This is a genomic window from Alcanivorax sp. P2S70 (genome assembly GCF_000475295.1).
Classification (GTDB): Bacteria; Pseudomonadota; Gammaproteobacteria; order Pseudomonadales; family Alcanivoracaceae; genus Alcanivorax; species Alcanivorax profundi.
On sequence record NZ_AXBZ01000013.1, the window covers coordinates 56,867 to 112,912 of the forward strand.

The window sequence follows — 56,046 nt, forward strand, 5'->3', positions numbered from 1 at the left end:
GCAGTACCGGGAACACCTGATTGATGCCCCACACATCAGGCACCGACTGGAACACTGAAAAGTTCACAAACAGCTTGTCCGCCAGTGTTTCGTTAAGGTTATCCAGCAGCTCCCGTTGCTGTTTGCGCAACGGATTCAGGCGGCTGCGCAGGGCCAGCAAGCCGTTCACATACAGCTGCTCCCCCCGGGCGCGGGCATCCAGCCCCAAATCGCCGGCGATGTAGCGCTGGTGGATATCCTGCCAGGCTCCCACCACTTCGGAAAACCGCTCCAGCAAATTCCCGGCCTCACCCTGCAGGGCAACCTGAAGATCCCACAGCTGTTGCAGCTCCGGGATAGATTCGTCGCCTGGCTGCAAGGTGACCGCGACCGGCTTCTGGGCTTCCTGGTCGGTAATGTTCACCAGCAATACCGCATGGTGCGCCGTCAGTGCGCGCCCGGACTCGGAAATGATGTGCGGCTCAGGAACGCCATGTTGCTGACATTGCTGCTGCAGGGTCTGGACGATATGACGGGCATAATCCGCCACACCATAGTTCATTGAACAGTAGGAACGTGAGTGGGTGCCTTCATAGTCCACACCCAGACCGCCGCCCACATCCACGGTCTCCACCTGCGCGCCCAGCGCACGCATTTCGGTGTAATACCGGGCCGCCTCACGCATACCTGCCTTGATATCCTGGATATTCGCCACCTGGGAACCCAGATGGAAATGCAGCAGTTTCACACAGTCGAGTCGACCCGCCTCACGGCAGTGCGCCAGCGCACTCATCAGCTGCGGGGCACTCAAGCCAAACTTGGACTTCTCGCCCCCGGTGTTCTGCCAGTTGCCCTTGCTGATGCTCATCAACCGCACCCGCAGACCAATCCGCGGGGCCACACCCAGCTCATCGGCAATACGAAGCAGCGCAGGCAGCTCGGACATCTTTTCCACCACGATATTCACGTGGAAGCCCAGCTTTTCGCCCATCAACGCCAGACGCAGGTATTCGGCATCCTTGTAACCATTACAGACGATCGTGTCGCCCGGATTGGACAACGCCAGTACCGCCAGCAGTTCTGGCTTGGAGCCTGCCTCGAGCCCGATACGCTCGCCCTCTTCGCGAGCCCGAATGATTTCGTGCACTACCCGGCGCTGCTGGTTCACCTTGATCGGATAGACCGGGGTGTATTGCCCGTCGTAGCGATGGCCATCGATAGCCTCACGGAAGGCCCCTGCCAACAGTTTGACCCGTTGGCGCAGAATGCCGGAAAAGCGCGCCAGCACCGGCGCCCGCAGCCCCGCCTCACGACAGGCCTGCAACACGGCTTCCAGCGTCGCCTGGCCACCCTGCTCACCATTGGGACGAACACACAGCTCGCCATGCTCATCGATACGGAAGTAACTGTCGCCCCAGCGATCCACGTTGTAGATCTCACTGGCGGGAATGGAGCTTGAATCGGTCATTACCTGTCCTGAAACGGGCGAGGCCGTCACCGGCCACCGCAAAGGGGAAAACTGTCGCCATTATGCCTGCCTGCCACCGCTTGTCGCATCCCTTTTTGGGGCAAGGAATCAGGCTTTGACAGGGGGGCCACAGGTCTTACAATCGCGACTATTGTCCACCTCGGGAGCCCACTGGCTCCCACCCACTGGAAAGGCCCATGAGCAGCACCCAAAACAACTGGTTTTACGAGCACTTTGACACCGCTGGCACCGCTTTCGGCCTGCGCTTGAAGCAGAAGCTGGAAGAAGTGCAGACCGAGTATCAGCACATCGAAATGTGGGAAACCGACAGCTTCGGTTACCTGATGACCATCGATGGCGCCACCATGCTCACCACCCGTGACAACTTCCTTTACCACGAGATGATGTCGCACCCGGTGCTGTTCAGCCACGCCAATCCCAAACGGGTCGTCATCATCGGTGGTGGCGACTGCGGCACCCTGCGCGAAGTGCTGCGTCATCCCGGCGTAGAAAAAGCCACCCAGATCGATATTGACGAGATGGTCACCCGCTACTCGGAGAAGTATTTCCCGGAACTGTGCGAGTCCAACGACGACCCACGGGCGGAACTGCTGTTTGAAGATGGCGTGCAATACATGCGCAACTGCGCAGATGGCAGCGTGGACGTGATCATCGTTGATTCCACCGACCCGGTAGGCCCGGCGGAAGGGTTGTTCAAGGCCGATTTCTTCCGCGATTGTCACCGTGTGCTGGCCGAGGGCGGCATCATTGTGCAGCAATCGGAATCCCCGCTGCTGCACAGCGACACCATCATCAAGGATCTTCACGCCAACATGCGCGAAGCGGGTTTCACCAGCACCCAGACGCTACCCTTCCCGCAGCCGGTTTACCCCAGTGGCTGGTGGAGCTGCACGATGGCGGGCAAGAACACGCAAGTGGGCGAATTCCGCGAAACGGATGCCTCAGACAAAGGCTTCGACACCCGGTACTACTCTGCCGCCATTCACAAGGGCGCGCTGGTGCTGCCGCCGTTCATGCAGGCCGCGATTAACCGCTAACTGCTACAAGCTACAAGCTACAAGCTACAAAAAAGAATGCCCTTGTCTTCGCTGGAAGCAAGGGCATTTTCGTTCAGGCATACCAAGCACCGGGAACCTGGCATGCACAAGGGAAGATCTTTCTCCATTCACTGATGGCGGCTTTTCTGCCTGCTCGTAAACTATCGACAGCCAAATCCGTAAGTAAAGGTTCCGAACTTGTCTACGCTGTACTTCTGCATCCCCACGTTCATGTCATATTTTGACAAGTACTTGTTCATATCTTTTCGCGTAAACACCTTGCCTTCTGGATTACGGGCAGAAAGGTAATAAACCCCGTTTCCGGTATCAAATACCGGCATTTCATGCTTGGGTTTCAATAACATGAAACCTCCTGCACGCCAATCTCCTGCATGGGTTTTATAATTGTAGGCGATGTAAAGATCTTCATCGCTGCACTCGTTTCGAGCGTAGACATAGATCTTATTTTGATTGACATAATCCATCTGAATCCAGGGCTCGACAATTCCTTCAGATTGATAGGCCGCCGACGCGAATTCGCCTTTCGTGATATAGCGAAAGATTTTTGCCCTTTCCGGTGAGATTCGGGACCCAAAATTCATTTTGGCAGATTCACTCTGAATCACAGCCTGCACATGGAACGTGTCATACTCCCCGGAGTAAATCAGTACGGGGCTCCCGCTTTGCCCTTGAAATACATCGCAGTCAATCCACAGATCGTTGTGATTGTAAGGGTTACGATTTACCGCCTGACAACCTTCCTGAAAGTATTGATGCCCATCCTGCTTGTCACCAGGGTAGCCGATGGTAGACACCTCTCCATCCGGGAAATCGGCACGCCCCCAAAAGCCGAACCAACCTGCAACCTGCCCGGCATGCCGCCCGTTATCTGCCGGCTCCAATTCCATGATTGCTATATCCCTGCCCGTATCCTCGTTCGCATCATGGGTATAGCTGGCGGGCAGAAAGACCCGAGCAACCCGGTACTTGTCGTAGTTAACCCTGCCTTCCTGAATACCAGGATAGAAGAACTGGTTCTCGTGAAGCTTGCCTTGACTGTCGAATGCGCAATGCGCCGCTGTCACAATATAGTTCTTCTGGATCAGCGAGCCGGTACAGGTCGTTTTTGCAGTTTCACCCGACTCCAGATGGTTATAGGTAATGAGCTCCCCCACCCGGCGGGTATATTTTTTCAGGTAATAAGGCACCTCACGGGTGCTTCTGCGATCATCTTGGCCAAGGATGCCACGGCTTTTCACTTCATCCGCCAGATCCTCAGGCACATGCTCGATAGTGGGCGCACCAACAGGCTGCGCCGCAGCGACAAGCGGCCAACTAACGAGCATCGCAGCCAGCAATCCCGCTATTTTCATATCCAATCCCCATCACTGATTACAGAACCCTGTTCCTGATTGTGATGGACAATCTCGACAAAACAACTTTTTTCGTGACTGGAAGAAAAATTGATATAAACAAAAAAGGCCACACCCGTCGCCGGATATGGCCTTTTTCACTTTGATCTACTTCGTTTTTTGATTGTCGTTATTCACTGCCTTTGAGGGCGTCTTCGACAAAATCCAATCTATCCTGCCCAAAGAACATTTCATTGCCCACAAACATCGTCGGCGCGCCAAACACACCGCGCTTTACCGCAGCTTCGGTATTGGCTTTGAGCTGCTCTTTGACAGTCTCATCGCTGGCACGGGCCAACCAATCTTCTGCGTCCAGCCCCGCCTCCGTCAGCACGCGCGTCATCTCGTCCACTTCCGACAATTTACACGGCGCTTTCCACATGGCGTTAAACATGACATCCACCATGTGCTGCTCCTGCTCTGTACCCAGAGCAGCAGTGATGACGCGCATGGGAGTAATGGTGTTCACCGGGAAGTGCGTGTTCATGGTCAATGGCACCTGGTAACGGCTCGCGTAGCGAGCCAGATCGCGCATCATGTACATGCCCTTGGCGGGGACGGCGCCGGGAGGCGCATTGCCGGTGGCCTTGAACACGCCTCCCAGCAGGATCGGCTTGAGTTCCAGTTGCGCCCCGGTTCGCTCGGCAATGGCCGGAAGCTGGCTCCAGGCCAGGTACGCCGTAGGGCTACCCACATCAAACAGAAATTCAATTTTTTGAGTCATGATATTGTCCTTTCAGGAATGTCCGCAGGAGCGCCGCTCGCGGCGCGATAACCCAACGTCAGGAATCGCGCCGCGAGCGACGCTCCTACGGCAGGATTTTGGTGTTGCGTGTTACTCAAAACGTCTCCATCCACGGACGCAGATCGATCTCGTGGGTCCAGGCGTCACGCGGCTGTTGATGCAGCATCCAGTAGGTTTCGGCAATGTGTTCCGGATTGAGAATACCGTCCTGCGCTTTTTTCGCGTACATGGCCGGGAAGTTGTCGCGGATAAACGCGGTATCGATGGCACCATCGATCACCGGGTGAATGACATGGATGCCTTCCGGCCCCAACTCCCTTGCCATGCTCTGGGCCAACGCTCGCAACGCAAACTTGGCCCCGGCGAAGGCAGAAAACCCCTTGCCTCCGCGCAAAGAGGCCGTGGCTCCCGTGAGAATAATGGTCCCCCGCTGGCGCGGCACCATCACTCGGGCCGCCTCCCGACCAGTCAGGAAACCGGCAAATGCCGCCATCTCCCAGACTTTGCGATACACCCGAGCCGTCGTTTCCCGGATCGGGAAGAAAACATTGGCACCGATATTGAAAACCACCGCCTCCAGTGGCCCCACTTCCGATTCAATGGTATCGAACAAGGCTACCATCTGCTCTTCATCGCGGGCATCACAGCCAAAAGCGCGTACCCAGCCGCCATCACCCTCGATCTCTGCCACCAACTCAGCCAGGGCCTCCTTGGTGCGGCGAGCGACACAGACCCGATACCCTTCCCGGGCGAAACGTTTGGCGATGGCGCCGCCGGTGGCATCACCGGCACCAATCACCAGCATGGCCGGCGCTGTCTCTTTCTGACTCATGGCTCCTCCCGGGCAGTCCTCAGTTAGTTCCAATTTAGAACCCATGGTGAGTTCTTTTTTGGAACCTGTCAAACAGGTATGATGTGGGGACACCTTTTCGGAGAGCCCACATGCGCTGGCAAGACATCGACCAACAGCCCTGCTCCGTGGCCCGCAGCCTGGCCATCATCGGCGACAACTGGACACTGCTGGTGCTGCGCGACTGTTTTCTTGGCGTGCGCCGTTTTGATGATTTTCAGCAACGGCTGGGGGTGACCCGCCATGTGCTCAGCGACCGTCTGCGCAAACTCACTGAAGGCGGCATCCTCGACAAGGTTGCCTACCAGCAACGTCCGGTTCGCCACGAATACCGTCTTACCTCAATGGGAAGAGATCTCTACCCGGTGATCGTGCATCTGGCACAGTGGGGAGACCAGTATCTGGCGGACGACCACGGCGCCCCCCTTACCCGCATTCATAAACAATGTGAGCACACGCTTCAGGCCCAGCTGCACTGTCGCCATTGCGGCGAAACGGTAGCCGCGCAGGATATCCGTGTGGAGGAAAACGCCCACTGGAAAGGCAAGATTCTGATGAACAATCAAGGCTGACTTCACCAGCCGCTGCTGCATCAAGATTGCTGACTCGCTTTCCTGCGCGGCATAACCAGGAAACTCGCGGTCAGGTTCTTTCATTATTGAGCATCAACTGGCCCTGTTGCTCTTCCAGCAATGCCAGCACCTTCTGCCGTAACCAGCGATGCGCGGGATCGCCTGCCTGGTCACGATGCCAGTACAGATGCATTTCCAGGTCCGCAAGGTCCGCAGGGAACGGCTGCAGTACCATCCTCTCACGGGACAAACGCCCTGCCAGCGTCGCGGGCAGGGTCAGCAGCAAGTCCGTATTCTGCACCGTGGAAATCGCGGCCTGATAGTGCTGGCAACGTAACCGGATATGGCGGCGGTAGCCCTGCCGGGCAAGACCGAAATCTTCCAGCCCCGGCCCTTCCCGCCGGGACGAGACCAGCACATGCTGAGCGGCCAGGTAGGCCGGCAGGTCCATGCCTGCCGCCAGAGGATGCCCCTCCCGCATCATCACCACCATGGGGCCGGACAGGACCGGCACATGCTCAATGGTCTCCGGCAAGGCCAGCATCACATCACAGGCCAGATCCAGTCGTCCGCTGGCCAGCTCCGTGGGCATCTGCCGCCGCCGGATAGTCAACGACTGCAAGCGAATCCCCGGAGCCTCTTCCATCAACTGCGCCATCAGCGGCGGTAGCAGGCAGCCCTCCAGGCCATCCCGCAGGCCAAGCACAAAAGTCCGCTCGGCGTCGGAGGCATCGAACCCGCCTTCATCACTGAGGCAACGCTGAAACCCGCCCAGCGCGTGCCGTACCGGGCTCACCATCGCCCGGGCCCGGGCGGTGGGCACCATGCGGCTCCCCTGGCGCACAAACAACGGGTCTCCCAGGCGCTCGCGCAGCCGTCCCAGCGCGTGGCTGACCGCAGGCTGGGTCAGGTTGAGCACCTTGGCCGCACGGGTCAGGGAGCCCTCGGTATAGATGGCGTCGAACACCACAAACAGATTCAGATCAAAGCGCGAAACATGCATAGGATTTATCAGGTTTCATTTTGAGGATTCATTGGATTTATTGAAGCCCGCTCTCTAGCATCGGTCAATGAATAGCTGCACGACGCCACCATGCTGTCGTCTTACGCACGCACGATGACCGAAACCACCACAGCAGGACACCCCATGAGCCAGACTTCCCAACGCATTTTCATCACCGGTGGCGCCTCCGGACTGGGTCGCGCCATGGCCGAAGCCTGGTTGCGCGAGGGTGCCCGGGTACTGATCGGTGACGTGAACGAAGAGCGCGCTGCCGAAACCCTGGCCGCATTGAAAGACCTGCCCGGTGAACTGGCCTTCCAGTATGTGGACGTGCGTGACACCGCCAGCCTCAATAACGCCCGCGAGTGGCTCGAGCAGCAATGGGGAGGCCTGGATGTGCTGGTAAACAATGCCGGGGTGGCAGGCGCGGCCCGTATCGACCGTGGCGACATGGCGGACTGGGACTGGATCTTTGATATCAACGTGAAGGGCGTAGTCCGGGGTTGCAAGGTGTTCGTGCCGATGATGAAACGCCAGGGCCATGGCCATATCGTCAATATTGCGTCGCTGGCGGGACTCCTCAACGCACCGGTGATGGGCAGTTATAACGTGACCAAGGCTGGAGTTATTTCCCTGTCGGAAACCCTGCGCTTCGAACTGGCCCCTTTTGGTATCCACACCACGGTGGTGTGCCCCGGCTTCTTCCGCACCAACCTGCACGAATCCATGCGCAGCCCCGAGCCAGGCATGATCGAAACCGTGGACAAACTGCTGGCCAGCAATGAGCTGACCGCCGACCAGATCGCCAATATGATCAAGCAGGCCGTGGCAAACCAACAGTTCTTCCTGCTGCCACACAAAAGCGGGCGGCGCGCCTACTTCTTTAAGCGTTTTGTCCCTGCCATCTTCAACCGCATGATGCTCAAAGGTGCCGAAGGGTTGCGCCGCAAACTGGAAAAGGCGGAGAACGCCTGATGCCAGTGATCTACCTGATTCGTCATGGTCAGGCCAGCTTCGGCAAGGAAGACTACGATCAGCTCTCCGAACCGGGTTGGGAGCAAAGCCGTATTCTCGGCCGCGCCCTGCAAAACCAGGATCTCGGCGTTGCCCGCCCGATCTGCGGCACCATGCGCCGCCACCGGGAAACCGCAGAGGCCGCCCTCGGCGAACTCGGGCTCCCCGCCGAGTGGCACACCGACACCGGCTTCAATGAGTACAACCATACCGAGCTATTGGCGCTGGACTGGCCCATGGCCAACGACCGCGCCGCCCTGACCGAGTGGCTGGGCAAACAGGCTAATCCGCGGAAGGTTTTCCAGGCCCATTTTGAACAAGCCCTGCGACGCTGGCAGCGTAACGACGACAGCGACCGTAGCGCCTACAGTGAAACCTGGCCCGCCTTTCGCGAGCGTGTACTGGCCAGCACCTATAGCCTGGGCAACAGCCTCAGCAGTGGCGAAAGCGCGCTGGTCTTCACCAGCGGCGGCGCCATCAGCGTCATCATCCAGCACCTGCTGGACATGGACGACGAGGCCCTGATCACCTGGAACCGCACCTTGATCAACACCAGTGTGACGCGCATTCTTGTGAATGCGGGCAAGCTACGGCTAGTCTCGGTGAACGAGCACCTGCATCTACCGAGCGATCAGGTCACGTACCGATAGAACATCTTTCCGTAGGAGCGTCGCTTGCGGCGCTCCTGCAGCAAACCATTAAACGCGGGGATAACCATGCCGACACGCAAGACGATTCTGATCACTGGCGCCAGTTCCGGCCTTGGCGAAGGCATGGCGCGAATTTTTGCGGCCATGGGGCGCAACCTGGCCCTGTGTGCACGACGCATGGATCGGCTGGAAACCCTGAAAGCGGAACTGGAAAACAAACACCCGAATATTCGCGTGCTGATCAAACCGCTGGACGTGAATGATTACGATCAGGTGTTTGCCGTGTTTGACGCCTTCCGCACGGAACTGAGCGGCATCGACCGGGTGATCATCAATGCCGGCATGGGCAAGGGCCAGCCGCTGGGCACCGGTTACTTTTATGCCAACCGCCAGACCGCCGAAACCAACTTTGTGGCGGCCCTGGCCCAGGCCGAAGCCGCCATGGAAATTTTCCGGGCCCAGAACAGCGGCCACCTGGTGATGATTTCTTCCATGAGCGCCATGCGTGGCATGAAGAAAAATCTCACTACCTACGCAGCCACCAAAGCCGGCGTGGCCATGCTGGCGGAAGGCCTGCAGGCAGAGCTGATCGATTCGCCCATTGAAGTGACCACCATTTTCCCCGGGTTCATCAAGTCAGAGATCAACGAAAAACTCAAAAACACGCCTTTCATGGTCGACACGGAAACCGGCTGCAAGGCCATGGTCAAAGCCATCGAAAAAGAACCCCTCAACGCCGCCGTCCCCGCCTGGCCCTGGGGCCCCATGGGCATCGCCATGCGCCACTTCCCGCTGAAGGTCGTGACGAAGATGATGTAGTAGAGGGGCAGTGAACAGTTAACAGTGAATAGTGAACAGTTCGCGCCGAACGATTTGAGGATTTTAAACGTATGAGGCCGCGTCCAACATTTGGGCGCGGCCTCATACATTTGTTCTGCACGGCGCTACTGCGCGCGCTGTTCACTATTCACTGTTAACTGTTCACTACCTCACCCCTGCCACTTCAAGATCGGCGCCCACTCACGCCAGTCGTCTTCTGCTTCGCGGTGCAGCTCGAAGCGGGTGCCGGGCCCGGCCAGGTTGCCGGCTTCGGGTGGGGTGGCGAAGCTGATGCCTCCACGTAGCAGGTTTTCCAGAGAGCTCGCCTGCACTTCCGCTCCCTTGAACAGGCCCACATCCACCGTCAGGCCAGAGCTGTTCCAGAACTTGCTGTTGGTGCGCACCAGCTTGCTGTATTCCGGTTTGATGATGGCCTGGATTTCAACAAAGCGACCATCCTGGCTCAATTCACTTTCGCCGATGGTACCCACTTCCAGATCCCGGTAGTAAATGTGGCGGCCCTTTTTCAGGGAGCCTAGCTGGTTGGCAACCAGGGTGATCTTGAGTCCCAGATCGGGCTGTTGGTCAGGCGGGGTTTCCAATCCCTTGAAAGTCTTTTCCGGTTCGCCTTCGCCCGGTTCTACGGCAATGTATTTCCCCGACACCAGGGTATCCAGGTTACGGGCACCGGCAATGCCCAGCTCCGGTTCCACGATCCAGAACTTGCTTTTTTCCCGTGCCAGTTTTTCCGCATCACGATTCAGGCTGGCATGCACGTTCACCGTTTTCAGGTCATCACTGAGTACGATTTCATCCACGCTGCCCACTGGCACACCCCGATAACGCAGCTCGACCCCCGACTTGATGCCCGCGCCGTTTTCAAAGCTGATCTCAATCTGCACATCGCGCTGCAACAACTGGTCGTACAACAACCAGGCCGCCACGATCAGGCTCAACAGGGGCACCAGCCAGATAGGCGATGGCCAGTGCGAGCGTTTCACTTCAGCTGTTTCCATGATCCTTGTTCCATAGTTGATTGGGCGAAAAGGCATGAGCCGACAACATGGTCAGCACCACCGCAATACCAAACGCGAGAATGCCGGGCTCCGGTTGCACATTGGCCAGATTGCCAAATTGCACCAGCGCCACCAGCAACGCGACCACAAACACATCCAGCATGGACCAGCGCCCGACCCAGTACACCAGCCGGTAAGCCCGGGTACTGGTCAGGGGCTGCGATTCCGTCGGCGCGCGCCAGTAAACCACCGCCAGCACCAGCACCTTGAACAACGGCACCAGCAAGCTGGCCACCATGACAATAATGGCGATGCCCGGCATGCCCGCGTCAAAGAGCTGCCAGATACCCTCTGCAATGGTACTGGTCTTGCTGCGCCCCCCCTGGGTGACGGTCATGATCGGCAACAGATTGGCGGGCACCAGCCACACAGTAGCGGCAACCAGTAACGACCACGCTTTGGCGTGCGGCTTATCAGGCATCGCTCACCTCACCGGCGCGCTGGTCAATCAGGCGTTGCAACTGCTCCGGCTGCGCCAGGGTTTCCACGATCAGCCGTAACAGCACTGCCAGCCCCAGACAGACAATGCCGGCGCCCGGGGTCACCGTGGCCAGGTCGCCCAGTTTGGTCATGGAGATCAGAATCCCCAGCAAAAAGATATCCGTCATGGCCCATTCCCGACTCTGCCGATACACCCACATCCAGCGTGGCGACGGCACCGGCTGGTGCTGGCGAGCCGCCCATAGCAGCCGACTCACAGCAACCAGATTCGCCAGCGGCATGATCAACAAGGTAAACAGCAACAGCAGTCCGGCGGGCAAGTACAGGCCATGCATCAGGGCAAAGATGCAACCGAGCAGGCTGGCGTGGTTATCAAGGCCAAGGTTTTCAAGACGCAATAGCGGCAACGTCAGGGCCGGGACCCACAGGAAGGCAGTGGCCAGAGACAGGGCCAGAAGGGAATCCGGTTTCAGGCGCCAGGCACCACTTAGCTGACAGTCGCAACGGGGACAACGCCACGTGCCGCGCCCCTTGCCGGAGGGCAAGGCAAGATCGGTATGGCAATCCGGGCATTGCAAGGTGCCCGGTTCGGGGGACACATCCCTGTCCGCTGGCAAAGGCCGCTCCTTTCCCTGAGAGAAGTACTAGGATGACATTGCCTGATTATCCCGTCTGTGAAAAGCCAGCGGGGTTTTACCGATTTTTAAAAAGCGACAGGGAAGGCAAGCCACCGCATTCGCAGAGGAAGCATCCGTTCTCACTGCGGATACGTGGTGGAAGCGGTTCTATTTTTTAATCCAGCGGCCCCGGGTTTTTCTTTTTCTTCACCGTGGCATAACCGCCCTGGGTATCCGGTGCGGCAGGTTTGCTGCTGCGTTTGGCGGGTCGCTTGGCGGCGGCCTTTTTCTTCAGCGGTTTCTTTCCGGTTTTTTTCGCGTCGGTTTTCTTTTTGATCTTTTTCTTCTTGCTGCCAGCGGCCTTGCCGTTGGACTTGAGTTTTTTCGGCCCCATGAACTTGCCCTTCAGGGCATCCACAATGCGGAATTCAAACTGCTGGCGCAGGTAACGCTGAATGCTTGCCATCAGGTTCCACTCATGGGCCGCAATGAGGGAAATGGCCGTGCCTTCACCGCCAACCCGGCCAGTGCGGCCAATGCGGTGTACGTATTCGTCACCACTGCGTGGCATGTCAAAGTTAATGACCAGATCCAGCCCTTCCACATGAATACCGCGGGCCGCCACATCGGTGGCCACCAGGATACGCACGCCGCCATCCTTGAGCCGGTCCATGGCCAGCTTGCGCTCTTTCTGGTCCTTCTCACCATGCAACACAAACACCTTGTGACTGGTGGCGCGCAGCACGCCGCCCAGGCGGTCGGCCTGCTCACGGGTATTGGTGAAAATCACCGCCTTGTCATAGGTCTCATGGGCCAGCAGCCACTGCACCAGGCGTTCTTTGTGCGCCACATCATCGGCGGTGATGATCTGTTGCTGAATGGATTCATTCAGGTCGCGGACCGTGTCCAGCAACAGGAACTTCGGCTCCTTGAGCACACTTTCCACGACCCGGTCCATGGCATTGCCACCACGGGTGGCCGAAAACAGCAGCGTCTGCCGTTCACTGCGGCATTCCGCCGCCAAACGCAGCACATCTTCACTGAAGCCCATGTCCAGCATGCGGTCGGATTCGTCCAGTACCAGCACTTCCAGATCACCCAGCAACAGGTTGCCGGCTTCCAGATGCTCAATCAGACGCCCGGGGGTGCCGATCAGGATTTCCGGGTTCTTGCGCATGCTGGCGGCCTGAACCTTGAAGTCTTCCCCACCGGTCACCAGCGCCGCCTTGATAAAGGTGTAACGGGCCAACGCCTCCACTTGCTTGAGGGTCTGCTGAGCCAGTTCGCGGGTGGGCAGCAGGATCAGCGCCCGGGTATCGGTACGGGGGCGGGAATGCTGCAGCAGGCCGTGCAGCAGGGGCAGCAGGAAGGCGGCCGTCTTGCCGCTGCCGGTACGGGCAATCACCCGCAGATCATGGCCCGCCAACGCGTCGGGAATGGCCGCCGCCTGCACCGGGGTAGGCTCGGTAATATCCTGTTCGTCAAGCGCGCGCACCAGGCGCTCGTGCAGGTTCAGATCAGCAAAGGTGGACATGGGAATCAGCTCCGGAGTTGAAGGGGCATTGTAGCAGCTGCCAGAGTTGAAAGTTCAAAGTTCAGGGAGCAAAAGTGCAGGAATGCCGTCCGCCCCGGACCGCGTTTCAACCTTTCACTCACCGATCCAGGCAAAGCGGGGTTGAACCTGACCGTCTCGCTCGACGGTTTCGGTGAACATGGCCAGGGGACGCACCCACAGAGCCCCATCCCCGTAGAGAGGCCGGTAGACCACCACCGTCTCTTCGGTCTCTGAATGCGTGGCCAGACCAATTACCTGGTATTCATTGCCCTTGAAGTGCCGGTAACGGCCGGGCTTCAGTTCCATCATTTGTCTCTCTCGCTATCGTAACGGGCCAACCGTTCAGCGATGGCCGCCAGCACCGCGGGGTTCCAGGGCAGCCCCACATGAGTCCCTGCCACTTCCACGTTATCGGTATTCGGGCCGTCATTCTCCAGACAGCAAGGCCAGCTGACAATGCCATCATCGCGCGTATAGATCGCTGTGCAGGGAACAGGCGGCGGCGCAATTCGTGCCTGGAAGGCATCGTGATCCGGGTCTTGCCGGTTCGGATTGAACAGCTTGAACAGGGCCGTCACATTGTTGGCTTCAGGATCCCGGTTGATCGGACTGCCGAGGGTAAACACCTGACTAACCTGTTCCGGATACGCCCTGGCCAGCTCACGGGCAAACACGCCGCCCAGGCTCCAGCCCACCAACGCCACCGGCGTGCCATGACGGGCATGGATCGCCTGCAACTGACTCACCAACAATGACTTGCGCTTGCCGTTCATGCCCAGATTGGTGCCCTGCGCCCAGCCATAACTGGTATAGCCCAGCTGCGCCAACCCTTTTCGAAGTGGGCGCGTACTAACATCGCTAGCCCCAAACCCCGGTAATATCAGCACTGGCTCGCCGTTGCCGCGTGGCAGCGGGTGATGCCCCATCCCACGCAGCAGGTAACGCCCATAAGCCAACATCGCCCGGCTCTCTCCCAGTAACAGCCGCAGGGATGGCGGCGCCAACTTGTCAGTCATGGCAATTCCATTTTTCGCTTGATGCCCAGATGGTACCCTGTGAAAAACACTGTTAAACCCTGTCCGCTACGATTGGCTCAGCCGGCCTGCCGGGGAACACTGCGGCCCAGCCCCGGTCGTAAAGAGTGAATCACGGAATCACAAGGAGCTTCCATGAAGAAAGGTCTCGTCACCGCACTCGCCCTGTCCCTACTAAGTACATCTGGCCTGGCCATGGCAAAACAGCCTCAAGGCGCCAAGAACATTTACGGTTGGGTCGAGAAAACCACGCTGGAACCGTGGGGGGTTGAGCTGAAGACCAAGCTGGACAGCGGCGCCCTGACCTCTTCACTGCATGCCACCGACGTGGAGGTCTTCGACAAGGACGGCGACAACTGGGTGCGATTCAAGGTAAAAGTGAAAGACGAAGCCACCGGCAAGATTGTCAGCAAGACCTTCGAGAAGCCCCGCTACCGCAAGGTATTAATCCGGGGAGCTGGCGGGGAAGAGCGACGCCCCGTAGTACTGATGAAGCTGTGTGTGGGCGACACCCTCTATGAAGAACAGTTCACCCTGAATGATCGCTCCGACATGATCTACCCGGTGCTGCTTGGCCGCCGCACCCTGTCACATCTGGGCTATCTGGATGTCACAGAAACTTTCCTCCACAGCCCTGATTGTGACGAGAATTCGCCAGTCAAACTGGACAAGGATCAGGAAGACGACAAGGACATCAGCGACTAACCTGCCACGAGGATTCAGGGGCCAGCCCAGCCTGGCCCCTGCCACAGCCCCGGTTGTCCGTTACGCCGGGTTCACCTCGAAATAACCGAACAAACCGTCCAGTGCTTCGCGTAACACACTTCCCTGCAGGCTAATGCGGGCTTCCAGTTCTGCCACAGCATCATCCGCATCCAGGGTGTCGATGTTTTCCTGCAGGACATCCAACGCCTTGATGCGCTTGATTTCCAGTTTATCGTTCACATCCAGTTCCAGGCTGTCCTGCCAGGCCAGATTGACACGCGTAACGACCATCCCGGTTTCCAGATGGGCGAGGATTTCTTCCTGCCCCAGATCCACCGCGGTGAACTTCACCGTCGCCCCTTCATCCTTGGTGCCTTTCAACTCACAGCGGTCGCCCAGGGTAAAGCCTTCGGGCAGCAGCCTGGTATCGCGCAGCCAGTTGCTGTAGCTGGTGTAAGGGGCAGAATTGGGCGCCGGGTAAGCGACAGGCAGAGTACCGATGGCCTTGCGCAGGCACGCCACCACTTCTTCTGCACGGGTTGCAGACGAGGCATCCACCAGCACCCGCTTACGCTGGGTATCGATCAACAAATTGGTACGGCGGGAACGGGTAAAAGCACGCGGCATCAACTCAAAGGTAATCTGCTCTTTCAATTCGGCCTTTTCCTTTCGCCCAACCTTGCGCCCTTCTTCGTCCTGAATGTGCTCGACCTTTTCATCCAGCAACTCCTTGATCACCGGCCCGGGCAGCAGGCGCGTGGTCTGCTGGTAGGTGCAGTAGATAAACCCCTCCACCGCGTAGACCATCGGGTCCTGACCTTTCAGCGGCGGCACAAAGCCCTCGGTACTGAGCGTCTGCGAGCCGCAAGGCTGGCAGCGGTTATCCGCAAGAATCTGGTCCAGCTCGCCAACGGAGAAAGAAAAGGCGTCATCGCCCAGATACACAATCAGGTTCTTGATCCACATAGTTCCATATCCAAAAGCCGGGGCGAGATAAAGGCGCCCCTGGGTCACAGGGAGGGCTGGCCACAGTAGCGAAATGGCGGCCGGGGCTCAACCTCCCGCTGCGCCTTCGTCGTTTGACCTGTAACGACATGGCGAAACATCGTATCCATTGCTATTCAATACAGGAATTTTGTACCCACGAGGACACCCCATGGAGTACCTGCGCACCCCGGAAGACCGCTTTGAACGCCTGCTGGATTATCCCTTTGCCCCACACTATGTGGATGTGGGAGGGCTTCGAATGCACTACGTTGATGAAGGCCCAGCGGATGCTCCGCCGGTACTGATGCTGCACGGCGAGCCCACCTGGTCTTACCTGTATCGCCACATGATCCCCGTCTGTGCAGCCGCCGGTCATCGGGTGATCGCACCAGACCTGATCGGCTTCGGCAAATCTGACAAACCCACCCGCATCGATGACTACAGCTATCAGTCCCACATGGACTGGCTGCTATCGCTTCTGGATCGGTTAGCGCTCACCCGAATCACACTGGTCTGTCAGGACTGGGGCTCTTTGCTCGGGTTACGCCTGGCCGCGGAAAACCCTGATCGCTTTCGCGCAATCGTGGTCGGCAACGGCATGCTCCCTACCGGGGACCAGACCGTGCCAACCGCGTTTCAACTGTGGAAGAATTTCGCTATCTACTCACCGGTATTCCCGGTCTCGCGCATTATCGATGCCGCCAGCTTCCGTAAACTCGGCCCGGATGAGAAGCGCGCCTACGAGGCCCCCTTCCCGAATCGCAAATACAAGGCCGGCGCCCGTGCGTTTCCCAAGCTGGTCCCGGTTACCCCCAACGACCCGGCCACCCAGGCCAACCGCGCCGCCTGGGAATCACTGAAACAATGGCGCAAACCTTTCCTGACCACTTTCAGTAATGGTGATCCGATTACCCGTGGTGGAGACAAATATATGCAGGAGCAGATACCCGGCGCCAAAGGGCAGCCTCACCAGACACTCACTGGCGGGCACTTCCTGCAAGAAGACTCACCCGTAGCGTTTGCCCAGGCCGTCAATCAACTGATTGCCACTCAGCCCTCCCAGGACTGAAACGGCGGTGCTGCGATCAGGGGAACGCCGCAGCACCTTCCTCCTCCTGAGACCAGAACATCACCCGGTTCCGCCCTGCCCCCTTCGCCAGATACAGGGCTTCATCGGCGCGCGAAAGCAACTGGGTATCCGTCAGGGCGTGATTTGCGGGATGACCAGGCAACCAAAGAACGGCTCCAAAACTGGCCGTCACAGTCAGGAAGTCCCCACTTTCCAGGGGCACAGGGGATGACGCAATGGTCTCACGGCAACGCTCCAGCACGGTGGCGGCTCCGGCCGCCCCGGTCTCCGGCAATGCCAGAACAAACTCTTCACCGCCAATACGGCCAATCAAATCTGTTTCACGCAGGCAGGCTCGCAGAATCTCCGACACCTGAACCAGCACCTGGTCTCCAACCCCATGGCCATGGCTGTCATTGATACGTTTGAAGTGATCCAGATCCATGACACAGAGGGTCAGAGACTGTCCACTTCTGCGGCCTCTCGCCAGCTCGTGAGCCAGCTGAGCGAACAGCTCACGTCGATTGGAAAGGCCGGTAAGGGGATCGTGAAGCGCCTGGTCACGAATCTGCTTTTCCCGATGCACCCACCGACCCAGCAACAATGCCACAAGGGTGATCACCGACGTGATAAAAGGCACCATGAATGCCACAGTGCTGGCAATCCAGTAGTAAGATAAATGCTGTTTGGACACCGGGTCCCGGGCAAAATAAATGGCGTGTTCTACGTAACCACTTACTGACAGCCAGGCCAGCAGCAACACCACACACACCGTAAAGGCGAAGTTCCATGCGACGCGGGTGAACCCAAACAGGATAAAACCGACCAGTGGCGAGCCCATCAGCACCATTCCTGTCATCGGGCTGTAGAGGCCGAACACCCATCCCAGCAGCACAAAGCCCACACTGAAGAAAGACAGGAACACATTGGGGTAGATTCGTGAGTGCCGGTTCTCGTGCCGCAACCAACCGCCCCATGCCAGCAGCAGCGCCCAGCCCAGCAAATTAATCAGTACCACGCTGTTGAGCATCGCCGTCCCCTGCGACGATACATAGTTGCGACCGAATTCAGTGAGATGAACCGTAACCTGGTGCCAGACACAAATAAAAAACATGTACCCCCACAGCAGCACTGACAGCAGCAGGCACTTATCCCGGTCGGACCAGTCAAGCAGCTTCAGCAATCTGGAACGGGGGGCAGGCGGATCGGTCATTATTTTCATTCTTGGACGTGACCTGTTTCACACTCTTGCCGTCATTATGTCAGTGCCAAGACTTGCCGGCGGCCCTCCACCTCTGCGTTGGTCCTGCCAAGCCGGCCAGTGGTCGGAAAACAACCACAACGCGGATCATTATTCATAGCTCAGATCGCTGGCCTTGCCCCTGAACACCCGGTAGATGAACACGGTATAGCCCAGAATCATGGGTAGCGTAATGATCGCCCCCCAGAAGGTGAACAGCAGCGATTCCGTGGACGACGCGGACTCCCAGATGGAGAGCTGACCCAGCACGATATCGGGAAACAGGCTGTACGCCAGGCCGATGCCTGCCAACACGCAGATAACCACCAGTGAAAGAAACGCCAGCCAGCCATAGCCATGATGCAAAATCTGGCGACTGTTAAAGATCCAGATCAGTCCAGCCCAGGCAAGGCCCGTGGCAATGGGGATGGGCATCAAGCCAATCGCATTGGGCAGGGTGAACCACTTGTCCGCGATGGTCTGACTGACCAATGGGGTCGCGATGGAAATCAGCACCAGAAATCCTCCCATGGGCCAGACTGCCAACCGCCCCCAGTGAGCCGCCTTGCGAAACAGTTCTCCCTCCGTCTTGATCAACAACCATGCCGCCCCCAGCATGATGTAGAGTGCAGGTAATGCCACCGCAATCAGGGCGGCAAACAGGGTGCTGGTGGAATCGCCGGTCAGCCCCGTAACAAAGGCCCCCAGCATCCAGCCCTGGCAAACCGAAGCAACCAGCGAACCCAAGGCAAACAGGGCATTCCACTTGGCCTTGTGCCTGTCTCCTGCCTTGACCCGGAAGTCGAATGACACCCCCCGCAAAATCAGTCCCATCAACATGATGGTCACCGGCAGGTAGAGGGCCGTCAGCACTACACCGTGCGCCTGGGGAAAGGCAATCAGAAGAATCCCCACCCCCAACACGATCCAGGTCTCATTGGCATCCCAGAACGGGCCGATCGCCGCCACCATGACATCTTTTTCCCGGTCATCGGCAAAAGGCAGCAGCATGCCTATTCCCAGGTCATAACCGTCAAGGATGACGTAAATCAGTAGTGCCAGCCCCATGGCGCCAGCGAAGAAAAGCGGTAACCAGTATCCCAGATCCATCATGCCTCTCCTTGTGCACGTTCGGCATTCATGGCGCGCTGCTGTGGCATCAACGACAGGGAGCGTGCCGGTTTGGTCGCCATATAACGCAGCGCCGCAATGTAGGACACGAGTAAAAACAGGTACAGCAAGACATAACCAAACAGAGTACCCGCCACCGTCGCACTACTGTGATCCGCCACCACATCTGCCGTGCGTAACAGCCCGTCCACAACCCAGGGTTGGCGGCCGATTTCGGTCACATACCACCCGGCCAGCACTGCGATCCAACCGGAGAACGTCATCACTGACAGTATGCGCAGCAATACACCTTGCCCCTCACGGCTCTCTTTACCCCGAACCCACAATTGCCAGGCAGACCATAGCCCGACCAACACCATCAACACCCCGACACCCACCATCACCCGGAAAGCCCAGAACACCGGAGCGACCGGCGGATGCTCGCCTTCGAATTCGTTGAGCCCGCGAATCTCGCCATCCCACTCATGCGTCAGGATCAGGCTGGCAAGCCCCGGCACCTTGATTGCCATATGGGTGGTGCGAGCCTCCTCGTCCGGAAATCCGAACAGGGTCAGCGGTGCATGCCGTTCGGTTTCCCACACCCCTTCCATCGCCGCAATTTTGGCGGGCTGATGCTCAAGGGTATTGAGCCCGTGAAGGTCACCTATCCAGACCTGTAAGGGCGCCAACAACGCCGCCATCACCGCCCCGGTACGCATGACTTTCCAGGTGGCAGGACCATCCACACCGCGCCTGGCACGCCAGGCGCTGATCCCCATGATCAGGAACGCAGCAGTCAACAGCGAGGCATTGAACATATGCGCAAACCGATACGGAAATGACGGATTGAAAATTACCGCCCACCAGCTCTCCACATGGAAAATGCCATCTTCCAGTCGGTAACCTGCCGGGGTTTGCATCCAGGAATTCAGGCTGAGAATCCAGAATGCCGAGAAAGAGGTACCCACCGCCACCAGAGCAGTCGCCATCAAGTGCATACGATTGGAAACGCGATCCTTGCCGAACAGCATGATTCCCAGAAATGAGGCTTCCAGGAAAAAGGCAGTCAGCACTTCATAGCCGAGTAATGGCCCGGCAATATTGCCCGCCCTTTCCATGAAACCAGGCCAGTTAGTGCCAAACTGAAAGCTCATGGTTATCCCGGAAACCACGCCCAGCGCAAAGCTGAGCGCAAAGATTTTTACCCAGAAAAAGTAGGCGTACTCCCATGCCTTGTCTCCGGAAAAGGTATATCGCAACCGGAAATAGAAAAGCACCCAGCACAAACCTATCGTGATGGTGGGAAACAGGATGTGGAAGCTGATATTGGCTGCAAACTGCAGCCGGGCGAGCAGAAACGGATCGAATTCCACCGGAGCACCTCCCTCAAGAATGCCAGCGATAACGACAGCGCTGTCCCACCGTAGCACACCGACATGAACGGTAAATGAGACAAATTGCCCGCGGCAATCTGTGCCGCCGTGAACAGGGCGACAAGACCAAACGGTCGTTAACACTTTGTATACACCCGCAACAATTCATTGCTCTGCTCACAACAAGGATTGCACAGCAACAGGCCCGTGTAGCCAACAAAATGCACTGACTGGAAATGGGTGCCTGTCTTGGGTGCCCGCCATACCCTTCTCGGAGAGCACACCATGAAAACAACAACCGGATTGGCAGCCCTGGCCGCTGTCGCCCTGTTAAGCCTCAGCAGTAACGCCATGGCGTTAACCAAGCGCACCTTCTGCGTGTTCGACATCATTGGCGCCAATGGCGACACCTACAACATCATGCGCGACTACAAGACCGCCGCGGTGCAATGGGGTGTGGATGTAGAACTGAAACCCTACACCGATGAAAAGATCGCCTCGGAAGATTTAAAAGCCGGCCAGTGCGACGCCGCGGTTCTCACCGGCATCCGGGGTCGTCAATTCAACAGCTACACCGGCAGCATGGATTCCATCGGTGCCATTCCCAGCTACGACGCCATGAAAACCGTGATTGCCGTCATCGCCAGCGGCAACGCCAGCGTCAATCAGCACCTGGTATCCGGCCCCTACGAAGTGGGTGGCGTGGTCCCGTTGGGTGCCGCCTTCCTGTTTCTGAAAGACAAAACCATTGATACCGTCGAAGAACTGGCTGGCAAGTCCATTGCCGTTCTCGAGTACGACAGCGCCCAGGCCAGCATGGCCTCCCGCGTGGGCATGTCTCCGGTCATGTCCGACATCACCAACTTTTCTACCCGGTTTAACAACGGCTCTGTCGATATCTGCTTCGCCCCGGTGATGGGGTATTCCGCCCTGGAACTGTACAAGGGCATGGCGCCGGATGGTGGCATTCTTGATTATGTGCTCGGCCAGCTAAGTGCCCAGGTGATCCTGAAGAAAGACAAGTTCCCCGCGGGTTTCGGCGAACAGTCCCGCGCCTTCATGTTCAGCCAGTTCGACCGCGCCATGAAACTGATCGATAACGCCAGCGGCGAAATCGACGACAAATGGTGGATCCGCATTCCCAATGCCGACAAGCTGCGTTACGACGAAATGATGCGTGAAGCACGCATTGAGCTGACCCGGCAAGGCGTCTACAACAAGGACATGATGTCCCTGTTGCTGAAAGTCCGCTGCAAGCAGGAACCCTCCCGCGCCGAGTGCGTAAACCCGGTGGAATAACAAGCCCATTGCTGGCACGAGCCCGTCAACGGACAGCGCCAGCATATCTCCTCTGTGGGAGCGGTCGTTCGACCGCGATGTCTTCTCCGCCGCCAGGCGGAGAGGAACTCCCCCCTCTCTTCCCCCACCGCCACTCTGTTACCCTGTAGGCATCGGATTCATTACCCCCCGGATGCCCATGTCAGCCACGTTTGGATTTCGTTTCGATAACCGCTACGCACAACTGCCCGAGCCGCTGTTTTCGCTGTGCCCTCCGCAGCCGGTCAGCCAGCCGGAAATGGTGTTGTTCAATGCCGCTCTGGCGGAGCAAATGGGATTGGAGACAGACGCCCTGCGCACCCGTCCTGACCTGTTCAGCGGCAACACCCTGATTGCCGGTAGTGAGCCATTGGCCCAGGCCTATGCCGGTCATCAGTTCGGCAACCTGACCATGCTGGGGGATGGTCGCGCGATCCTGTTGGGAGAACACCTGGATGCCAGCGGTAACCGGATGGATGTTCAACTCAAGGGCGCTGGGCGCACCCCCTTTTCCCGTGGCGGGGACGGCAGGGCAGCGCTGGGGCCGATGCTGCGCGAATACCTGATCAGCGAATCCATGCATGCCCTCGGCGTGCCCACCTCCCGCAGTCTGGCAGTGGTGGGCAGTGGCGATCCGGTGTACCGGGAAGAGGCCTTGCCTGGCGCCATCCTGACTCGCATCGCCGCCTCCCATCTGCGCGTCGGCACCTTCCAGTACGCTGCCGCCCAGCAAGACGCGGCATTGATGGATACCCTGATTCAATACACTCTCGCCCGGCACTACCCGGATCAACAGAACAGCGACAACCCCGCCCTGGCGCTGCTGGATGCGGTGATTGAGCGTCAGGCCTCACTGATCGTCCAGTGGATGCGGGTGGGCTTTATCCACGGTGTAATGAACACCGACAACGTGACGCTGAGCGGCGAGACCATTGATTACGGCCCCTGCGCCTTTATGGATGCCTACGATCCAGACACCGTGTTCAGTTCCATTGACCATCAAGGTCGCTATGCCTACGGCAACCAACCCACCATTACCCAATGGAACCTGGGCCGTTTTGCCGAAACCCTGCTGACCCGTATCAACGACAACGTGGACACAGCCATCGAGATCGCCACGGATCGCATCAAGGGCTATAGCACCCTGTACGATCAGAAATGGCTGGCCATGATGCGCCGTAAACTGGGCCTGTTCGGCGAGGACGTCATGGATGCCACCTTGAGTCAGGATCTGCTCGACTGGATGCAGGCCAACCGGGCCGACTTTACCAATACCTTCCATGCCCTGATCGGCGGCGAGGTGCCCGACAGCGACCTGTGCCAGCAACCCGCATTTCTTGATTGGCACACACGCTGGCAGGCGAGACTGGCGCGCAACAGCAAACCGCGCGAGTCGTCCTGGTGTCTGATGCGCAACAGCAATCCTGCGGTCATTCCGCGCAATCATCTTGTCGAGCAAGCCCTGACTGCCGCGACAGAACAGCACGATTTGGCCCCCGCCAAGGCACTGCTGGCCGTGCTGGGCCAGCCCTATGGTGACGACGCACCCGAGCAGTACCGCCGCCCACCGGAACCACAAGAGCGCGTGTGCCAGACGTTCTGCGGCACCTGAACACCGCGGCGCAATCATCGTTGTTCACTGCAAGGTCATCGAACACACAAGGCCGAGGGAGTGAAGACGACTTAGTTCTGTGAGTTCAGTGCGCCCTGTGGTGAAAACGCTTTTGATCCAGGCCCGCAATCGCGCCGCCACCGAGCGCAGCGAAGGATCGCCCGCAGGGCAGCCCGAAGGGTGAGACCGACGCTCCTGCGGCAAGCCGGGAGGAGTCAATCGGGCTTTACCTCAAATCTGCAATGCACCAAAAAAAACGCCTCCACGAAAAGTCCGGGGAGGCGTTACAGTCTAACTTTGCGGGTCCGTCAGAACTGGTAGGCCACCGTCGCCTTGATGTTGCGACCCGGTTCGAAATCCTGCAGATAGAGGCTGCCAAATACCGGGTGGAAGGTTTCCCCGGTACGGGAGGATTGCGAGGCGTAGAATTCGTCAAACAGGTTGTCCACCCCTGCCGTGATGGTCAGCCCTTCCACCTGACGGGGCAGCCACATCACCGACACGTTATGCACGGTGTAGCCTTCCTTGGAGCGATCCACACCCGCGCCATCAAGATCCACGGCATTATGCAGGTCGTTCACGTTCACCATGTCCCAATGCAGATTCAGATCCAGCGGAGCAATAAAGTAATCCACTTCCACACTGATGCTGTCGCCCTGCTCGCGATCGATACGGGCACCATCCAGCGCCGCGTACTGATCAAACGCATCCAGATCGCTGTTGGCATTAGCATAGGTCAGCAGCACATTCAGGTTGCCTTGCTCAAACCCGACGTAACTCTCGTAACCCTCGATGTGCATGTCGCCCACGTTATCCTTGCCAGCGGCGGTGTTGTCATAGATGTAGTTATCGATGTTGGTACGGAACACGGTGACACCGGCGCTGAAGCGATCAACCCCCAAATCTCCGCTGGCAAAATCCGCCGCCAGCTCGTGGTTGTTGCCGCTCTCGGCCTTGATATCCGGGTTGGGAGTATCGAACAGGCCCGCACCGACAAACACCTCGCCAATTTCCGGCCCCTTGAACAATTGGGTGGTGCTGGCCCGCAGCTTGAGGGAATCCATCACCTGATAGTCCACCGCAAACGCCCCGGTCACATCATCGTAGGTGTCATCCACCACCACGGAGTCGATCTTGTATTGGTTGTAGCGCACCCCCGGGGTCACCACCACGCGCTCGCCCAGATGCACACGGTCTTCAACAAAGACGGCATTGGACTGGGCATCTTCAGATGACTCATCAACGGTGCCATTCACATACTGCGCCTGGTAGCGGGTGTCATAGCGAATCACCTCCGCACCGTACACCAGCTCCTGTTTGATTCCGGCATCCAGCCAGGTCCGCGCCAGCAGGTTCAGGCCGGTGTTCTCGGCCTGGCCATACACTTCCCCGGCGGTGGCCGCAATAAACGGCAGAGTGGATTGGGCAAGCCCGGTTTCATCCCGCTCCAGTTCGCTGTCGTTGTAGAACAACGTGGACTCAAGGGTGGTATTACCCAGCGTCGCGTCATAATTCAGCGTCCAGGTATCGCGGGTAAATTCGGTGGGATACGTCAGCGGAGCATTGATGCCATTGGCAATGGCGATATCTGTCGCCAACCCCATGTCTGGCCGGTAGCTGTAATCCCCTTCGTCCTTGTAGCTTTCAAAGCCCAGGGTCAACCGCTGACGGGACGTAAGATCCCAGCCCAGCTTCACCAGCGCATTGTTGAGCTCGCCTTCCAGGCCTTTCACTTCGCCATCGGTACCCGGCATTTCATTGCCGTTGGCATCTTCGATAACGCCGCCACCGACCTCGAAATTATCCCGGTCCAGATAGTTGTAGTACGCCAGATAATCCGCGCTGTCACCCAGTGTTCCAAAGCCGGTCAGAGAGGCGCTTTCGTAGGCATTGGTGGAATAGGTGCCCTTGCCCAGCACACCAAAACTGTCCCCCGGCATCAGCAGGTCACGAGCTGACTTGGTGCGAAACTTCACCACGCCCCCCAGCCCACCGTTGATCACGGAATTATTACCCACCTGGATATCCACCGATTCGAGAATGTCGGCGTTGATCTGCAGGTTACCCATGTGGTGGTACATGTAGGTGTTCTGGTTGGCGCCATCGATACTGATGCGCAGGTCCTTGTCATCCATGCTGCGGATGGTGATGCGCTGGTTGAGTGAATGCGCACCGCCCACATCCACCCCGGGCACGGTGCGTAGCAGGTCACTGATGTGGTCTGCCTGACGGGTCGTCATGGCCTGTTCATCCATGTGCACCGAGCTGGCCGTCACCTCAGTGGCCCACACCGAGACCTTTTCCAGCTCATTGGCCTCGCTTGCGGCCTCCTCAGCCATGGCGGGCACAGCCACCATCACGGAGCTACCCAGCAGCCCCCACATCACCTTTCGCATAAAAACCCCGATACTTATGTCAATTTGGACAGCAACAAGCCACAGCAATCACTGCAAATGAGAGTTGTTATTATTTATGATAGTGGTTCAGGAATGCTGTCGCGGCGCTAACTGCTTTGCGAAAACGGCAAACCGTTATGCAAACTCATCAGGGCCCAGCCATGACCGGAATCAGCCAGGAACAGCTTGTCTCACTATCACGCCAGGCAGGGGTTGAACAACGGCACGTTGATGAGACGGCAGCAGGAGATGGGCAGGTACTGGAGGGGGACTTCGTTCTCAAGCGCCATCATTCCGGCATTCTGGTGCATGCCTCCGATGCTGTGGAACGTCAGGATACCCAGGTCAGTTTCGAACTCCCTGCGGGGCTCTCTGCAACCCTGTTGCTGGAGGGAGAGCTGGCATTCCGGGTCGACCAGACCCGCTACCACCTTGACGCCAATACCCTGAGTGGCTTTGCCCTGGTCTGCGACCAGCCCCGGCAACTGCATCGCGAACTTCGTCAGGGGCGCCGCCTGCGCAAGGTCAATGTGTCGGTGCCCAAGGCCTGGCTCTACCGGTACTGCAGTGATGACGAACACGCCCGCCGCTGCATCGATCAGCTGTTCGCCACCCACGAGAGCTCCTGCTTCAGCGAATGGCCGGTCTCCTCAGACCTGAGCGCGCTCGCGGAGCAAATCTTCCGCCCTTCGCCTTACACCTCGTTTATGCAGAATCTGCATGTGGAAAGCCGCGCCCTGGAAATTCTGGATGCGGCGCTGGCTCGGCTGCTAAAAGAGTCGCAGGCACCTTCAGCCCCACGCAAGGTGGAACGGGCAAGAGAGTATATTGAGGCAAAACTACAGACCCTCGACAGCCTGGAGGAGGTCGCCAGCCATGTGGGCATGAGCGTCAGTTCATTGCAGCGATTGTTCCGCCAGCATTTTCAAATGACGCCTGCTGCCTATATTCGTCAGCGACGTTTGGAGAGAGCCCAGGATCTGTTGCGCCGACAGCAGCTCTCCATTGGCGAGGCGGCCTACCTGGCAGGTTATCGCCACCCCTCCAATTTCATCACCGCCTACAAACGAGCGTTCGGCACCACCCCCGGTGAGCTCTGAAAACGCCGGGGCACTAGCACGCCGAGCATGCAAGGCGTTATTCAGAGGCCCCCTGGCCTTGCAACTTGTCTACGGTCTTCAACTCGAAATCGCTGGCATCATGCCGTTCCAGCAACTGGCTTGATGGCTCGCCCCAGGCACGATTGACCATACGCCCGCGTTTCACCGCCGGGCGTTCTGCGATCTGGTGGCTCCAGCGCAGTACGTTGGTGTAGGTGTGGGCTTCGATAAATTCCGCCGCCTCGTACACCTTGTTGGTGACCAGCGCACCATACCAGGGCCACACCGCCATATCGGCAATGGTGTATTCACTCCCGGCCAGGTAGGCATTGTCGGCGAGGCGCCGGTCCAGCACATCCAGCTGGCGTTTGATTTCCATGGTGTAACGGTCAATGGGGTACTGGTACTTCTCCGGCGCATAGGCATAGAAATGGCCAAAGCCGCCACCCAGCATCGGGGCACTTCCCATCTGCCAGAACAGCCAGTTGAGGGTTTCGGTACGGACCGCAGGATCCGATGGCAGAAACTCGCCAAAGCGCTCCGCCAAGTACAACAGAATACTGCCGGACTCGAACACCCGGCGTGGCGGGGTCACGCTGTGATCCATCAGCGCCGGGATCTTGGAGTTGGGGTTCACGTCCACAAAACCGCTGCCGAACTGATCACCATTCTGGATATTGATCAACCAGGCATCGTATTCCGCCTCGCGATGGCCTTTCTCCAGCAGCTCCTCCAGCATCACCGTCACTTTCACCCCGTTGGGGGTCGCCAGCGAATACAGTTGCAGGGGATGCTTGCCCACCGGCAGGTCCTTGTCGTGGGTGGAACCGGCAATGGGGCGATTGATACTGGCGAAGGCGCCACCGTTTTCCTTGTCCCATTTCCAGACCCGTGGCGGGGTATAGGTATCGTCAGACATGTTGGCTCCGCATAAACGTTAATGGCTTCACTATGGGCAGGCGCCCGTAGTGGAACAAGGGAAATAATCCGATCTGTTCCTTCAGCTCAGTGGATCAATCAGGGCGCTGGTCCGCGATTTGTTGGCGCAGGGCCTGTTCTGCAATGTCGGCGTAACGCTGGCAATCCAGCGGCGAGGACCTCGCCGGGTCGCCATAGTGCCAGCCGCTGGCGCCAGGATGCGGGGTCAGTAGCACATCACAGGGGAGCGCTCTCACGGTGGCAAAAGTGGCGTTGAAATCGTCCACGATCCGCGGGTAACGCGGGTTGTCCAACAGCTGGTATCCGGGCGCGGTAAGGCTGTCCACATACGCCATATCGACTGTCTTTCCCTGCCGGCGCGCCTGCCAGGTCCAGGCCATGCTGCCGGGAGTGTGACCGGGAATAAAATGGCCGGTCAGCGTCACCTCGCCCAGGGTGACCTGTTCGCCATCCTGCAACTGTCGGTCCACCGACACGGGCGGGTAAAGAATCTCATCGTCAAAATGGATATCGTGGGCACCGCCTGCCGCCATCAACATGGCGGTTTCCGCATTGGCCGCGAGTCGGGCGCCGGTGGCACGCTGAATCGCCGCCAGCGACCCCGCATGGTCACCATGGCCATGGCTCACCAGAATCCACTTGAGGTCCTCTGGTGCAACCCCCAGCGTACGCATGTTGTCCAGCAACATATCTGCGCCTTGCGGCATACCGCCATCGATCAGAATCGCGCCGTCAGCGGTTTTCACCAACAGCGCCGTGAGTTCTTCGGTCCCGATGTGCCACACGTTGTCGGCAAGCGGCAGAGGCGACATGGGAGCCAGCCAGGGCTCGGGCACCGTATACGCCTGCAGTTGAGGTAATGGTTCGGCCTGCGCAACGGCACATGCCAACAGCCCGCCGGACACCATCACAGAAACATGTATTCTCACTGGCATTCTCCCGTAAACACCGTTGGACACGCCGGTTCTCACACCGTTCGCTGTTGCAGCCAGACCACCAACCCCTGACTGTTCAGGTGAATATCAAACCCCAGTGCGTCATCCAGGGCCGCATCGGACAGGTTCACCCCGTGCTCACGGGCTTGAGCGAACAGATAGTCTCGCAGGGCAGGTTCCAGTCGCCCCATCAGATCATCGTCACCACCTTCTTCCGCCTGCTCCGCCAGCAACACATAGTCATCCACCATGGCCAGCAAGCGCTCCCCCGGTCGCGCAGGCGCTTCCAGCAGTCCGTAATGGGTAAGAAACATGCGCTCCGGTTGCAGCGCCAGCAATTTGCGAATCGACGCTTTCAACGCGGGCGGGTCAAATTGCACCGGCGTAGTGGTGGGCAAGATGAAGGGGCCGCGTTCTGTCACCAGGGAAGGGTAGGCCAGACCAAAGGTATCGCCGGTGAAAATGCCATTGGACGCACTGTCCTGGACACAGAAGTGATGGCGGGCATGGCCAGGGGTATCGTGAAACGTCAGGCGGCGCTGGCCAAGCGTCACCTGATCGCCATCGTGCATCACCCTCACTCGCGATTCCGGCACCGGAATAATGTCGCCATACATCTCGGCAAACGCCGCTTCACCATACACCGCCGTGGCGCCCGCCTTGAGTCTGGATGGGTCGATCATATGGCGCGCCCCGCGGGGGTGAATCAGCAGAGTGGCCGCGGGCAACGCCTGCATCAGGCCACCCACCCCGCCGGCATGATCCAGATGCACATGGGTGGGGATCACATATTTCACCTGACGGCGATCGATCCCTTTCTGTTCCAGCAGATCAAGGATGATGGGGACGGTGTGATGGGTGCCGGTTTCGATGATGGCGCACTCGCCGTCATCTTCCATCAGGTAGCAGGCGGCCAGTTCATCACGGACCATGGCCGTATCAATGCGGGTAATACCGTGGGCTAACGGCTGGTAAACCTGGAAGGACATGATAGCTCCGGGAATGACTGGGAGCCTCACTATACGACAGCGTTTTTCACCACCCCAGTGGACTTCCGTCGCAGGTCGGAAAGCGCGCCTGATACGTCGTTTTCCGCCGGGAAACGGCTCCGTTTAAGGGCAACGCAGCCGGTTAAGCGTGGCCGCCGAACCTTTCAGGGAAAAGTCCGACACGTACAGCACCTCGCCCGCCTTGTTCAGGTAAACCACATCCAGCTCCCTGCCCTGCTTGAGCGCGCGAACCACCGGAGACGAAAGCGGCACCGCACTGGCAAAGATCAGCAGATTGTTGTCGGCATCGTAGCTGCCATGACGTGCGCCAAGATCACCAAAGTGCACCCCGTCCACCCGGAACTCACGTAACAACTCGCCCTGCTCGAACTGTGCCGGCAGCGTGGTGGCGGGACCGCTGGCGGTCACAAAACGACGGTGGGCCAACACATACACCGGCTGCCCGGTGTCCTGTTTGCACAACATGCCCACCGCGAATTTGGCTGCACCATCCTGCCCACCATGGGCTCCGGCGTAGGGGTGGCCATGATAGGTCGCCATGGTCCAGTCGGCATGGGCCGACAGGCTGAAAAATGCCAGACAGAAAAACAGCAGGCCGCGTGTCATACATTCCCCCGGGTGGTGTGTTGTTGGTGTTCTGTCCAAGAGACCAAGAATCCTAACAGACTCCTGAATGGGAAACCCGAAACACCGCACACCCGGATCAGCTGGCGCGCGCCACCTTCAGCGAGGCCTCACCACCATAGTTTTGCGGAAACTGACGGGCGTCCTGAATGGCACTCCAGGCCTGGGGCACCCAACGGGATTTTTCGGGCAACAGTGGCCACACGGCACGGAAGGTCAGGCTGATCAGCTGGAACAGGGTCTTGTCCCACCAGTTCCAGCGAATCCCGAATCGCTCGCGGTAGGCCTTGGGGAAAAAGCCTTTCTTGAGATGCCAGGTCATCGAGCCCACGACATACTGGTACATCTTCCAGCGCCCGTCAGAGACTTTCATCCCCGGCGGCTTGGGCTGGTTGGTGTAGTAACCGCGATGTCCCACGTACTCGGTGGCGGGGTTTTCCTGTAACCGGTGACGGATAGTGTCATCCAGATACGCCCAGTAGGCGGCCCGGGTGGCAGGCATGTCCTTGTCACGGATCCCCATTTGGCGACCAAACTGCAGCCATTCCTGGAACAGCTGTTCCTTGTCTGCCTCACTGAGCTTGTCGCCGTTGAAACGGGCCAGGTAGAGCATGCCGTAGTAGGTCGTGATGTGGACCCAGGTGTACAGCTCCGGGTTCAGCGCATGATAGGGTTTGCCGTTGAAATCGGTGCCCTTGATGCTGCGATGCATTTCCCGCAACCGGGTACCGAAATCCCGCACCCCTTCAGCAGTGTTGTAGAGCACCGGCCACAGCAACGCCAGCGAACGTTCGGCACGGCCCCAGGGGTCTTCCTTGTAGGCCGAGTGCTGCTCGACGCCGGCACCAATACCCGGATGCGCGACCTGCAAGGTGGTCGTGCTGGGCAGCAACATCAACACCCGGCTGTCACCGAAGTACTTCCACATCAATGAATCCGGACCAAGGACGGTCTGTTCCTGTGTCATGTTGCGCTCCCGCGTTGCCGCTATCGGTGCGGCGTATTGGTTTTTCTTCAACGCTACACCGTGTATACCTTGCTGTCCCGAAGGGTAAATAAAGGATTCGCGCCTGTTCGTGACCAAAAGGCGCAGATTTTGGCAAAAAAGACGGCGTTTCGCCGACCCGGTCAGGAAATATGGCGAAAGGCGCGCTTTTGCGGGTCTTCTGGCAAATTCTTGTGCAGGGCGGCTCGCAACATCCGCACATTCAGCCGTTCACTGATGCGATCCACCCCCGGCACCCGGTAGTGAGCCAGAGTCGCCACCTTGTTGGCCGCCTTGTAGGCCAGCACCGCCCGCAACCAGAATGCGCTGCGCGGCAGTTCGTAGACATCCGCCAGTTCGTCGCCAAGACAGATACGGCTCAATTCATACAGCAGGGATTCCTGCAGCCGGAACGGCGGCTGCCCTGCCAGCGCCGTGATCACCGCCTGGGCCAACAGCCGCCCTTCTTCATTGGGGTTGTACTGGCGTTCGCGGATACGCTGATATTGATAGATTTCCTCGTCGAGCGAGTCGGTCAGCATGTCATCGCAGACACCGTTGAGATGGGCCATGTAACGCCACATGTGATGGCAGGCCACCTTGTCATCGTCGCTCAGTGACGCCCCCATGCGCTCCATGCCGCGCAGGGCCAGGTAATCAAACTCGATGATGGTGAAAGCCATGTCTTCCTGGTTGATGGGCTCGTCGTATTGATCGGTTTCCCAGCCTCGCCCACGCAGGTACTTACGCACCATGGCGTGCAGCAGGCGCACTTCCATCACTGTGCGGTGGCCTTCGGCCCCCGGCCGCAACCCGCCGGGTACATTCATGTTGTGGGTCATTTGGGAGGTTTCATACACCCGCCGCATCACGTCCTGGTGCAGGCGCCCCGTGGCAATCAGCACATGGGTGGCTTTGCTCAGGGAGTAGCCTTCCACCAGGCTGCTCACCAGCAAGGCAATCGCGCGGACGTTGGCAAACCCCAGATTTACCCGGGCCGCGTGCTCTACTTTCTGCCAGTCCACCCAGGACGGAGTGCTGTGGCACTGATCGACGTAATCAGCAAAGGGGCCGCCCTCGGATTTTGCCCGGGCATACACCTCGTCCAGCATCTGTGACGGTCGGGCCCGCTCAATCCGCTCTGCTACCGCATCCGCCAGAGGGTCACAGGTGTAACGCATGCGATCCATCACCTCATCGCGGTACTTGTGTTGCCAGGCGGGCGGGATGATGACTGATTCGCTCATGGTGTCCTCGTACTTGCCATTTTCGCCACCCTGACGATAATCCAAGCAAATACTTGGTTAAAACTTGGTTTTATGACACAGCCTTTCCCCCACCTCTCCGCCCTGAAAAAACAGCCCACCCAGCCGCGGGCCATTCGCACCGTGGAACGCATCATCGCGGCCACCGGCGAACTGGTGAAGGAGCAGGGGCTGGAGGCCCTGACCACCAACAAGGTGGCCGACCAGGCCAACGTGAATATCGCCACCCTGTATCAGTATTTCCCCCACAAGCAGGCCCTGCTCAGCGCGTTGATGCAGAGCTACCTGAACGACCTGACACGGGTATTGAATGACCTTCTGGACGGACTGGGGGACATCTCCATCGAAGAGTCCACGCGGCTGTGGGCGACCCTGGGGATCCAGTCATTCCGGCAAAGCGGAGGCGTGTTAACCGAACTACTGCGCAGCCAGCACACGCTGACCGCCTTGCCGGAAGGCAAGGAATTCGAACGACGATTAATGGAAGCCATGCACCGCTTCCTGATCAAGCAGCGCCAGCGGCTGCAGGTGGATAACCTGGACCGCGCCATCTACACCGCCTTTCATGCCTGCACCGCCATCCTCTCCCAACACCTTCTGGAACCGGTGCCGTATTACACCGACGAGGAAATGGTGGACGAAGTCGCCACCCTGATGAGCCGGTATTTCTATCAGCCGTAGCGGTCAGTCAGGCAGGGCACTCACCGCGAACCATTGCAGAATCGCCTCCCGCTGCGCCTCACTGTGAGGGTGCGCCAGCAGGCCCTCCACCAGAAAGGTGCCTACCGTCGCCAGCATGGCCGCACGCGCCGGGGCCACTCCTTCCGCCTCCAGGGTATGAATCACTGCCGCCTCCACAAAGTGATGGAACTGCTCGTGCCATTCCCGAATCACGGCAGACTGCTCCAGTCGCGCATGCACCGTGGTCACCAACTCGCGACTCTGCTCGAAGGCCTGCAGGGCCCAGGCCATCTTGTCCTTCAGTGGCAGGCCTGCAATGCCCGGCAAGCGCGCCAGGGTTGCTGACATCTGCCGGTTCAGCACAGCGACCAGCAGCTCATCCTTGCTGGGGTAGTACCAGTACAGGGTATTCGGTGCGACCCCCAGCTCACGGGCAATGCGACTCATGGAGGTGCCGTCATACCCCAGCGTCAGGAATAGCCGGGCAGCGGTGCTCTCCAGCTCTTCCTGTTTCACTTTCAAATCGATCTCGCGCTTGTTCTTGGCCACGGCGCATGCTCCTACAGTCTGCCCGGTCATCTTGTATGGTATTCAAGAATGCTAGCCTGCGCTCTTGAATGCCATACAAGATAACGGAGCCCCACCATGGATGCCCTGCGACACAACCCCAACACCCTGACCTGCGACAGCCAGCGAACCGGCTTTTACTCAGCGGGAACCTGGTGCGCTGCCACCCTGCACCGGCCGGCAAACCCTGCAAGCAAGACCCTCCCGGCCATCCTCATGCTGCACGGCTGGGGCGGCATCCAGGACGCCCTGACGGTGCCGTACTACGAGGAGTTCACCCGCGCAGGGTATGCAGTCATGACCTTTGACTATCGCAGCTGGGGAGACAGCGCCGGGCTACCACGACAGGTGATTTCAGCAAGAGAGCGGGTTGCCGATGGCGATGCGGCCCTGGCCTTCCTGAAAAGCCAGCCAAGCATCGACCCCCGCCGTATCGTGTTGTGGGGGTCGTCCTTTGGCGGCGGCCACGCCGTCGAGCTGGCCGCCGGGCATCCGGAACTGGCGGGCGCCATTGCCCAGGTGCCCATGCTGGATGGCATGGCCGCCGTGCGCGCCGTACCCGTTGGCCGGTTGTTGCGGTTCGGCCTGTATGCCCTGGCCGACTTGCTCAAACCCGGGCACCCGATTTACGTGCCGGTGGTCAGCGAGCCCGGCGCCTTCTCCTCCATGGACCGGGACGACGCCGGCAAAGCCCTGCAACTGGCAGAAACCAGCATCGGCCGGCCCTACGACAACCGGGTGGCGGCGCGGTCGCTACTGACCATGGGGCCCTATCGTCCCATCAAGCACCTCAAGAACATCCGCATCCCCACCCTGCTACTGGGGGCCAGCGGTGACTCGGTGGCACCGTTTGTCGAAAACGCCATCCGCAAGGCGAACAACCCTCACCTGACCCTCGCCAGCGTTCAGGCCAACCATTTCGAGCCCTACTTCGAACCGGCCTTCAGCGATGTGATCCGCCAGCAACTGGCGTTTCTTGCCAGGCTGGATACCACCGCATGATCAGTGACTGGACTGCTGACGCCACTCCCGTGGCGTCATGCCCGTCCAGCTTTTGAACGCACGGGTAAAATTGGCCGGGTTCAGGTAACCCAGCTGGTCACTGATACGGCGGATTTCGCGCTCCGGATCCCGCAACAACTGGCAACTGTCACGGCGCCGCGCCTCTTCCAGCAACTGCTGGTAACTGAACCCCTGCTCCTGCAGCCGGCGACGAAAGGTGCGCGGGGTCATGTGCAACCGCTCGGCCAGCATCACCGGGCTGGGGTACCCGTTGGGCCCGGCCAGCAGCATGGCCCGCACCCGCCGCAACACATCCCCGCCCGGATCGCTGAGAGCACTCTCCCGTTCACACTGGGCCACCGCAGCGCGCAAGCCTTCCGGGTTGGCGGTGGCCAGTGGCTGGTCCATCACACTCAGGTCGCCCACAAGGTGAATACCCGCCCGGGGCATACTGAAACGCAAGGTCGGCAAGCGCGCCTGCCAGGTCTCCACCCCATCTGGCGCGGGGCCTTGCAACCAGATTTCCGCTGTCCCCGGCAGATCCCGAATCAGAAATTCCATGCCGCGGAACATGCTGGTGGCAATGGAACTGAACATCAGGTCCACCAGTCGTGGCGGCAACGCACACTCCGGCACCAGCTCCATGAACATGTCATTGTCGGATTCATTGACCAGCAGCTGCACGCCCCGCCCACGCAAGTGCCAGAAACGCTGCAGCAACCCCACGGCTTCCCGCGGCGTCCCGGCACACAACAAGGCGTAACCCAGATTGCCATGGGCGGTCAGGGGCATGCTGTCACCACAGGCAAACCCCAACGTGGGATCCCCGCTGCGCACCCGCGTCACCGCCGCCAGCATCCAGACTTCACGCAGCGACAAACGCCCCTCCGGGTCCTCTACCCGCTGCGCGTCCAGCCCCGCGTCCGCCAGCATCTGGGCACGGTCGGCCCCACGGGCCTCTGCCGCCGCCAGAAAAGCCCGCGGATACGTTGACGACTGGGTCTGCTGGCTGATCCAGCCAGGCATCGCATCGAGACGCTCACGGGTCTCGGCAATCAGGGAGTCGGTCTTGGAGTCGCTCGCCACATTGGCCACCAATGATAATTATTATGTCCATGCAGAATCTCACGCTGCCCCCGGCGGAACCAGTACCGTAGAGGCCATATTGAGACAAAACGCCCTGACGGGCAGAAAGGAGCACAGCCATGAATGCCATTGTTCCCATTGGACCGAACCGCAAACGCAAGGGGATCGCCGGGGCTATCCGTGCCGTGGCCAGCAAGACACCCAAGGGCATGATCCCGCAGGTGCGTCGCCCGGAATTTGAGTTCAGCAACAGCGATGACATGCCCCGCTACTGGTGGGACAACAACCCGGTTAAAACCCTGCTGCTGGCCGCCATGTCTGCCGGTTTTCCGCCGGGCGAGCGGTTCTTTATCGATTCCGTGCGTTACTTCGAAAAAGAGATCACCGACCCGGAACTGAAAAAAGCCATCAAGGGTTTCATCGGCCAGGAAGCTCACCACTCCCGCGAGCATGAAATGCTGAACGGTTTCCTCCAGGACAAGGGCGTGAATCTGGCTCGGTTAGAGAAGGAAATTCTCGATTTCATGAACCTGATGCGCAAAAAACTGAGCCCGGAACGCCAGCTGGCCCACACCGTCGCAGTGGAACACTTCACCGCCCTGATGGCCGAAGAGTTCCTGCTCAAGTACGACGCCCTGGAGGAAATGGACCCGCGCATGGCACCGGTATGGGCCTGGCATGCAGTGGAAGAATCCGAACACAAGGCGGTAGCGTTCGATGTCTACAAAGCCATCGGCGGCAGCGAATTCACCCGGGTCACGGAAATGATGCTGGTGAGTGTTCTCTTTCCGTTCTTTACCACCATGCATCTGACCCAGCTGATGCGCGAAGAAGGGCAACTGACCAATGTGAAGGCATGGACCAGCACCCTGAACTATATGTGGGGCAAGCCTGGCGTATTCAGGAAGTTGCTACCGTCTTACTTCAAATTCTACAGCCCCAACTTCCACCCTTGGGACCACGACGCCAGAGACCTGGTAGAAAAAGCCAAGAAGAAATGGCTGGGTGACTGGGCCTGAGTCAGCGACACCCTGACGACCGGCGGCCTATTCCAGGGCCGCCGGCGACAGATCAGAGAGCAACATCCGCGCATCACCGCCACCATCACGGCTCGTCCCGATAACGCCACTATCCGCCTGACGTTAACAAATCTGCACAGACTTCCCCGACCCTGACCATGTTGTAATAACCGAAACCGGCACCGGGGTATAATCACCTGCCCCACATCTCCAGGCACACAGGTACAGGAAAGTGACAACCGAACACCGGCATGTGATCACGCGATTTCAAGCCACGGCTACCCTCATACTGCTCCTGCTGGCAAGCGCCTGCCTGGCACAGGATGCATGGCCGGACAGCCTTCGTTTCGGCCTGGCCAAAGCGAAGGAAATTGCCGCCGCCCCCACCGTGATTGCAGCGGTGGAAGAACAGAATCGCCTCAATCATCAACTCGACCCTGCCGAGATACAGGCATTAGACGAACGATGGCGGGCACAATACGGCAAATCCAACGCCGACTTGATAACCCTGATGATGGAAACCCCCCTCTCCGATTTCCTGCGTACCTTGCACCTTCGAGAGAAAGGAGTGATCACCGAAATCATCGTGATGGATAACCAAGGGCTCAACGCCGGGCAGAGCGCCATCACCACAGACCTGTGGCAGGGGGACGAGCCCAAGTGGGTGAAAACCTTTCTGGCCGGCCCGGGAGCTTATTACGCCAGCCCTGTGCGGCATGATGACTCAACCGGGGTATGGCAAATCCAGGTCAGCTATACCATCAGCAATGATGCCGGCAACGCCATCGGCGCCGTGACGGTGGGCGTGGCACTTTCAGAGTTCGGGGAGTAACTAGCTCCGGCGTTGCGCACGCCCGGGATTTTCGCCATACCAGCTCTTGTAGGCTCGGGAGAAATTACTGACGTGGTTGAAGCCCGCCCGCAGCGCGACCTGTTTCAGGGCAAGCTCCCCTTCTTCGATCAAGCGTCTCGCCAAAGCCATCCTCTCGGCACGAATAAACTCCGCACAGCGTTTGCCAGTGCGTGCCTTGAAAAGACTATTCAATCGCGTTTCCGCCATGCCCATTTCGTCAGCCAATTGACGGGCAACCAAAGGGGCTCCCGGATCCTGCTGGATGCGCACCATGATGCGCTCCAGCGCTACCTGCTCCCAATCCGGCAAGTCCTCGCTGTCATCATCCAGTCCCTCACAAAAACTGTCGATAATCTCGTAAAGGAAGAGGATCGCCAGCCCTTCCAACTGGAAGCGACGGCCCGCCCCGTGCAATTGCCGGGCAAACATGGCCGCCCCCACGCTCCGCATTCGCGGGGTCACTTCTGTGACGCGCATATCCACCACGTCGTCATCATTGCGCACAAACGGCGCCAACGCCGCCGGCAGGTTTCCATTGAAACGCTGATGCAACGACTCCAGCGTGCACGTCACACCAATGTGACGAATCAACTGCCCTGCGGGTAACAGATACCGCGTCCCGGTGGTATCCACCCGCATGATCAAGGCATCCGATTCGCCGCACGATAACGGGGCCATTCCCGGGGGCTGCACCTGCAACTCGCCAAGAATATTCCAGCTGCCCCCGATCCAGCCCGGCGCCATATAGTTTTCCACCGCAAAAAACGCGTCCTGCTCAACCTCCAGCTCAGCAAGATGCAGAAACAGGCCAGTGCCGAATGCCAGCTTTTCCATGCGGCCCCGCACTCCGGGAATCGCGAATCGCTCGCCATCACGCATGCTCAGTAGATCCTCAGGCTCTCCCCGATCCAGAACCCCAGAGCATTCCTCTTGCCGAGCATTCATCCGCGCCACCCCTTCACCCTTTCCTCAACCAGTACTTTTCATAATGATGTCATGCATGACAGCCACGCTCCGCACTCTCTCCCAGCATTCACGGACCTACCGGACTCCCCGGGGGTATACCGGTTTTTCGGTAACCAGGGCGAGCTTCTCTACGTCGGCAAGAGTATCAATATTCGTCAACGGGTGCGGAGTCACTTTCAGGCCAGCAACCCCAGCCCGCGAGCCAGAAGAATGTGTGGCCTCACAGACCAGGTGGACTTCACCGTAACCGCAGGCGAACTGGGCGCCCTGTTACTGGAAAACCGTGAAATCAAGGAGCGTCAGCCTATCTTCAATCGGCGCCAACGACGCTACCGGCAATTGCACACCTGGGTTCTGAACCCCGCACCAAACGGGTTTCTGGTACCCGGCCTGTTTCGCCCCGCCGATAACAACCCCTTATGGCAACAGGACTGCTTTGGTTTGTATCGCAGCCCCCGCCAGGCACATCAGGCATTGGAAAAATGGGTGAAGGATGCCCAGTTATGCCCTGCCATCTGTGGCCTGGAGCGGCATCAGGGCGCGTGTTTTTCGTGGCAATTGGGCCGTTGTCGTGGCGCGTGCTGTGGCGAGGAAACCGCGGACCAGCATAACCAGCGCCTGCTGGGCACCTTGCTGGCCCACCAGATTCAAGCCTGGCCTTACCGTGGCACACTGGTGATCCGCGAGCGCAGTGACGACGCAGAGGACTATCATCTGATTCGTCAGTGGTGCCATCTCACCACCCTGCAGCAGCCCCCTTCTCCCAACGACCTGAGCCTGCCCTATTCTCCCTGTTTTGACCTGGACAGTTATCGCATGCTGGTACAGTTTCTCAACCGCGGTATCGAGCACTTCGTGATGTCCTGACCCCCTTCACGGGGCATTGTCGCGCCAGCCGCATACTGTCGGAATGTCTGCCATTACGCCTTCCCCCATCAGCCGACTGATTACCGGAGCAAGCTCTGGCATCGGCCTTGCTCTTGTGAGGTATTGGCTGTCACAGGGCAGTCCGGTGATCGCTGTGGCGCGTCGTGCCAGCCATTGTCAGGTGCTATTGCAACTTCAGTCCGAACATCTCACAGGTGGGCCTGTCCTGCACATTCATGATGCGGATATCACCGACGAACAACAGCTTGAGGATCTGGCAACCTGCTTGCGAACCAACAATCAGATTCCTGATCACATCATCCAGTGCGCGGGTATGCTCCATGATCCAGCGCAGTCGTTGACCCCGGAAAAAAGGCTGGAAGATATTTCGCTCAAGGCACTGCAACGCAGTTTCGCGGTCAACGCCTTTGGTCCCATTCTGCTGGCGCGCACCCTGCTCCCCTTGCTCGACAGCAAGCGACGCACCGTGTTTGCCAGTCTCTCGGCCAGGGTCGGGAGCATTCAGGATAACCATCTTGGCGGCTGGTACAGCTACCGCGCCAGTAAGGCCGCACAGAATCAGCTGTTACGTACCCTGGCAATCGAGACCCGGCGCCGACTGCCAAATCTGACCGTGCTGGCACTGCATCCCGGCACCACCGACACTCCTCTGTCGCAGCCCTATCAACGCAATGTCCCCGAAGGAAAGCTGTTCTCGGCCGAACGATCAGCACACCAACTCGCTGCCATCATCGATGGTGCAGGAGAAAACGATCATGGCCGTTTCGTCGCCTGGGACGGCAGCGATATTCCCTGGTAGCCAACAAGCCGGGTTTTCGGACTACGACAAGGCAAGCAAATCCGCGGCGTAGGCATTCACGTCGAAGCCGGTGCCAGTTTCATCACTCCGGGCGATATGTGATGCCAGCACATCAGCCATGGCCGTTAGTGCCTCCTCGTGGTCCATCCCTTTGGAGGTCAACGCCATCATCACCAGGCCCGCCTCACGGGGGTGCCCCTCTGCAATCTGATTTTCAATCGCCTCCACCAGTGCCTTGTGGGCGAAATCGTCCTCGGCCTGTTCCAGCTCTTTCATACTCACTCCCGTTCATCGCGCACGCGCTTCACCGTTAGGCCCGGCAAAGGCAAAAAACTACCCACCGTGAGCGGACCACAAAATCGTACCCCACGGAACGACACACCTGGCCGGCCCGGCTGATCTGCAAGCGACCCGACACACAGTCCACATTGTCCCGGCGGCGGCGCCGAACTTTCCACATACCGGACCCGGTGACGAGCCCCGCCGCGGTTCGAAGAGAATTGCAGGCGCGTGGCCGCAGGTTTGATTAACAACGTATTCGTCATCGCCAACCTCGACAGCAACAACCGCAGCACCTGAACAGTGCAGCGTAGTGTATTGCTATTTGGGGACGAGGCTGTGAGGAAACAAGACAGGAAAGACACAGAAGCTGCCCAGGCAGGGAGGCACCTTCCCCCCGGAGTCTGCCTCCCTGAACCTGAACACCGCCACACTACCGGCCTGTTCCACCGGCCTCCAGAATCGTTTTATATGAATTTCGGGAAAGTTATCATTTTTCTGCGCATCAAGACCGAATCACTCTTATTAGCCCTTACTTGGCTTCTATCCCTGCAGAAACGTATGCAATAAATCCCTTGGCGAATTCATCGAAGTCCAACCTGAAACCGCCCTCATTGCCATCCAGATCAGGCAAGCGCCAAAGCAACCCTTGATCGACCATGCCGTTAAGAGAGCTATTAATGGCAAGAAACAAGTGCATTCGAACCAGTTTCCTGGGCTTATCCGGAACCACTTCTCGAATTTCCGCTTCCAATCGCCAGATAAACTCGCCGAAGTAACGGATCAGAAGATCTTGCCCAAAGTCGCCCTCCTCGCGAATCATCCGGGCCATAAACCAGACACTGGCGCGATCCTGCAGCAAGAACAGGTAAAGGGATTTCACCAATACCATGGACACATCCCGCACCGTCACGGCTCGGCGGGACTGTTTCTCGGAAAAGGTTTGCCATTGCTGCTCAGTGACAACCAAAAACCGGGCAGCGACATCTTCTATACATGCCTCAACAAACGCCTCCCGCTTGCCAAAATAATAGCGAATCGCCGCCTCATTGAGCACGCCAGCTTTTCGCTGAACTTCTCTCAGGGACACACTGGTCCCTTTTTCACCAAACAACGCGATGGCAGTTTTTACCAGACGGGTTGCTACTTCATCACCCGGTCTCTCCTGGGAGGAACGCTTCATTATTGATTCAGCCAGACTGCAAACACCCGGTCAGTATAGATCAGGCAACCATGCACTCACAGGCAAAAAAAGCCCTGCTTACGCAGGGCAAAAAGAATCCAGAATCAGTCAAGCTGTTGACACGCCTCTCTTAAAACTGAGTGGGCAGCACGAAAATCCCCTGTTAACGCCGACTCTCGTGCATCACTGATTAAATAACTGACCCCCGCATAAGTGTCGCTGCTGATTTCACCTACTGCCCTGGCAAGACCTAACATCTCCACCGCCTGCCCGGTCAGTGCTTGATAAGACGATGCCTCAGGAGAGTCGAGCCATGTGTATCCAGCGCTGTCACGGCCAACCTCCCATGCCAGCACTTTCCGGACCGCGTAGCACACCGCATCACGGGCTGCGAGATCGAAACGCGATGACGGAGCATACTTGGTGACACCTCCAGTCAAAGGGGGCAGCAGATCTGCCAGCGCCTCGCCAAGAAGGCCGTTTCCAAGAATTTCTGTTACTCCAACCACTGCACCACGACGCAGTGGCGAGTTACCAATCACGACGCTGCCATCGTTATCAATACCGATAACAGCAATGGATTCTTCTCGTGCCGGGGTGGAATTAATTACCTCCCCGGTCATGCGGTCGATCATGGTCACTGACATAACCAAAGGCGCAAAGACTTCACTGCGCTGCGGGTCCATTTGAAAACCCAACCCGGCAATCAACACCAATGCATTTTCAGCAACAGTGGAAATCTCAATATTCGATGCCTGAAGCTGAACGGGAACCGACAATCCGGCTTCCGCAAGAGCGGAGCTAACCAGTTGCGCGACGGGCAGCAGTGCCGCGCCCCCGTAGAAAACACCATCCAGATTGGCTGACCAGCCCAACTCAGCACTGTTGCCATGATCAACTATCTGGAATACCCCGGATCCCGTAGACGCATAAACGTAGTTGTCGTATGGCGAAACAGCCAGCGAACCCAGAATCTGATCGCCCACATTGACTGACCACACCAACTCACATCGCTGATCAAATGCCAGTGCATTGCCGTCTTTGTCAGAAGTGTAAATGCGGTCCCCTCCGGGCAGCACAGCGGGAGTCGAAGCCGACCCTCCCTCAAACGGGACAGCACACTCTGTTTCAAAACTGAATTGATCGCCCTCACGAGTAAGGGTCAGTGCGTGCAAAGCACCAAAACGTGCGACCCCGTCTTCAATACCATCCGCTGCGTCCGGCAAAGTAGCCGCAACCCAGATACGATCAGAATCCGGGTCGGTCGCATAGTAGTTGCTAACCACCATGTCGCCGCCAAGCGCCACCGCGATAATTGTGTCAAAGATGCGGGCATCTTCCGGCAAGTTCGCGCCTTCCGGAACAAACTGTTTCCGGATGGCCTTCTCTGCACCCTCAAGGATCGGTTCAGGTAGATTAAGCCCCGTGTTATCAACAGAGGGATCCCCCTCGACACGGTATTGCGCGCGTAATTCTCCAGTCTCGCGAGCGAAAGCCAGGACCGTACCATCACCGTATACAGCGATCACGCTATCGGTTGGCTGGTGATAGTTGATCCCCCATAGCCGTTTCTTGATATGTGTATCAAAGTCCGAGGTTGCTGGTGTATCAATGCCAAACCCGGTGTTGGTGCACCAACGCACCTCACCCTTTTCAGTAACGGCAAACACCCCGCGCAGCCCTCCGGAGTAAATCACCTTACCTGCGTTTTGCATGTCATTGAGCACCATTGGCGTGCCACCCTGACCAATCTGGCCAGGCCTCACGACCCAACGGCGCGCTCCTGATACCTTGTCCAGCGCAATCATGGAAAAATCAATGTCCGTGCCGCCTACGGGGAACACATGGGTGCCGTAGTATCCCTGATCACCCGATGTGACTCCCTCGGGCTGATAGAGCTGGCTTTCTACCGTCCATTGAAGCTCCAGATTCCCCGGAATAATCAGGTCCACCTGATCATTATTGATCACATTCCCGTGAATCGTGCCAAATCCCTGCCCACGCGGAATCACTTCGCTTGCCTGTATCGCGGGGGAGCGTGAAGCCAGATTGACCTGGCTGAAAAGCGACAAGGGGGTGCTCGTCTGCTGTTTCACCAGATGCTTCAGTGCACCCGGGGTCTCAGTGACGACAACAGACGGTGACGGGGAAAAGTCCATCATCATTTCCTCACAAAACCCCGTCAACGGAACTGGAACCGAAGGAACAGCTGCGGAACCCTCGCTTTGTACCTGATCAGACTGAGCTAAGCTTGTAGCTTCACCCGAGGAGTCTGATCCTCCGCAACCGGTTAGTGAGGCGCAAGCCACCAGCCCCACAGCCAATACCCGTCGTTTGATCATTGCCATGCGCGTTTCCTGAGTTGTTGTTCTTTGCGTCCCCGGCAGCCGCCGCGGGACATCTCAGGCAGCAACATATTTCCATTAACCCATATGGGTCAACTCACTTGGGTTAATTTTCGTTTCTATCTGTAACCCCCCCTTGGCAATACACGGGAATGTCGACCTCAGCTTGCCGGCATCGAGACCAACCACTGCGTCAACCTTTGCGACAAAGCATCAAGTACTGGCTCGGCCCCCATAGACGGCGGCGCCATCAGCACCATGTGCATCAGGGTTCCCGCTGCCGATGTGGACATCAAATACAGAGTGGTGGGCGACACGGAAACCCGATACTGCTCGTGGGTTCGCTTTAACCCCTCCTGCAATACGGTTTGCAGTTCCTGCTGCAGCTTGCGAGTGGCGGGCAATTGATGCAGGTACGGCACCTGAAACACCAATACCCGCAGCAGTCTGCGATGCTGGTGCATCAGCGCATGCAGTGCACCAAGAAAATGGCGCATGGCCACGTTCAACTCGCTGCGCTGGTCGGTCATGGCCAAACGGCCTTGCAACAAGTCGGTGGTTTCCGCCAGCAACGATTCTGCCAGCCGCGCCACAATGGCTTCCTTGCCAGGAAAGTACTCATACACCGAACCGATGCTCACCCCGGCCACCTCTGCCACCGCATTGGTACTTAACCCCGCGTACCCACGGCGCTCCAGAATCCGAGCACAGGCTTGCAGCATGGCCTCTACCGAGGCTCGCGACCGTGCCTGGCGGGGCTCTTTTTTCATTTTAAAAACAGTATGTTGACGATGATCAGCGGCCATTCTTCCCCCGTTCTTGCTGCAGCGAAAACCCGAGTTTTTCCGAGTATATGCTCAGGTTAAGATGTAAGCCTATCTGCAACGACAAGCCAGAGCACCCCGATCATGTCCAGCGAATTGAAGTTCCGACTCCCGACCATCCGCCCCTATTTTTCGCGCTTGCGGGACCACTGGTCCTGGAATACCCGCAGCGTGATTCAGCCCGGCACCGCTCTACGCAGACGGGTGAGTGGCAAAGTCGTCATGTTGACCGGCGCCAGCTCCGGCATTGGTGAAGGGGTCGCCGAAAAACTGGCCGAGGCAGGCGCCACGGTGTTGCTGGTGGCCCGGAACCGGGACAAGTTGAATGTCATTGCCGAGCGTATCCAGGCCAGTGGCGGCAAGGCCGGGGTGTACCCTGCCGACCTCACCAATCTGGAAGAATGCGACCGAATTTGCGAGCAGGCACAGCAGGATCACGGCCGCGTGGACATCCTCATCAACAACGCCGGACGCTCCATCCGCCGCTCCATCAAATTCACTTACGACCGCTTTCACGATTACGAACGCACACTGCAACTGAATTACCTGGCGTCAATCCGCATGGCCATGAACCTGTTGCCCGGCATGGAAGCTCGCAACGAAGGCCACATCATCAATGTGTCCACTGTCGGCGTGCAGGCAAACCCCGCCCGGTTCTCTGCTTATCTGGGTTCCAAGTGGGCCCTGGAAGGCTGGACCTGGGTGGCCGCCAACGAGTTCGCCCACACCGGGGTGCGGTTTTCTTCACTGAACTACCCGCTGGTGCGCACGCCCATGATTGCGCCAACCAAGATCTACCAATACATGCCGGTGATGTCGCCGGAAACGGCCGTGAAATGGATGCTGGATGTGATCGTCACCCAGAACAAACGCAAGCTAGGGGTGTTCGGCAAAGGCGCGCTGGCCATGTACTACCTGCTGCCGAAAACCTCCGAGTCCATCGTTAACGTAAGCTACCAGAGCATCTATGAAGAACCGCCGGAGAACCAGGGAGCCTCTAAATAACTCCTTGCATGCTCAGCGTGACCTGGAGCGTGCAGCTGTTGTGTCTTGTCTCGACGGTAAGGGTGGTTCCCTTTCCTAGAGGCAAGGCGCAGCAGATGTGCGCTCCAGGCCGCGCCCTTCGGGTCTTTCAGGCTGGCCCGCACTCGTTGTTGCGCTTTTTCGATGGATGGACATACACCTTCAAAATCGCGCCTAGATTGCGAACCAGCCTGAAAGACTGAGCACGCAAGGAGTTATTTAGAGGCTCCCTATGTCTCCAGCAAGGCCCGGGCAGGCAAGGCTGCCAACGGGCCGGAAGGAAAAAACCAGGAACGGGCGTGACGGGGTCCGTCACGCCTTGCGCGGGTCAATCAGGATCTTGGCGTGCTGTTCCGGGTCACGCAGGGCCGTAAAGGCGTCATCCACCCCGGACAGCCCCACCGTGCCGGTGATCAACGGCTCCACATTGACCTTGCCCTCAGCAATCATGTGCAAGGCATCGCGGAATTCGATCGGCATGTAGCCGAGCACGAAACGCAGATCGATTTCCTTGTTGATGGCATTCACCGGCACAAAGTTGTCGGTCTTCATGCAGACCCCGACCACCACCACACAGGAACGCAACGGCGCTTCATCGATAATGCTGTTGATCACGCCGGGCACCCCGACACATTCAAAAATCACGGGCCGTTTGGGTTCTGTCACCCCCGCCACCTCCGCTGCCCGCCACAACGGCTCCCAGGGGAACGGCGTCAGACGCAACATGGACATGCCATCCAGGGCCATATCAAACAGCTGCGGCGCATTGACCACAAAGCCACGTTTGGCCAAGCCTTCGTAGGGGCTGCCCTCTGAGGGGTCCACCACCACATGGGCGCCCATGGCTCGGGCCAGTTTACGGCGGGTCGGCGAATAATCGCTGGCCACAATATGCCGTACCCCCTTGGCCTTGAGCATGGCAATCACCCCCAGACCAATGGGGCCGCAACCGATCACGATGGCGGTATCGCGGCGGCCCACACCTGAGCGGTTCACTGCGTGCAACGACACGGCCATGGGCTCGGTCAGGGCGGCATGGTCATCGGAAATCCCGTTGGGCACGCGGAAAGTCAGCGACTGCTCCACCACCATCCGTTCGGCATAGGCCCCCGGCGCACAGGTGGACAACCCGGTAGGGTGCGCCTCGCCACCGGCACGCATCAGCGGCATCGCAACGACCCGCTCGCCAGCCTTCCAGCGACGGTGTGTCTTCGGCCCGTAGTCGGCAATTTCCCCTACAAATTCGTGGCCCAGCACCACCTGGTCCTGACTGCGCATGATCTTGTCATAACCCACCCGCTGGGTGGCGTCGGCCAGTTCATCCGCGTGATCACGGGCATGCAGGTCCGACCCGCAAATACCGCAGCGCAGCACATTGAGCAGCATCTGCCCCTTGCCGGGCTCCGGCTCGGCCACTTCCTGCACATTCAACTGACCGTGATGACAAACAACGGCTTTCATTGGCTTCCCCTGAGTGATTGGTGGTGGGTAATGGGCGGCAGCGCGAGGCGCAGGGGATTCCTGCTGGCGTGTCACCGATCGGCCCAACCATGACATTGATCGATGTAACCATGAAAGTGCCCAACAGGCCAAACCGCAACGCCCATCACCCCGGGCGACACAGCCCGCCCCGCTTCGCTACACTAGGCCCGGTTAACGCCCCCCCAATCAGAGCGATTTCATGACCACCTTGCTACTCAACCTGCGACAGGTACCGGACGACGAAGCCGAGGAAGTGCGCGCCCTGCTCAACGAGCATCGCATCGCGTTCTATGAAACCACTCCCAGCCTGTGGGGCATTTCCTCCGGGGGTATCTGGCTCACCGATCCCGAAGAGCGCCAGCGAGCCAAGGCATTGATGGAAACCTATCAGCAGGAACGCGCCCTGCGCGAACGCCAGCGCTACGAAGAGGCGCAACGCAATGGCACTGCGCCGACGCTGGGCCAGCGACTGCGCGAGCACCCCGTCCGTGTGCTGGGCGTAGTGATTGCCGTCAGTGTGCTGATCCTGGTGACCTTGGTGCCGTTCCTGACATTGGGTTAGGCGTTGTCGTCCCCGCGTTGTTGAAGCTGCTTTTCCAGCCGGGAGACCTTCGCCAGGGCATTCACCCCGAACACGAATCCCAGCACACCGAACACCATCCCGATAATGCCAAAGGTTTCCATTCACTCACTCCGTAACTCGTCTTGTTACCGGTAATCACCCGCCTACATAACGGGCTCACGGTTTCCCACGTTTCGCCTTAGCGGTTTTGGCATGCGCAGACGCCACCGTCATCAGACGACGAAACCGGTCGCACTCCAGATGCCGTGGCGCCGGGCAATTGGCCGCATGTCGAAGTCCATCCCGCATGGCAGACAAACGCCGGATGGTCAGCTCCAGCTCATCGGCCTTGGCCGCAAGCGCCTGTCGATCAATGGTGGGCTCGCCGTCAGCGTCAAACATCTCACCAATCTCATCCAGCGAAAACCCCGCCGCACGCCCCAGTGCAATCAGCGCCAGCTGATCCACCACCCGTGGCGCAAAAAGCCGTTTCAATCCGCTTCGCCCTACCGATGCGATCAAGCCCTTTTCTTCGTAGTAACGCAGGGTCGATGCCGGCACACCGGACTGGCGCACCACCTCGGAAATATCCATGCCCTTGACCTCAAGCTGACTTGAAGTTGTACGTTAACACCCACCGCAACCCGAGGACGAGCCACCATGACCCACTTGCTGGATTTTCTGCTGAACACTGCCATCGTCGGCCTGTGCGCCACCCTGGTAATGGATGCCTGGAGCTGGCTTCGCCAGCCGCTGCTTGGCATCGCACCGCCCAATTACGACCTGGTCGGCCGGTGGGTACGGCATATGGGCAACGGTCAGTTCCGTCACCCTGCGATTGCCCAAGCCACCGCCATGCCCCATGAAGCCATCACAGGCTGGGCCGTCCACTATCTGGTGGGGCTGGGGTTTGCCGGCGCCCTGTTGTTACTGGCGGGCCCCGGCTGGTTGTCGCACCCTACCCTGTGGCCCGCCCTGTTGTTTGGTCTGCTTTCCGTCGCCGCACCCTTCCTGCTCATGCAGCCTGGCATGGGCGCCGGCCTCGCCGCACGCCGCACGCCCAACCCCCGCGCCGCCCGCCTGCAAAGCCTGCTTACCCACACTGTCTTCGGTGCAGGGTTATACCTGGGGAGCCTCTGAATAACTCCTTGTATGCTCAGTCTTTCAGGCTGGTTCGCAATCTAGGCGCGCTTTTGAAGGTGTATGCCCATCCATCGAAAAAGCGCAACAACGAGTGCGGGCCAGCCTGGAAGACCCGAAGGGCGCGGCCTGAAGCGCACATCTGCTGCGCCTTGCCTCTAGGAAAGGGAACCACCCTTACCGTCGAGACAAGACACAACAGCTGCACGCTTCAGGCCACGCTGAGCATGCAAGGAGTTATTCAGAGGCTCCCTAGGTGGCTGGGTCGCCCATGCCCTCACCCACTGAGCCGGTCTGCCGTTGACCATCCCGTTCAGAGATCCGTCCAGAGTGATACAAATTACAATTATCGTCTCATCCTGCGGGTGCTAACCTGACTTAACAGATTACCGGTCGACTCCCCGGCGCGACCCACCTAGGCTGATAACAGTCTGGGCGCGACCGCCAGGGCCCAAGAGGACAACCGCCTCAATAAACGCGACCCCCAATAACAAAGAACAGGGAAGCCCGCATGGACAACGAATTCGATTACCTCATCATCGGTGGCGGCTCAGCCGGGTGCGCCCTGGCCGGGCGACTGAGCGAAGACCCCGACACCCGCGTGTGCCTGCTGGAAGCCGGCGGCAAAGGGGACGGCCTGCTGGTCAACGTCCCCGCCGGGGCCGTGGCCATGCTGGCCAAGCCGGTGAACAACTGGCTGATGGAAACCGTGCCACAAAAAGGCCTGAACGGTCGCCAGGGTTTCCAGCCGCGCGGCAAATGCCTGGGCGGCTCCTCTGCCATCAATGCCATGGTCTATATTCGCGGTCACCGCGAGGACTACGACCAGTGGGCGGCACTGGGCAACAAGGGGTGGTCCTACCAGGATGTGCTGCCCTACTTCCGGCTCAGCGAAGGCAACGAACGCCTGCGCAATGATTACCACGGCAACGATGGCCCGCTCAGCGTCAGCGATATCCGCACGGACAGCCCGTTTCACGATTACTTTCTGAATGCCGCGCGCGAATGCGACATCCCCATCACCGATGACTTCAACGGGGAAGAACAGGAAGGCGCCGGGGTATTTCAGGTGACGCAGAAAAATGGCGAGCGCTGGAGCAGCGCCCGCGCCTACCTGTTCCCGCACCTGAATCGCCCCAACCTGCAAGTGGAAACCCTCGCCCAGGTGCAACGCATCATAGTGGAAGACAAACGCGCCGTCGGCGTGGAATTCAAGCAAGGTAACCAGACACGTACCTTCCGCGCCCGCAAGGAAGTCCTGCTCTCCGCCGGGGCATTCCAGTCACCACAACTGCTGATGCTGTCCGGCATCGGTGACGAAGCCGAGCTGAAACAACACGGCATCCCCGTGGTGCATCACCTGCCCGGCGTGGGCAAGAACCTGCAAGACCACCCGGACTTTATCTTCGGCTACACCACCGACAGCCCGGACACCTTTGGTTTTTCCCTTGGCGGCATCTGGCGGGCCCTCAAGGCCATGGCCACCTACCGCAAGACCCGGCGCGGATTGTGGACCTCCAACTTTGCCGAAGCCGGTGCCTTCCTGAAAACCCGCCCCGAACTCTCGGCACCAGATATCCAGCTGCACATGGTCACCGCCCTGGTGGACGACCACGGCCGCAAACTGCACTTCACCCAGGGGTATTCCTGCCATGTGTGCCTGCTGCGCCCGCGCAGCCGCGGCAGCGTCCAGCTGGCCAGCGCCAACCCCGATGACCTGCCACTGATCGACCCGGCGTTTCTGGAGAATCCACAAGATCTGGAAGACATGGTCGCCGGCTACAAGATCACCCGCGACCTCATGCACGCCCCGTCACTCAAACGCTGGATCAAAAAAGACATGTTCACCGAAAACGTGAACAGTGACGACGAGATTCGCGCCGTCATCCGACAACGCACCGACACCGTCTACCACCCGGTGGGCTCGTGCAAGATGGGGACCGATGAAGCCGCCGTGGTGGACCCGCAACTGCGCGTGCATGGCATCGATGGCCTGCGCGTCATCGACGCCTCGATCATGCCCACCCTGATCGGGGGCAACACCAATGCGCCGGTGATGATGATTGCCGAAAAGGCCGTCGATATGATTCGCGGGCAAGTGCGCGCCGGCTAGCCGGCGCCGCTACCGAAGCCCCGCCAGTAACGCACGAACGGTGGCCAACCGGATTACCTCCGGCTTCCCCCAGGGGAATTCGGGGATGGTAATCAGGTTCATGGCCACCCCCTGCATACCGCACAACAGCACACTCTGCATCTCATCCGCATCGCCCGCGCGCAACGCGCCGTGCGCCTGAGCGTCTTCAATGGCCTGGCGAAAAATCTGCAGCCCTTCCTGCACTCCCGAGCTGTCCACAAAGTAACTGTCGCCATCCGCTTGAGGGTGATCCTCAATCAGGAAAATGGCCCGGTAGTCATCCGGCCGCGACAGCCAGAAATCAATGTACAGCAGACACATGGTTTCCAAGCGGTCTTCCACCGGCGCCGTGGCGTAGCACTGATGCAACGCGTCGATCAGCGCCACAAAGATTTCATTCCAGATATGCAACAGCAGCTGACGCTTACCGGGGAACAATTGATACAACGCCGCGGGGGAACACTCTGCCCGCGCAGCAATCTTGCGCATGGACACACCGTGATAACCCTCCTCGGCAAACAAGGCACGGGCGGCGGCAATGATCCTTTGGCGGCTGTCCTGAGCCTGCTGGCTGGTGCGGGGCGGACGGCCACGGCGGGCCTTTTTGGTCTTGGTCGAGGTCATGGCTTGATTTTAATAAACGCGTTTATTAAATTATAAATCCAACACGGACAATGTGCGAGAACACCATGAACCATACCGATCTGGAGCAGGATGTCATCATCGTTGGCGCAGGCCTTGCCGGGCTCAAGGCTGCCCTTGAGCTACAGCAGGCAGGCAAACGCGTAAGGGTTCTGGAAGCACGCGACCGGGTCGGCGGGCGCTCAATGCCCGGTGAAATCGCTGGCCAGACCATCGATCTGGGCGGCCAGTGGGTGGGCCCGCAACAAACCGTGCTGCTGGAGCAGGCCAGCGCCCTCGGCGTCAAAACCCTGTCCCAATACACCGCCGGGGCCAGCATCCTTTCCCTGGATGACAACGTCAGCACCTTCACCTCGGACATCCCCAAACTTCCGTTCCTGTCGCTGATGGAGCTGGCCCTGCTGCAACGGCGCTGGAACAAGGAAATGCGCAGCCTGCCAGTCACAGCAGAGCCCTGGCTCGCCGCCAAAGCACGGCAATGGGACTCGCAAACCCTGGAAAGCTGGATACTCAAACATGTCCACACCCGCGGCGCTCGCGAATTCGCCCGCACCATCACCCGCGCGGTGCTCTGCGCCGAACCTCGCCAGGTCTCGTACCTGTGCTTTCTCGAATATCTGCGCCAAGGGGAAAGCCTTGAAAGCCTGATTGGTATAGAAGGAGGTGCACAGCAGGACAAATTTGCTGGCGGCGCCTGGCAAATCCCCCAACGCATGGCCGCGCAACTGGGCGACAGTGTGCAGCTTGATTCACCGGTGCACGCGGTGGAACAACACCACGACGGTGTCAGCGTCATCAGCAACGGCCACACCTACCGCGCCCGGCACCTGATCATGGCCATCCCACCGGTGCTCGCCGCCAAGATTCGCTATAACCAGCCACTCCCCGCCAAGCGCAACGCGCTACTGGAACGCATGCCCATGGGCTCGGTGATCAAGATCCATGTCGCCTACGAGCGCGCTTTCTGGCGCCTGCGTGGCCTCAATGGTGGTGTGGTCAGTAACAACCGGGTGTTCAATGTTGTGTTCGATCAGTCTCTGGATGATGACGGCATGGGCGTTCTGGTGGGCTTTATCGACGCCGACCATGCGATCGCGATGAGCGCCACCGATGAAGCCACCCGGCGCCAGCAGGTGATAAGCGATCTGGTTCACTACTTTGGGCCAGATGCCGCTCACCCCATCGCCTATGTAGAACAGGACTGGACTGCAGAACCCTGGAGCCGCGGCTGCTACGTGGCCCACACCGCCCCCGGGGTCATCACGTCCTTCGGTGATACCCTGCGCGAGCCCTGCGGACGAATTCACTGGGCCGGCACCGAAACCGCAACCCGGTGGTGCGGCTACCTGGATGGCGCTCTGCAATCCGGCATTCGCGCCGCGCAGGAAGTGCTGAACAGATAACGTGAGGCACCGCTTCCCTGTCATGCTGAGCCGCCGGGCGGATGTAACTTCATTGTCGCCTGCAGCCCTCATCCTGAAACGGCTCAGCACACACTTCAGGCATTACAATGCCGACGAATGGTCTCCATCATTCCTTTAACATGGCCCGCTCTCACACTCTTTCCCACACTTAGTTGAAAGGGTACTCCAGGCCCAGTGTGTAGGTTTCCACATCCACCTCATCCAGCGAATAGCGGTCCACACTGCCGCGGAACTTCAGTTTATCCAGCCCGTAGGTGAAACCTAGCCCCCAGAAACCGTCAGTGCCGTCGTCATCACTGCCGTGATCAAGATCTGCCTCCCAGCGCAAGGCGCCGGCGCGCAAAAACACATCTGTGCCGTTGGCCACATGGGCTTTACCCATTACCGCGGCTTCGATACCGGAAAGTTCGAGCTCACTGTCATTGCCAAAACTTCCCAACCACACCCCGCCACCTTCGACACCCAACGAAAAGGTGTCATGGCGATCCAGCGGGAAGCTGACACCCACCAGCAATGAGAAACTGGCATCCGTGGTATCTACACCAGAAGGAATATCCCGAGCATCCAGATCTGACCAGCCTCCCTTGAACGTCCCGTAAACATTGTGCGAGGCAAACACGGCTGACGATAACGTGAGTGCACAAAACGCAACGCCGGCAAACCATGGCTTTTTCATTCATTTCTCCCTGAAAAAATTATCCTTCCATGAAAATACCACGGCAGAAAAGATCGCGAGAAGCCCGCAAGCCCTCAGGCTCACCAGCGGAGAAACGATGCCGACATTCATGGCTCCTGATACGCCGGCTTGTCTGCGTTCTATCCTCTTAAAAAAACGGGGCCATGAAGGCCCCGTTTTTGTTACCTGACTGACTCAGTCCGCCACACTCAGGCTGGACATGTCCATCACATAGCGATGGGCGATATCCCCCTTCACCATCACGTCGTAGGCATCATTCACCTGATCCGGACGAATGATTTCACAGACCGGATGAATGCCATGCTCGGCACAAAAATCCAGCACCTCCTGGGTTTCCTGAATGCCACCAATCAGCGACCCGGCTACCCGGCGGCGGCCAAAGATCATCGGCGCCGATTCAAACTGATCCATGTCACCCACCTGCCCAACAATCACAAGGGTGCCATCCACATCCAGCAAGGGAACGTAGGGGTTCAGGTCATGCCGTACCGGCACGGTGTCGATGATCAGATCCAGTGACGACTCGGCGGCCTCCATGGCGACCTTATCGGTGGACACCAGCACCCCGGTGGCGCCAAGACTTTGCGCTTCTTCTGCCTTGCGGGCGGAGCGGCTCAGTACAGTCACCTCAGCGCCCATGGCCACCGCCAGCTTCACCGCCATATGACCAAGGCCGCCCAGGCCAATCACCCCGACGCGGCTCCGCTTACCCACGTTCCAGGTACGCAGCGGGGAAAAGGTGGTAATCCCCGCGCATAGAATCGGCGCCGCACGGGACAAATCCAGGGCATCCGGCACCCGTAACACAAACTCTTCCCGCACCACGATATGCTTGGCATAACCGCCCTGGGTAATCTCGCCATCAATGCGGTCCGGCGAGCCATAGGTCGGGGTCATACCATGGCGGCAATACTGCTCTTCACCATGGTCACACTGATCACAGGCCTGGCAGCTGTCCACCATGCAGCCCACACCCACGTTGTCGCCCACCTGATAACGGGTGACCTGTGGGCCGACCTCGATCACCCGGCCAATGATTTCGTGGCCGGGCACCAGCGGGTAATGCTGGTCGCCCCAGTCGCCGTTCACCGTATGCAAATCGGAATGGCAAATGCCGCTGAACAGAATTTCGATGGCCACATCATTGCCGCGCAAGGCTCGCCGCTCAAAATGATAGGGCTGCATGTGGGCATCGGAGGAAAAAGCCGCGTAACCGACGGTTTTCATAGACTCTCCCGGGAATGGATTTCACTGGAAACACTAACGACGGCGCAGTGAACACCGCGCCAGAGAGAGCACCATGGTAAGGGAGCGATGCCCCCGACCGGCCACCGGATACTGTCGATTTCTTGCCAGATTCTGCAGAATTCGGCGACATTCGTCGCTGATCAGGGAAAACAGAAAAGAACGAGCGCAGAGGGGAGGAGCGGCAGGTGGGAGGGCTACAAGCCCAGATACGCCCCAATCAGAAACGCATCCCCCTGCCCTTC

The 56,046-nt window shown here is 58.8% G+C and carries 57 protein-coding genes (2 of these 57 only partly in view); 21 read left to right on the forward strand and 36 right to left on the reverse strand.

Features of this window, described 5'->3' with window-relative positions; translation table 11 throughout:
• On the reverse strand, positions 1-1,447 hold the 5' portion of the coding sequence (gene speA / locus Q672_RS23150; RefSeq protein WP_022984829.1) for a biosynthetic arginine decarboxylase. It extends 437 nt beyond the left edge of the window; 1,447 of the gene's 1,884 nt are visible here — the first part of the coding sequence; its start codon is at positions 1,445-1,447; its stop codon lies beyond the left edge, outside the window.
• A 197-nt stretch (positions 1,448-1,644) separates the two neighbouring features.
• Here speA and speE point away from each other — a divergent pair, with 197 nt between their 5' ends.
• Positions 1,645-2,505, forward strand: a complete 861-nt coding sequence (gene speE, locus Q672_RS23155) for a polyamine aminopropyltransferase (RefSeq protein WP_022984830.1) — start codon at positions 1,645-1,647, stop codon at positions 2,503-2,505.
• Between the two features lie 161 nt (positions 2,506-2,666).
• Here the strand turns inward: speE and Q672_RS23160 are convergent, their stop codons facing one another.
• The 3 genes from Q672_RS23160 to Q672_RS23170 form a co-directional block, all read right to left on the reverse strand.
• A complete protein-coding gene (locus Q672_RS23160) occupies positions 2,667-3,878 on the reverse strand; it encodes a trypsin-like serine peptidase (RefSeq protein ID WP_022984831.1) in 1,212 nt (403 codons plus the stop codon).
• Positions 3,879-4,047: 169 nt separating this feature from the next.
• Positions 4,048-4,641 carry a 2-hydroxychromene-2-carboxylate isomerase gene (locus Q672_RS23165; RefSeq protein ID WP_022984832.1) on the reverse strand — a complete coding sequence of 198 codons (594 nt, stop codon included), beginning with the start codon at positions 4,639-4,641 and terminating at the stop codon, positions 4,048-4,050.
• Positions 4,642-4,756: 115 nt separating this feature from the next.
• Positions 4,757-5,494, reverse strand: coding sequence for an SDR family oxidoreductase (locus Q672_RS23170; RefSeq protein ID WP_022984833.1), 738 nt, complete (start codon positions 5,492-5,494; stop codon positions 4,757-4,759).
• 110 nt (positions 5,495-5,604) lie between these two features.
• Here Q672_RS23170 and Q672_RS23175 point away from each other — a divergent pair, with 110 nt between their 5' ends.
• Positions 5,605-6,084, forward strand: a complete 480-nt coding sequence (locus tag Q672_RS23175) for a winged helix-turn-helix transcriptional regulator (protein ID WP_022984834.1) — start codon at positions 5,605-5,607, stop codon at positions 6,082-6,084.
• Positions 6,085-6,154: 70 nt separating this feature from the next.
• Here the strand turns inward: Q672_RS23175 and Q672_RS23180 are convergent, their stop codons facing one another.
• A complete protein-coding gene (locus Q672_RS23180) occupies positions 6,155-7,087 on the reverse strand; it encodes a LysR family transcriptional regulator (protein ID WP_022984835.1) in 933 nt (310 codons plus the stop codon).
• 144 nt (positions 7,088-7,231) lie between these two features.
• Between Q672_RS23180 and Q672_RS23185 the strand changes: the two genes are divergently transcribed.
• From Q672_RS23185 to Q672_RS23195, 3 genes are all read left to right on the forward strand, one after another.
• Positions 7,232-8,062, forward strand: coding sequence for an SDR family oxidoreductase (locus Q672_RS23185; RefSeq protein ID WP_022984836.1), 831 nt, complete (start codon positions 7,232-7,234; stop codon positions 8,060-8,062).
• Positions 8,062-8,751 (forward strand): histidine phosphatase family protein, encoded by a 690-nt coding sequence (locus Q672_RS23190; protein WP_022984837.1) that lies wholly within the window; start codon positions 8,062-8,064, stop codon positions 8,749-8,751. Before Q672_RS23185 ends, Q672_RS23190 begins: the two co-directional genes overlap by 1 nt.
• A 66-nt stretch (positions 8,752-8,817) precedes the next feature.
• The gene (locus Q672_RS23195) at positions 8,818-9,570 is read left to right on the forward strand and encodes an SDR family oxidoreductase (protein WP_022984838.1); all 753 of its coding nucleotides are present in this window, start codon (positions 8,818-8,820) and stop codon (positions 9,568-9,570) included.
• 170 nt (positions 9,571-9,740) lie between these two features.
• On the opposite strand, the gene Q672_RS23200 is transcribed toward Q672_RS23195, so the two are convergent.
• From Q672_RS23200 to Q672_RS23225, 6 genes are all read right to left on the reverse strand, one after another.
• On the reverse strand, positions 9,741-10,586 hold the full coding sequence (locus tag Q672_RS23200; RefSeq protein ID WP_022984839.1) for a PqiB family protein: 846 nt from the start codon (positions 10,584-10,586) through the stop codon (positions 9,741-9,743).
• The gene (locus tag Q672_RS23205) at positions 10,573-11,067 is read right to left on the reverse strand and encodes a paraquat-inducible protein A (RefSeq protein WP_022984840.1); all 495 of its coding nucleotides are present in this window, start codon (positions 11,065-11,067) and stop codon (positions 10,573-10,575) included. The genes Q672_RS23200 and Q672_RS23205 overlap by 14 nt, the downstream gene beginning before the upstream one ends.
• Complete coding sequence (locus Q672_RS23210) at positions 11,060-11,704, reverse strand: paraquat-inducible protein A (protein WP_022984841.1); 645 nt, start codon at positions 11,702-11,704, stop codon at positions 11,060-11,062. Before Q672_RS23210 ends, Q672_RS23205 begins: the two co-directional genes overlap by 8 nt.
• 175 nt (positions 11,705-11,879) lie before the next feature.
• Positions 11,880-13,238: a DEAD/DEAH box helicase gene (locus Q672_RS23215; RefSeq protein ID WP_022984842.1), complete on the reverse strand. Its 1,359-nt coding sequence runs from the start codon at positions 13,236-13,238 to the stop codon at positions 11,880-11,882.
• Between the two features lie 114 nt (positions 13,239-13,352).
• Positions 13,353-13,568, reverse strand: coding sequence for a DUF1653 domain-containing protein (locus tag Q672_RS23220; RefSeq protein ID WP_022984843.1), 216 nt, complete (start codon positions 13,566-13,568; stop codon positions 13,353-13,355).
• The gene (locus Q672_RS23225; protein WP_022984844.1) at positions 13,565-14,275 is read right to left on the reverse strand and encodes an esterase/lipase family protein; all 711 of its coding nucleotides are present in this window, start codon (positions 14,273-14,275) and stop codon (positions 13,565-13,567) included. Before Q672_RS23225 ends, Q672_RS23220 begins: the two co-directional genes overlap by 4 nt.
• A gap of 153 nt (positions 14,276-14,428) precedes the next feature.
• Here Q672_RS23225 and rloA3 point away from each other — a divergent pair, with 153 nt between their 5' ends.
• Complete coding sequence (gene rloA3 / locus Q672_RS23230) at positions 14,429-14,998, forward strand: retropepsin-like aspartic peptidase RloA3 (RefSeq protein WP_022984845.1); 570 nt, start codon at positions 14,429-14,431, stop codon at positions 14,996-14,998.
• Between the two features lie 60 nt (positions 14,999-15,058).
• Here rloA3 and Q672_RS23235 read toward each other — a convergent pair whose 3' ends face one another.
• Positions 15,059-15,964: a recombination-associated protein RdgC gene (locus tag Q672_RS23235; protein WP_022984846.1), complete on the reverse strand. Its 906-nt coding sequence runs from the start codon at positions 15,962-15,964 to the stop codon at positions 15,059-15,061.
• A gap of 190 nt (positions 15,965-16,154) precedes the next feature.
• On the opposite strand from Q672_RS23235, the gene Q672_RS23240 reads away from it, so the two are divergent.
• Positions 16,155-17,054 (forward strand): haloalkane dehalogenase, encoded by a 900-nt coding sequence (locus Q672_RS23240; protein WP_022984847.1) that lies wholly within the window; start codon positions 16,155-16,157, stop codon positions 17,052-17,054.
• Positions 17,055-17,070: 16 nt separating this feature from the next.
• Here the strand turns inward: Q672_RS23240 and Q672_RS23245 are convergent, their stop codons facing one another.
• The 3 genes from Q672_RS23245 to Q672_RS23255 all read right to left on the reverse strand — a co-directional run bounded on the left by Q672_RS23245 (position 17,071) and on the right by Q672_RS23255 (position 20,777).
• Positions 17,071-18,267: a GGDEF domain-containing protein gene (locus tag Q672_RS23245; RefSeq protein ID WP_022984848.1), complete on the reverse strand. Its 1,197-nt coding sequence runs from the start codon at positions 18,265-18,267 to the stop codon at positions 17,071-17,073.
• A gap of 138 nt (positions 18,268-18,405) precedes the next feature.
• Complete coding sequence (locus tag Q672_RS23250) at positions 18,406-19,407, reverse strand: cytochrome d ubiquinol oxidase subunit II (protein WP_233192235.1); 1,002 nt, start codon at positions 19,405-19,407, stop codon at positions 18,406-18,408.
• Positions 19,404-20,777: a cytochrome ubiquinol oxidase subunit I gene (locus Q672_RS23255; protein WP_022984850.1), complete on the reverse strand. Its 1,374-nt coding sequence runs from the start codon at positions 20,775-20,777 to the stop codon at positions 19,404-19,406. Before Q672_RS23255 ends, Q672_RS23250 begins: the two co-directional genes overlap by 4 nt.
• Positions 20,778-21,062: 285 nt before the next feature.
• Between Q672_RS23255 and Q672_RS23260 the strand changes: the two genes are divergently transcribed.
• Both Q672_RS23260 and Q672_RS23265 read left to right on the forward strand, forming a co-directional pair.
• Complete coding sequence (locus tag Q672_RS23260; RefSeq protein ID WP_022984851.1) at positions 21,063-22,076, forward strand: putative solute-binding protein; 1,014 nt, start codon at positions 21,063-21,065, stop codon at positions 22,074-22,076.
• Between the two features lie 178 nt (positions 22,077-22,254).
• On the forward strand, positions 22,255-23,706 hold the full coding sequence (locus Q672_RS23265; RefSeq protein WP_022984852.1) for a protein adenylyltransferase SelO: 1,452 nt from the start codon (positions 22,255-22,257) through the stop codon (positions 23,704-23,706).
• Between the two features lie 308 nt (positions 23,707-24,014).
• Here the strand turns inward: Q672_RS23265 and Q672_RS23270 are convergent, their stop codons facing one another.
• Positions 24,015-26,102 (reverse strand): TonB-dependent receptor domain-containing protein, encoded by a 2,088-nt coding sequence (locus Q672_RS23270; RefSeq protein WP_031226211.1) that lies wholly within the window; start codon positions 26,100-26,102, stop codon positions 24,015-24,017.
• Positions 26,103-26,263: 161 nt separating this feature from the next.
• On the opposite strand from Q672_RS23270, the gene Q672_RS23275 reads away from it, so the two are divergent.
• Entirely contained in the window at positions 26,264-27,202 is a 939-nt protein-coding gene (locus Q672_RS23275) for an AraC family transcriptional regulator (protein WP_158245812.1), read from the forward strand.
• 37 nt (positions 27,203-27,239) lie between these two features.
• On the opposite strand, the gene yghU is transcribed toward Q672_RS23275, so the two are convergent.
• The 6 genes from yghU to Q672_RS23305 all read right to left on the reverse strand — a co-directional run bounded on the left by yghU (position 27,240) and on the right by Q672_RS23305 (position 32,987).
• Positions 27,240-28,121, reverse strand: coding sequence for a glutathione-dependent disulfide-bond oxidoreductase (yghU, locus tag Q672_RS23280; protein ID WP_022984855.1), 882 nt, complete (start codon positions 28,119-28,121; stop codon positions 27,240-27,242).
• A gap of 94 nt (positions 28,122-28,215) precedes the next feature.
• Complete coding sequence (gene bla, locus Q672_RS23285; protein ID WP_022984856.1) at positions 28,216-29,049, reverse strand: subclass B3 metallo-beta-lactamase; 834 nt, start codon at positions 29,047-29,049, stop codon at positions 28,216-28,218.
• A 59-nt stretch (positions 29,050-29,108) separates the two neighbouring features.
• Positions 29,109-30,065 carry an MBL fold metallo-hydrolase gene (locus Q672_RS23290; protein ID WP_022984857.1) on the reverse strand — a complete coding sequence of 319 codons (957 nt, stop codon included), beginning with the start codon at positions 30,063-30,065 and terminating at the stop codon, positions 29,109-29,111.
• 123 nt (positions 30,066-30,188) lie between these two features.
• Positions 30,189-30,692, reverse strand: a complete 504-nt coding sequence (locus Q672_RS23295; RefSeq protein ID WP_022984858.1) for a hypothetical protein — start codon at positions 30,690-30,692, stop codon at positions 30,189-30,191.
• Between the two features lie 97 nt (positions 30,693-30,789).
• Positions 30,790-31,677: an oxygenase MpaB family protein gene (locus Q672_RS23300; RefSeq protein ID WP_022984859.1), complete on the reverse strand. Its 888-nt coding sequence runs from the start codon at positions 31,675-31,677 to the stop codon at positions 30,790-30,792.
• A 161-nt stretch (positions 31,678-31,838) separates the two neighbouring features.
• Positions 31,839-32,987, reverse strand: a complete 1,149-nt coding sequence (locus Q672_RS23305; RefSeq protein ID WP_022984860.1) for an oxygenase MpaB family protein — start codon at positions 32,985-32,987, stop codon at positions 31,839-31,841.
• Between the two features lie 27 nt (positions 32,988-33,014).
• Between Q672_RS23305 and Q672_RS23310 the strand changes: the two genes are divergently transcribed.
• On the forward strand, positions 33,015-33,641 hold the full coding sequence (locus Q672_RS23310; protein WP_022984861.1) for a TetR/AcrR family transcriptional regulator: 627 nt from the start codon (positions 33,015-33,017) through the stop codon (positions 33,639-33,641).
• A 3-nt stretch (positions 33,642-33,644) separates the two neighbouring features.
• Here the strand turns inward: Q672_RS23310 and Q672_RS23315 are convergent, their stop codons facing one another.
• Positions 33,645-34,190, reverse strand: a complete 546-nt coding sequence (locus Q672_RS23315) for a TetR/AcrR family transcriptional regulator (RefSeq protein WP_022984862.1) — start codon at positions 34,188-34,190, stop codon at positions 33,645-33,647.
• A gap of 96 nt (positions 34,191-34,286) precedes the next feature.
• Here Q672_RS23315 and Q672_RS23320 point away from each other — a divergent pair, with 96 nt between their 5' ends.
• A complete protein-coding gene (locus Q672_RS23320; RefSeq protein WP_022984863.1) occupies positions 34,287-35,210 on the forward strand; it encodes an alpha/beta hydrolase in 924 nt (307 codons plus the stop codon).
• Here the strand turns inward: Q672_RS23320 and Q672_RS23325 are convergent, their stop codons facing one another.
• Positions 35,211-36,296 carry an AraC family transcriptional regulator gene (locus Q672_RS23325; protein ID WP_233552433.1) on the reverse strand — a complete coding sequence of 362 codons (1,086 nt, stop codon included), beginning with the start codon at positions 36,294-36,296 and terminating at the stop codon, positions 35,211-35,213.
• A 119-nt stretch (positions 36,297-36,415) separates the two neighbouring features.
• On the opposite strand from Q672_RS23325, the gene Q672_RS23330 reads away from it, so the two are divergent.
• Together Q672_RS23330 and Q672_RS23335 are read left to right on the forward strand one after the other, a co-directional pair.
• On the forward strand, positions 36,416-37,315 hold the full coding sequence (locus Q672_RS23330; RefSeq protein WP_022984865.1) for a metal-dependent hydrolase: 900 nt from the start codon (positions 36,416-36,418) through the stop codon (positions 37,313-37,315).
• 232 nt (positions 37,316-37,547) lie between these two features.
• Positions 37,548-38,147: a hypothetical protein gene (locus Q672_RS23335; RefSeq protein ID WP_052017486.1), complete on the forward strand. Its 600-nt coding sequence runs from the start codon at positions 37,548-37,550 to the stop codon at positions 38,145-38,147.
• Here Q672_RS23335 and Q672_RS23340 read toward each other — a convergent pair whose 3' ends face one another.
• Entirely contained in the window at positions 38,148-39,113 is a 966-nt protein-coding gene (locus tag Q672_RS23340; RefSeq protein WP_052017487.1) for a helix-turn-helix transcriptional regulator, read from the reverse strand.
• A gap of 51 nt (positions 39,114-39,164) precedes the next feature.
• Here Q672_RS23340 and Q672_RS0117110 point away from each other — a divergent pair, with 51 nt between their 5' ends.
• Positions 39,165-40,001 carry a GIY-YIG nuclease family protein gene (locus Q672_RS0117110; protein ID WP_081703621.1) on the forward strand — a complete coding sequence of 279 codons (837 nt, stop codon included), beginning with the start codon at positions 39,165-39,167 and terminating at the stop codon, positions 39,999-40,001.
• A 43-nt stretch (positions 40,002-40,044) separates the two neighbouring features.
• On the forward strand, positions 40,045-40,821 hold the full coding sequence (locus tag Q672_RS23345) for an SDR family NAD(P)-dependent oxidoreductase (protein WP_022984869.1): 777 nt from the start codon (positions 40,045-40,047) through the stop codon (positions 40,819-40,821).
• Between the two features lie 21 nt (positions 40,822-40,842).
• Here Q672_RS23345 and Q672_RS23350 read toward each other — a convergent pair whose 3' ends face one another.
• The 4 genes from Q672_RS23350 to Q672_RS23365 all read right to left on the reverse strand — a co-directional run bounded on the left by Q672_RS23350 (position 40,843) and on the right by Q672_RS23365 (position 45,398).
• Positions 40,843-41,097: a DUF1841 family protein gene (locus tag Q672_RS23350; RefSeq protein ID WP_022984870.1), complete on the reverse strand. Its 255-nt coding sequence runs from the start codon at positions 41,095-41,097 to the stop codon at positions 40,843-40,845.
• 535 nt (positions 41,098-41,632) lie between these two features.
• A complete protein-coding gene (locus Q672_RS23355; protein WP_022984871.1) occupies positions 41,633-42,283 on the reverse strand; it encodes a TetR/AcrR family transcriptional regulator in 651 nt (216 codons plus the stop codon).
• A gap of 104 nt (positions 42,284-42,387) precedes the next feature.
• Positions 42,388-44,631, reverse strand: coding sequence for a hypothetical protein (locus tag Q672_RS23360; protein WP_152521818.1), 2,244 nt, complete (start codon positions 44,629-44,631; stop codon positions 42,388-42,390).
• Positions 44,632-44,789: 158 nt separating this feature from the next.
• Positions 44,790-45,398, reverse strand: coding sequence for a TetR/AcrR family transcriptional regulator (locus Q672_RS23365; protein WP_102792305.1), 609 nt, complete (start codon positions 45,396-45,398; stop codon positions 44,790-44,792).
• 138 nt (positions 45,399-45,536) lie between these two features.
• Between Q672_RS23365 and Q672_RS23370 the strand changes: the two genes are divergently transcribed.
• The gene (locus tag Q672_RS23370) at positions 45,537-46,457 is read left to right on the forward strand and encodes an SDR family NAD(P)-dependent oxidoreductase (protein WP_022984874.1); all 921 of its coding nucleotides are present in this window, start codon (positions 45,537-45,539) and stop codon (positions 46,455-46,457) included.
• Between the two features lie 330 nt (positions 46,458-46,787).
• Here the strand turns inward: Q672_RS23370 and Q672_RS23375 are convergent, their stop codons facing one another.
• Entirely contained in the window at positions 46,788-47,936 is a 1,149-nt protein-coding gene (locus Q672_RS23375) for a zinc-binding dehydrogenase (protein ID WP_022984875.1), read from the reverse strand.
• 220 nt (positions 47,937-48,156) lie between these two features.
• On the opposite strand from Q672_RS23375, the gene Q672_RS23380 reads away from it, so the two are divergent.
• Complete coding sequence (locus Q672_RS23380) at positions 48,157-48,519, forward strand: DUF6164 family protein (protein ID WP_022984876.1); 363 nt, start codon at positions 48,157-48,159, stop codon at positions 48,517-48,519.
• On the opposite strand, the gene Q672_RS34385 is transcribed toward Q672_RS23380, so the two are convergent.
• Both Q672_RS34385 and Q672_RS23385 read right to left on the reverse strand, forming a co-directional pair.
• Entirely contained in the window at positions 48,516-48,641 is a 126-nt protein-coding gene (locus tag Q672_RS34385) for a hypothetical protein (RefSeq protein WP_022984877.1), read from the reverse strand. The two genes, Q672_RS23380 and Q672_RS34385, sit on opposite strands and share 4 nt — an antisense overlap.
• A 55-nt stretch (positions 48,642-48,696) precedes the next feature.
• A complete protein-coding gene (locus Q672_RS23385) occupies positions 48,697-49,113 on the reverse strand; it encodes a helix-turn-helix domain-containing protein (RefSeq protein WP_022984878.1) in 417 nt (138 codons plus the stop codon).
• Positions 49,114-49,179: 66 nt separating this feature from the next.
• Between Q672_RS23385 and Q672_RS23390 the strand changes: the two genes are divergently transcribed.
• Together Q672_RS23390 and Q672_RS23395 are read left to right on the forward strand one after the other, a co-directional pair.
• Positions 49,180-49,659 (forward strand): DUF2938 domain-containing protein, encoded by a 480-nt coding sequence (locus Q672_RS23390; protein ID WP_022984879.1) that lies wholly within the window; start codon positions 49,180-49,182, stop codon positions 49,657-49,659.
• A 511-nt stretch (positions 49,660-50,170) separates the two neighbouring features.
• On the forward strand, positions 50,171-51,772 hold the full coding sequence (locus tag Q672_RS23395) for a GMC family oxidoreductase (RefSeq protein WP_022984880.1): 1,602 nt from the start codon (positions 50,171-50,173) through the stop codon (positions 51,770-51,772).
• Between the two features lie 9 nt (positions 51,773-51,781).
• Here the strand turns inward: Q672_RS23395 and Q672_RS23400 are convergent, their stop codons facing one another.
• The gene (locus Q672_RS23400) at positions 51,782-52,417 is read right to left on the reverse strand and encodes a TetR/AcrR family transcriptional regulator (protein WP_022984881.1); all 636 of its coding nucleotides are present in this window, start codon (positions 52,415-52,417) and stop codon (positions 51,782-51,784) included.
• A 65-nt stretch (positions 52,418-52,482) separates the two neighbouring features.
• On the opposite strand from Q672_RS23400, the gene Q672_RS23405 reads away from it, so the two are divergent.
• Positions 52,483-53,838 carry a flavin monoamine oxidase family protein gene (locus tag Q672_RS23405; protein ID WP_031226229.1) on the forward strand — a complete coding sequence of 452 codons (1,356 nt, stop codon included), beginning with the start codon at positions 52,483-52,485 and terminating at the stop codon, positions 53,836-53,838.
• A 169-nt stretch (positions 53,839-54,007) separates the two neighbouring features.
• Here the strand turns inward: Q672_RS23405 and Q672_RS23410 are convergent, their stop codons facing one another.
• The 3 genes from Q672_RS23410 to Q672_RS23420 form a co-directional block, all read right to left on the reverse strand.
• On the reverse strand, positions 54,008-54,535 hold the full coding sequence (locus Q672_RS23410; protein WP_022984883.1) for an outer membrane beta-barrel protein: 528 nt from the start codon (positions 54,533-54,535) through the stop codon (positions 54,008-54,010).
• A gap of 195 nt (positions 54,536-54,730) precedes the next feature.
• The gene (locus Q672_RS23415; RefSeq protein ID WP_022984885.1) at positions 54,731-55,783 is read right to left on the reverse strand and encodes an NAD(P)-dependent alcohol dehydrogenase; all 1,053 of its coding nucleotides are present in this window, start codon (positions 55,781-55,783) and stop codon (positions 54,731-54,733) included.
• Positions 55,784-55,998: 215 nt separating this feature from the next.
• Positions 55,999-56,046 carry the 3' portion of a hypothetical protein gene (locus tag Q672_RS23420; RefSeq protein WP_022984886.1) on the reverse strand. 324 nt of this gene lie beyond the right edge of the window, so the window shows 48 of its 372 coding nt (coding positions 325-372); the start codon falls outside the window, past its right edge; the stop codon is at positions 55,999-56,001.

Bases quoted from the DNA above. Each gene is read 5' to 3' on its own strand.
- speE (WP_022984830.1), top strand. From the start codon at position 1,645: ATGAGCAGCACCCAAAACAACTGGTTTTACGAGCACTTTGACACCGCT.
- Q672_RS23160 (WP_022984831.1), bottom strand. From the start codon at position 3,878: ATGAAAATAGCGGGATTGCTGGCTGCGATGCTCGTTAGTTGGCCGCTT.
- Q672_RS23165 (WP_022984832.1), bottom strand. From the start codon at position 4,641: ATGACTCAAAAAATTGAATTTCTGTTTGATGTGGGTAGCCCTACGGCG.
- Q672_RS23170 (WP_022984833.1), bottom strand. From the start codon at position 5,494: ATGAGTCAGAAAGAGACAGCGCCGGCCATGCTGGTGATTGGTGCCGGT.
- Q672_RS23175 (WP_022984834.1), top strand. From the start codon at position 5,605: ATGCGCTGGCAAGACATCGACCAACAGCCCTGCTCCGTGGCCCGCAGC.
- Q672_RS23180 (WP_022984835.1), bottom strand. From the start codon at position 7,087: ATGCATGTTTCGCGCTTTGATCTGAATCTGTTTGTGGTGTTCGACGCC.
- Q672_RS23185 (WP_022984836.1), top strand. From the start codon at position 7,232: ATGAGCCAGACTTCCCAACGCATTTTCATCACCGGTGGCGCCTCCGGA.
- Q672_RS23190 (WP_022984837.1), top strand. From the start codon at position 8,062: ATGCCAGTGATCTACCTGATTCGTCATGGTCAGGCCAGCTTCGGCAAG.
- Q672_RS23195 (WP_022984838.1), top strand. From the start codon at position 8,818: ATGCCGACACGCAAGACGATTCTGATCACTGGCGCCAGTTCCGGCCTT.
- Q672_RS23200 (WP_022984839.1), bottom strand. From the start codon at position 10,586: ATGGAAACAGCTGAAGTGAAACGCTCGCACTGGCCATCGCCTATCTGG.
- Q672_RS23205 (WP_022984840.1), bottom strand. From the start codon at position 11,067: ATGCCTGATAAGCCGCACGCCAAAGCGTGGTCGTTACTGGTTGCCGCT.
- Q672_RS23215 (WP_022984842.1), bottom strand. From the start codon at position 13,238: ATGTCCACCTTTGCTGATCTGAACCTGCACGAGCGCCTGGTGCGCGCG.
- Q672_RS23220 (WP_022984843.1), bottom strand. From the start codon at position 13,568: ATGATGGAACTGAAGCCCGGCCGTTACCGGCACTTCAAGGGCAATGAA.
- Q672_RS23225 (WP_022984844.1), bottom strand. From the start codon at position 14,275: ATGACTGACAAGTTGGCGCCGCCATCCCTGCGGCTGTTACTGGGAGAG.
- rloA3 (WP_022984845.1), top strand. From the start codon at position 14,429: ATGAAGAAAGGTCTCGTCACCGCACTCGCCCTGTCCCTACTAAGTACA.
- Q672_RS23235 (WP_022984846.1), bottom strand. From the start codon at position 15,964: ATGTGGATCAAGAACCTGATTGTGTATCTGGGCGATGACGCCTTTTCT.
- Q672_RS23240 (WP_022984847.1), top strand. From the start codon at position 16,155: ATGGAGTACCTGCGCACCCCGGAAGACCGCTTTGAACGCCTGCTGGAT.
- Q672_RS23245 (WP_022984848.1), bottom strand. From the start codon at position 18,267: ATGACCGATCCGCCTGCCCCCCGTTCCAGATTGCTGAAGCTGCTTGAC.
- Q672_RS23250 (WP_233192235.1), bottom strand. From the start codon at position 19,407: ATGATGGATCTGGGATACTGGTTACCGCTTTTCTTCGCTGGCGCCATG.
- Q672_RS23260 (WP_022984851.1), top strand. From the start codon at position 21,063: ATGAAAACAACAACCGGATTGGCAGCCCTGGCCGCTGTCGCCCTGTTA.
- Q672_RS23265 (WP_022984852.1), top strand. From the start codon at position 22,255: ATGTCAGCCACGTTTGGATTTCGTTTCGATAACCGCTACGCACAACTG.
- Q672_RS23270 (WP_031226211.1), bottom strand. From the start codon at position 26,102: ATGCGAAAGGTGATGTGGGGGCTGCTGGGTAGCTCCGTGATGGTGGCT.
- Q672_RS23275 (WP_158245812.1), top strand. From the start codon at position 26,264: ATGACCGGAATCAGCCAGGAACAGCTTGTCTCACTATCACGCCAGGCA.
- yghU (WP_022984855.1), bottom strand. From the start codon at position 28,121: ATGTCTGACGATACCTATACCCCGCCACGGGTCTGGAAATGGGACAAG.
- bla (WP_022984856.1), bottom strand. From the start codon at position 29,049: ATGGTGTCCGGCGGGCTGTTGGCATGTGCCGTTGCGCAGGCCGAACCA.
- Q672_RS23290 (WP_022984857.1), bottom strand. From the start codon at position 30,065: ATGTCCTTCCAGGTTTACCAGCCGTTAGCCCACGGTATTACCCGCATT.
- Q672_RS23295 (WP_022984858.1), bottom strand. From the start codon at position 30,692: ATGACACGCGGCCTGCTGTTTTTCTGTCTGGCATTTTTCAGCCTGTCG.
- Q672_RS23300 (WP_022984859.1), bottom strand. From the start codon at position 31,677: ATGACACAGGAACAGACCGTCCTTGGTCCGGATTCATTGATGTGGAAG.
- Q672_RS23310 (WP_022984861.1), top strand. From the start codon at position 33,015: ATGACACAGCCTTTCCCCCACCTCTCCGCCCTGAAAAAACAGCCCACC.
- Q672_RS23320 (WP_022984863.1), top strand. From the start codon at position 34,287: ATGGATGCCCTGCGACACAACCCCAACACCCTGACCTGCGACAGCCAG.
- Q672_RS23330 (WP_022984865.1), top strand. From the start codon at position 36,416: ATGAATGCCATTGTTCCCATTGGACCGAACCGCAAACGCAAGGGGATC.
- Q672_RS23340 (WP_052017487.1), bottom strand. From the start codon at position 39,113: ATGAATGCTCGGCAAGAGGAATGCTCTGGGGTTCTGGATCGGGGAGAG.
- Q672_RS0117110 (WP_081703621.1), top strand. From the start codon at position 39,165: ATGCATGACAGCCACGCTCCGCACTCTCTCCCAGCATTCACGGACCTA.
- Q672_RS23345 (WP_022984869.1), top strand. From the start codon at position 40,045: ATGTCTGCCATTACGCCTTCCCCCATCAGCCGACTGATTACCGGAGCA.
- Q672_RS23350 (WP_022984870.1), bottom strand. From the start codon at position 41,097: ATGAAAGAGCTGGAACAGGCCGAGGACGATTTCGCCCACAAGGCACTG.
- Q672_RS23355 (WP_022984871.1), bottom strand. From the start codon at position 42,283: ATGAAGCGTTCCTCCCAGGAGAGACCGGGTGATGAAGTAGCAACCCGT.
- Q672_RS23360 (WP_152521818.1), bottom strand. From the start codon at position 44,631: ATGGCAATGATCAAACGACGGGTATTGGCTGTGGGGCTGGTGGCTTGC.
- Q672_RS23365 (WP_102792305.1), bottom strand. From the start codon at position 45,398: ATGAAAAAAGAGCCCCGCCAGGCACGGTCGCGAGCCTCGGTAGAGGCC.
- Q672_RS23370 (WP_022984874.1), top strand. From the start codon at position 45,537: ATGTCCAGCGAATTGAAGTTCCGACTCCCGACCATCCGCCCCTATTTT.
- Q672_RS23375 (WP_022984875.1), bottom strand. From the start codon at position 47,936: ATGAAAGCCGTTGTTTGTCATCACGGTCAGTTGAATGTGCAGGAAGTG.
- Q672_RS23380 (WP_022984876.1), top strand. From the start codon at position 48,157: ATGACCACCTTGCTACTCAACCTGCGACAGGTACCGGACGACGAAGCC.
- Q672_RS34385 (WP_022984877.1), bottom strand. From the start codon at position 48,641: ATGGAAACCTTTGGCATTATCGGGATGGTGTTCGGTGTGCTGGGATTC.
- Q672_RS23385 (WP_022984878.1), bottom strand. From the start codon at position 49,113: ATGGATATTTCCGAGGTGGTGCGCCAGTCCGGTGTGCCGGCATCGACC.
- Q672_RS23390 (WP_022984879.1), top strand. From the start codon at position 49,180: ATGACCCACTTGCTGGATTTTCTGCTGAACACTGCCATCGTCGGCCTG.
- Q672_RS23395 (WP_022984880.1), top strand. From the start codon at position 50,171: ATGGACAACGAATTCGATTACCTCATCATCGGTGGCGGCTCAGCCGGG.
- Q672_RS23400 (WP_022984881.1), bottom strand. From the start codon at position 52,417: ATGACCTCGACCAAGACCAAAAAGGCCCGCCGTGGCCGTCCGCCCCGC.
- Q672_RS23405 (WP_031226229.1), top strand. From the start codon at position 52,483: ATGAACCATACCGATCTGGAGCAGGATGTCATCATCGTTGGCGCAGGC.
- Q672_RS23410 (WP_022984883.1), bottom strand. From the start codon at position 54,535: ATGAAAAAGCCATGGTTTGCCGGCGTTGCGTTTTGTGCACTCACGTTA.
- Q672_RS23415 (WP_022984885.1), bottom strand. From the start codon at position 55,783: ATGAAAACCGTCGGTTACGCGGCTTTTTCCTCCGATGCCCACATGCAG.